Annotated in this window: 47 protein-coding genes (1 of these 47 running past the window's edge); 24 read left to right on the forward strand and 23 right to left on the reverse strand. The window is 40.6% G+C overall.

Features of this window, described 5'->3' with window-relative positions:
- Positions 1 to 174 precede the first annotated feature (174 nt).
- The gene (locus BV375_RS22130; RefSeq protein WP_086764266.1) at positions 175 to 693 is read right to left on the reverse strand and encodes an HAD hydrolase-like protein; all 519 of its coding nucleotides are present in this window, start codon (positions 691 to 693) and stop codon (positions 175 to 177) included.
- Between the two features lie 589 nt (positions 694 to 1,282).
- Between BV375_RS22130 and BV375_RS22135 the strand changes: the two genes are divergently transcribed.
- Positions 1,283 to 3,367: a tetratricopeptide repeat protein gene (locus BV375_RS22135; RefSeq protein ID WP_086764268.1), complete on the forward strand. Its 2,085-nt coding sequence runs from the start codon at positions 1,283 to 1,285 to the stop codon at positions 3,365 to 3,367.
- 52 nt (positions 3,368 to 3,419) lie between these two features.
- Here BV375_RS22135 and BV375_RS22140 read toward each other — a convergent pair whose 3' ends face one another.
- Both BV375_RS22140 and BV375_RS22145 read right to left on the reverse strand, forming a co-directional pair.
- Positions 3,420 to 4,013, reverse strand: coding sequence for a DUF2231 domain-containing protein (locus BV375_RS22140; RefSeq protein WP_086764270.1), 594 nt, complete (start codon positions 4,011 to 4,013; stop codon positions 3,420 to 3,422).
- On the reverse strand, positions 4,010 to 4,504 hold the full coding sequence (locus tag BV375_RS22145) for a DUF2231 domain-containing protein (RefSeq protein ID WP_086764272.1): 495 nt from the start codon (positions 4,502 to 4,504) through the stop codon (positions 4,010 to 4,012). The genes BV375_RS22140 and BV375_RS22145 overlap by 4 nt, the downstream gene beginning before the upstream one ends.
- 539 nt (positions 4,505 to 5,043) lie before the next feature.
- Between BV375_RS22145 and BV375_RS22150 the strand changes: the two genes are divergently transcribed.
- On the forward strand, positions 5,044 to 5,856 hold the full coding sequence (locus tag BV375_RS22150) for an SDR family oxidoreductase (protein WP_086764274.1): 813 nt from the start codon (positions 5,044 to 5,046) through the stop codon (positions 5,854 to 5,856).
- 265 nt (positions 5,857 to 6,121) lie between these two features.
- Positions 6,122 to 8,242 (forward strand): glycogen debranching N-terminal domain-containing protein, encoded by a 2,121-nt coding sequence (locus BV375_RS22155; protein WP_086764276.1) that lies wholly within the window; start codon positions 6,122 to 6,124, stop codon positions 8,240 to 8,242.
- Here the strand turns inward: BV375_RS22155 and BV375_RS22160 are convergent.
- A complete protein-coding gene (locus tag BV375_RS22160; RefSeq protein ID WP_086764278.1) occupies positions 8,239 to 8,703 on the reverse strand; it encodes a cupin domain-containing protein in 465 nt (154 codons plus the stop codon). The genes BV375_RS22155 and BV375_RS22160 overlap by 4 nt on opposite strands.
- A gap of 358 nt (positions 8,704 to 9,061) precedes the next feature.
- Between BV375_RS22160 and BV375_RS22165 the strand changes: the two genes are divergently transcribed.
- Entirely contained in the window at positions 9,062 to 10,180 is a 1,119-nt protein-coding gene (locus BV375_RS22165; protein ID WP_086764280.1) for a Gfo/Idh/MocA family oxidoreductase, read from the forward strand.
- A gap of 37 nt (positions 10,181 to 10,217) precedes the next feature.
- Positions 10,218 to 10,685, forward strand: coding sequence for a YbhB/YbcL family Raf kinase inhibitor-like protein (locus BV375_RS22170; protein WP_086764282.1), 468 nt, complete (start codon positions 10,218 to 10,220; stop codon positions 10,683 to 10,685).
- A gap of 118 nt (positions 10,686 to 10,803) precedes the next feature.
- On the opposite strand, the gene BV375_RS22175 is transcribed toward BV375_RS22170, so the two are convergent.
- Complete coding sequence (locus BV375_RS22175; RefSeq protein WP_086764284.1) at positions 10,804 to 10,986, reverse strand: hypothetical protein; 183 nt, start codon at positions 10,984 to 10,986, stop codon at positions 10,804 to 10,806.
- A 329-nt stretch (positions 10,987 to 11,315) separates the two neighbouring features.
- On the opposite strand from BV375_RS22175, the gene BV375_RS22180 reads away from it, so the two are divergent.
- From BV375_RS22180 to BV375_RS22190, 3 genes are all read left to right on the forward strand, one after another.
- A complete protein-coding gene (locus tag BV375_RS22180; RefSeq protein WP_086764286.1) occupies positions 11,316 to 13,076 on the forward strand; it encodes a Rieske (2Fe-2S) protein in 1,761 nt (586 codons plus the stop codon).
- A gap of 117 nt (positions 13,077 to 13,193) precedes the next feature.
- A complete protein-coding gene (lpxD, locus tag BV375_RS22185) occupies positions 13,194 to 14,237 on the forward strand; it encodes a UDP-3-O-(3-hydroxymyristoyl)glucosamine N-acyltransferase (RefSeq protein ID WP_086764288.1) in 1,044 nt (347 codons plus the stop codon).
- A 495-nt stretch (positions 14,238 to 14,732) separates the two neighbouring features.
- Positions 14,733 to 15,224, forward strand: coding sequence for an Hsp20/alpha crystallin family protein (locus tag BV375_RS22190; protein WP_086764289.1), 492 nt, complete (start codon positions 14,733 to 14,735; stop codon positions 15,222 to 15,224).
- Between the two features lie 133 nt (positions 15,225 to 15,357).
- Here BV375_RS22190 and BV375_RS22195 read toward each other — a convergent pair whose 3' ends face one another.
- Positions 15,358 to 16,263 (reverse strand): CoB--CoM heterodisulfide reductase iron-sulfur subunit B family protein, encoded by a 906-nt coding sequence (locus BV375_RS22195; RefSeq protein ID WP_086764290.1) that lies wholly within the window; start codon positions 16,261 to 16,263, stop codon positions 15,358 to 15,360.
- A gap of 410 nt (positions 16,264 to 16,673) precedes the next feature.
- Here BV375_RS22195 and acpP point away from each other — a divergent pair, with 410 nt between their 5' ends.
- The 6 genes from acpP to BV375_RS22225 all read left to right on the forward strand — a co-directional run bounded on the left by acpP (position 16,674) and on the right by BV375_RS22225 (position 24,811).
- Positions 16,674 to 16,925 (forward strand): acyl carrier protein, encoded by a 252-nt coding sequence (acpP, locus tag BV375_RS22200; RefSeq protein WP_086764291.1) that lies wholly within the window; start codon positions 16,674 to 16,676, stop codon positions 16,923 to 16,925.
- 119 nt (positions 16,926 to 17,044) lie between these two features.
- Entirely contained in the window at positions 17,045 to 18,292 is a 1,248-nt protein-coding gene (fabF, locus tag BV375_RS22205) for a beta-ketoacyl-ACP synthase II (protein WP_086764292.1), read from the forward strand.
- Between the two features lie 289 nt (positions 18,293 to 18,581).
- Positions 18,582 to 20,594 carry a transketolase gene (tkt, locus tag BV375_RS22210; RefSeq protein WP_086764293.1) on the forward strand — a complete coding sequence of 671 codons (2,013 nt, stop codon included), beginning with the start codon at positions 18,582 to 18,584 and terminating at the stop codon, positions 20,592 to 20,594.
- Between the two features lie 124 nt (positions 20,595 to 20,718).
- A complete protein-coding gene (locus tag BV375_RS22215) occupies positions 20,719 to 20,994 on the forward strand; it encodes a hypothetical protein (RefSeq protein WP_086764294.1) in 276 nt (91 codons plus the stop codon).
- 159 nt (positions 20,995 to 21,153) lie between these two features.
- Positions 21,154 to 22,155 (forward strand): ATP-binding protein, encoded by a 1,002-nt coding sequence (locus BV375_RS22220; RefSeq protein WP_086764296.1) that lies wholly within the window; start codon positions 21,154 to 21,156, stop codon positions 22,153 to 22,155.
- A gap of 193 nt (positions 22,156 to 22,348) precedes the next feature.
- Positions 22,349 to 24,811 (forward strand): S8 family peptidase, encoded by a 2,463-nt coding sequence (locus BV375_RS22225; RefSeq protein ID WP_208099166.1) that lies wholly within the window; start codon positions 22,349 to 22,351, stop codon positions 24,809 to 24,811.
- 224 nt (positions 24,812 to 25,035) lie between these two features.
- On the opposite strand, the gene BV375_RS22230 is transcribed toward BV375_RS22225, so the two are convergent.
- Positions 25,036 to 27,105, reverse strand: coding sequence for an AarF/ABC1/UbiB kinase family protein (locus tag BV375_RS22230; protein WP_208099167.1), 2,070 nt, complete (start codon positions 27,103 to 27,105; stop codon positions 25,036 to 25,038).
- A gap of 550 nt (positions 27,106 to 27,655) precedes the next feature.
- Here BV375_RS22230 and recN point away from each other — a divergent pair.
- The 4 genes from recN (at position 27,656) to BV375_RS22250 (ending at position 34,111) form a co-directional block, all read left to right on the forward strand.
- Positions 27,656 to 29,401, forward strand: a complete 1,746-nt coding sequence (gene recN / locus BV375_RS22235) for a DNA repair protein RecN (RefSeq protein WP_086764299.1) — start codon at positions 27,656 to 27,658, stop codon at positions 29,399 to 29,401.
- A gap of 128 nt (positions 29,402 to 29,529) precedes the next feature.
- Positions 29,530 to 30,873 carry an NACHT domain-containing protein gene (locus BV375_RS22240; protein ID WP_086764301.1) on the forward strand — a complete coding sequence of 448 codons (1,344 nt, stop codon included), beginning with the start codon at positions 29,530 to 29,532 and terminating at the stop codon, positions 30,871 to 30,873.
- A 28-nt stretch (positions 30,874 to 30,901) separates the two neighbouring features.
- Positions 30,902 to 33,757: a tetratricopeptide repeat protein gene (locus BV375_RS38255; RefSeq protein WP_086764302.1), complete on the forward strand. Its 2,856-nt coding sequence runs from the start codon at positions 30,902 to 30,904 to the stop codon at positions 33,755 to 33,757.
- 162 nt (positions 33,758 to 33,919) lie between these two features.
- Positions 33,920 to 34,111 carry an RNA-binding S4 domain-containing protein gene (locus BV375_RS22250; RefSeq protein ID WP_086764304.1) on the forward strand — a complete coding sequence of 64 codons (192 nt, stop codon included), beginning with the start codon at positions 33,920 to 33,922 and terminating at the stop codon, positions 34,109 to 34,111.
- A gap of 12 nt (positions 34,112 to 34,123) precedes the next feature.
- Here BV375_RS22250 and BV375_RS22255 read toward each other — a convergent pair whose 3' ends face one another.
- Together BV375_RS22255 and BV375_RS22260 are read right to left on the reverse strand one after the other, a co-directional pair.
- Positions 34,124 to 34,675 carry an HD domain-containing protein gene (locus BV375_RS22255; RefSeq protein ID WP_086764306.1) on the reverse strand — a complete coding sequence of 184 codons (552 nt, stop codon included), beginning with the start codon at positions 34,673 to 34,675 and terminating at the stop codon, positions 34,124 to 34,126.
- A gap of 18 nt (positions 34,676 to 34,693) precedes the next feature.
- The gene (locus tag BV375_RS22260) at positions 34,694 to 34,897 is read right to left on the reverse strand and encodes a hypothetical protein (RefSeq protein WP_086764535.1); all 204 of its coding nucleotides are present in this window, start codon (positions 34,895 to 34,897) and stop codon (positions 34,694 to 34,696) included.
- A gap of 488 nt (positions 34,898 to 35,385) precedes the next feature.
- Between BV375_RS22260 and BV375_RS22265 the strand changes: the two genes are divergently transcribed.
- The 3 genes from BV375_RS22265 to BV375_RS22275 all read left to right on the forward strand — a co-directional run bounded on the left by BV375_RS22265 (position 35,386) and on the right by BV375_RS22275 (position 37,251).
- Positions 35,386 to 35,940 (forward strand): alpha/beta hydrolase, encoded by a 555-nt coding sequence (locus BV375_RS22265; protein WP_086764308.1) that lies wholly within the window; start codon positions 35,386 to 35,388, stop codon positions 35,938 to 35,940.
- 152 nt (positions 35,941 to 36,092) lie between these two features.
- The gene (locus tag BV375_RS22270; RefSeq protein WP_086764310.1) at positions 36,093 to 36,422 is read left to right on the forward strand and encodes a hypothetical protein; all 330 of its coding nucleotides are present in this window, start codon (positions 36,093 to 36,095) and stop codon (positions 36,420 to 36,422) included.
- Positions 36,423 to 36,711: 289 nt separating this feature from the next.
- Positions 36,712 to 37,251 carry a hypothetical protein gene (locus BV375_RS22275; protein ID WP_086764312.1) on the forward strand — a complete coding sequence of 180 codons (540 nt, stop codon included), beginning with the start codon at positions 36,712 to 36,714 and terminating at the stop codon, positions 37,249 to 37,251.
- 45 nt (positions 37,252 to 37,296) lie between these two features.
- Here BV375_RS22275 and BV375_RS22280 read toward each other — a convergent pair whose 3' ends face one another.
- Positions 37,297 to 40,128, reverse strand: coding sequence for a DUF5682 family protein (locus BV375_RS22280; RefSeq protein ID WP_086764314.1), 2,832 nt, complete (start codon positions 40,126 to 40,128; stop codon positions 37,297 to 37,299).
- A gap of 115 nt (positions 40,129 to 40,243) precedes the next feature.
- On the opposite strand from BV375_RS22280, the gene BV375_RS22285 reads away from it, so the two are divergent.
- Complete coding sequence (locus BV375_RS22285; RefSeq protein WP_086764316.1) at positions 40,244 to 40,786, forward strand: Uma2 family endonuclease; 543 nt, start codon at positions 40,244 to 40,246, stop codon at positions 40,784 to 40,786.
- A gap of 41 nt (positions 40,787 to 40,827) precedes the next feature.
- Here the strand turns inward: BV375_RS22285 and BV375_RS22290 are convergent, their stop codons facing one another.
- From BV375_RS22290 to BV375_RS37095, 9 genes are all read right to left on the reverse strand, one after another.
- Positions 40,828 to 41,490, reverse strand: a complete 663-nt coding sequence (locus tag BV375_RS22290; RefSeq protein ID WP_086764318.1) for a Uma2 family endonuclease — start codon at positions 41,488 to 41,490, stop codon at positions 40,828 to 40,830.
- Between the two features lie 82 nt (positions 41,491 to 41,572).
- Positions 41,573 to 42,736, reverse strand: coding sequence for an AAA family ATPase (locus BV375_RS22295; RefSeq protein ID WP_208096271.1), 1,164 nt, complete (start codon positions 42,734 to 42,736; stop codon positions 41,573 to 41,575).
- Positions 42,737 to 42,844: 108 nt separating this feature from the next.
- Entirely contained in the window at positions 42,845 to 44,266 is a 1,422-nt protein-coding gene (locus tag BV375_RS22300; RefSeq protein ID WP_086764320.1) for a VWA domain-containing protein, read from the reverse strand.
- Between the two features lie 10 nt (positions 44,267 to 44,276).
- On the reverse strand, positions 44,277 to 45,662 hold the full coding sequence (locus tag BV375_RS22305; protein ID WP_086764322.1) for a hypothetical protein: 1,386 nt from the start codon (positions 45,660 to 45,662) through the stop codon (positions 44,277 to 44,279).
- Between the two features lie 91 nt (positions 45,663 to 45,753).
- The gene (locus BV375_RS22310; RefSeq protein ID WP_086764324.1) at positions 45,754 to 46,224 is read right to left on the reverse strand and encodes a hypothetical protein; all 471 of its coding nucleotides are present in this window, start codon (positions 46,222 to 46,224) and stop codon (positions 45,754 to 45,756) included.
- Between the two features lie 673 nt (positions 46,225 to 46,897).
- The gene (locus tag BV375_RS22315; protein ID WP_086764326.1) at positions 46,898 to 47,113 is read right to left on the reverse strand and encodes a hypothetical protein; all 216 of its coding nucleotides are present in this window, start codon (positions 47,111 to 47,113) and stop codon (positions 46,898 to 46,900) included.
- 210 nt (positions 47,114 to 47,323) lie between these two features.
- Positions 47,324 to 47,497: a hypothetical protein gene (locus tag BV375_RS37090; protein ID WP_166507502.1), complete on the reverse strand. Its 174-nt coding sequence runs from the start codon at positions 47,495 to 47,497 to the stop codon at positions 47,324 to 47,326.
- A 93-nt stretch (positions 47,498 to 47,590) separates the two neighbouring features.
- Positions 47,591 to 49,489, reverse strand: coding sequence for a transketolase (locus tag BV375_RS22320; RefSeq protein ID WP_086764328.1), 1,899 nt, complete (start codon positions 49,487 to 49,489; stop codon positions 47,591 to 47,593).
- A 647-nt stretch (positions 49,490 to 50,136) separates the two neighbouring features.
- On the reverse strand, positions 50,137 to 50,301 hold the full coding sequence (locus tag BV375_RS37095; RefSeq protein ID WP_166507503.1) for a hypothetical protein: 165 nt from the start codon (positions 50,299 to 50,301) through the stop codon (positions 50,137 to 50,139).
- A 242-nt stretch (positions 50,302 to 50,543) separates the two neighbouring features.
- On the opposite strand from BV375_RS37095, the gene BV375_RS22325 reads away from it, so the two are divergent.
- Complete coding sequence (locus BV375_RS22325) at positions 50,544 to 51,470, forward strand: cation diffusion facilitator family transporter (RefSeq protein WP_086764330.1); 927 nt, start codon at positions 50,544 to 50,546, stop codon at positions 51,468 to 51,470.
- 2 nt (positions 51,471 to 51,472) lie between these two features.
- Here the strand turns inward: BV375_RS22325 and BV375_RS22330 are convergent, their stop codons facing one another.
- The 4 genes from BV375_RS22330 to BV375_RS22345 form a co-directional block, all read right to left on the reverse strand.
- Positions 51,473 to 52,693: an HhoA/HhoB/HtrA family serine endopeptidase gene (locus tag BV375_RS22330; protein WP_086764540.1), complete on the reverse strand. Its 1,221-nt coding sequence runs from the start codon at positions 52,691 to 52,693 to the stop codon at positions 51,473 to 51,475.
- 148 nt (positions 52,694 to 52,841) lie between these two features.
- Entirely contained in the window at positions 52,842 to 53,849 is a 1,008-nt protein-coding gene (locus tag BV375_RS22335; protein ID WP_086764332.1) for a mechanosensitive ion channel family protein, read from the reverse strand.
- Positions 53,850 to 54,126: 277 nt separating this feature from the next.
- Complete coding sequence (locus tag BV375_RS22340; RefSeq protein WP_086764336.1) at positions 54,127 to 54,915, reverse strand: SDR family oxidoreductase; 789 nt, start codon at positions 54,913 to 54,915, stop codon at positions 54,127 to 54,129.
- A 27-nt stretch (positions 54,916 to 54,942) separates the two neighbouring features.
- Positions 54,943 to 56,229 (reverse strand): proton extrusion protein PcxA, encoded by a 1,287-nt coding sequence (locus BV375_RS22345; RefSeq protein ID WP_086764339.1) that lies wholly within the window; start codon positions 56,227 to 56,229, stop codon positions 54,943 to 54,945.
- 1,221 nt (positions 56,230 to 57,450) lie between these two features.
- Between BV375_RS22345 and BV375_RS22350 the strand changes: the two genes are divergently transcribed.
- Positions 57,451 to 57,671, forward strand: partial view of a pentapeptide repeat-containing protein gene (locus tag BV375_RS22350; protein WP_086764342.1) — the 5' portion only. Its footprint extends 349 nt past the window's final position; only the first 221 of its 570 coding nucleotides appear in the window; its start codon is at positions 57,451 to 57,453; its stop codon lies beyond the right edge, outside the window.

Below are 57,671 nucleotides of genomic sequence, written 5' to 3' on the forward strand. Positions count from 1 at the left end.
ATAATAGTCTGTCTTGTCCTTCTTTGCTTCCACAATATTAGACCTGAATCCTTACCATTGAGAATACATGGAAGACCAAGGCTTAAGTTCTAAACCTTTTGATTTTTAATTAATTAGTTTAAAAAATACCTGGTTACTTGCCAACGATTATAGCGATCGCTGTACATCTGTAATTTAAGAACTCATTGTCGCCTGATGTTGCTTAAGCCAATCTCCGGCCCATTGAAACTGAACTCTAGCACGACGAGCAGCAGCCTCATCTTCGGGGCGATCGCCCACATAGCATGTATTTTCTGGGGTGTGTTTGTGCCGAACCATCGCTAGCTGCAACATTCCGACTCCGGGTTTACGGTAGTATCCAGACCACTTGGTTTTACTGTGGTTATGGACATTATGGCGGGTGACACGGAAACACTTCTTGCCTTCAAAGTCTGGGCAAAAGTAGATTTCTCTTAATTCTGGGAATAACTCAAGCGTGTACTGCTGTTCTTTGATGCATTCTTGGATAGATTTGTAACCAGCAGCAACTCCGCCTTGATTGCTAATACCAACAATGATCCAATCATCTTTGTAAGCACCAACAGCAATGTCAGCACCCTCAATAATTTGTTGGTCTTGAGGATTTTGGAAGTATTGCTTGCCGCTCAGTGGTTCTCGGATTGTGCCGTCTAAGTCTAGTAGTAATAGACTCATTATTTCTATTGATAATTACCCCTTCTACTTTAATATCTTAAATTGCAGACTATTACCTCACTTCTAGCTAACGGCAGGCAATACTGGGGTGCTTGTTCGTCCTCTAGATTGAATGAAGGATTAAATTGATGTGATACATTGATTACAAAAGTTTTGCCAAAAACCCTATTAATCACCAAACAAACAGAACCAATGTTAGTTGGCTGATAGATACTTTTATCCCAAAGCAAGCACTTGTTAGCTAGAGGAATCCGATTTGATTATTGAAAAAATCTACGTATATTTCAAAAATCGAGGATGAATTCTATACCAAACAACACTTTAACAACAATTTTGCTATTCATCTATTGACTGCTGAAGAGATTCGATCTGTATAAGTATTAATATTTACCTCTGATTTACCTATGGTATACCTCTAGGTGGAAATTAAACAACTAAACTTTTATATAGACATTTAGTAATTCAATATCCAAAAGCTAATAATTCCCTGCTTGCTGCTTCTGCTAATATTTCACAACTTAATAATCTGTTATAGATTGGAGAAAGATACGCCGCTTTAAAAACTGACCAACAGATAGGGATGGTTTTTATGAAGAGCAAAAATCCAGTCGTCTACGCTTTAGTTTTGCAAAGCGTTATGATCTTTTCACCTTTGCTGCTGTCTAATGGTAAAGTCATTGGGCAAACTACACCATCTTTATCCCCAGCAGTAACATCTACTCCGCTAATATCGAATCAAGAGCGGGAAGAATTGGTAAGACTACGAGCAGAAAAGCAAATTCGAGATGCAGCCCAATCTGATTTTGAGCGTAACTTTAGTCGTACAACCATGCTATTTAATATCTGGCTAGTTTTATTAAGCTTGTTTCCTGTGGCCGTAATTGCTTTATTTTGGCTGTTACGACGGGTAGCAATTCGGGAAATCGTTAATAAGGCTATGTCACAGCTAGAAGGCGTGGAAAATTTACAAACCCAGCTAACTCTTGTCAAGCAAGAAGCTGAAAATGCTATTCGAGAAGTTAAACAACTAACTAACGAATTAGGCAAAGAAACTGAAAATCTACAACAAAAGATTAAAATTGAGCAAGCTAATTTATCTATAATTACATCTGATTTGGCGACAACAAAAGATAATATAATCAATCAGCTAGAATCAGAAATTAAAATTATTCGTAATAATCTAGAAAATTTAGAGGCTGAATTTGCTGCTCAATTATCAAAATTGCAGTCTGAAACTCAAAATGAGAGTAATCTAACTATTGAGCATTTCGGCAAATCGGTATCTGATATATCAGAGCAATTATCTCAACTGTTAGTAACTGCTGAACAACAAAAAGATGTAATTATTGAAAATTTGGATAAGTCTAAAGATGAATTTACGTTACATTTATCTGAATTGCAGTCTGATACCCAGAAAGAAAAAAATATATTTGTTAAAAGTTTAGAGAATTTACAAACAGAATTTGCTAGGCAGATTTCAGAACTACAGGTAGAAATTCAGAAACAGAAAGATATAAAGCTATCCAACATCGAGGAAACAGAAAGCCTATTCAACTCGCAAATATTGGAATTACAATCTGACACTCAACAACAAAAAGATAAAATTATTGAAGATTTAAGAAAATTACAGTCAGAGTTTGTGAGTCAAATAGCTGAGTTACTGGTGGAGGCTGAAAACCAAAAAGCGCTAATTGTTGAAAATTTAGAAAAATCAGGCTCAGAATTTACATCTCAATTCTCAGAATTACAGTTAAATGCTCAACAACAAAAAATTCTAATTTTAGAAAAACTAGAAAAATTAGAAACGGAGTTTGTATCGCAACTTTCGGAGATACAATTAGATGCTCAACAACGCAAGGATTTAATTCTCGAAGAACTGACGGAAATTAAACCGCCATCGATTTTAGATGAGACAAAATTTGAAGTTGACGAAAATGTTCAGGAACCGTCGCAATCACAAGAAGTATCTGTTAATGAATACATTGAACAGGGAAATCTGCTGTTTAGTGAAAAGCGCTATGCAGATGCGATCGCAGTTTACAACCAAGCAGTCAAAATCCAGCCAGATAACGCCGTTGCTTGGTTTAAACAAGGTTTAACTCTAGCCAGGTTAAAACGCTACCCAGACGCGATCGCTTCCTATGATACAGCTTTAAAAATCAATCCTAATGACCATCAAGCTTGGTGCGATCGCGGTGTTGCTTTTGGTAATTTACGCAAACATCAACAAGCTTTTGTCTCGTTTAATCAAGCCACTAAAGTCAAGCCTGATGATGCAGTTGCTTGGATGAATCGCGGCTTGGCTTTGATCGAGTTGGAAGAATACGACGAAGCGATCGCCTCTTTTGACAAAGCAATAGAAATTAAACCAGACTCCCCCAAAGTTTGGGATAAACGCGGCTATACTTTGGTGCGGCTAGGACGAGATGACGAAGCGATCGCCTCTTTTGATAAAGCACTAGAAATTAAACCAGATTATGCCAGTGCTTATTACAATAAAGCAGCCTGTTATGCATACCAAAGAAAATTAGAATTAGCTTTGGAAAATCTCCAACAGGCGATTGATTTGAACCCAAAATATCAGGAAGATGCCGCAACAGATATTGATTTTGATGATATTGCTAAAGAGCAATCTTTTATCAAGTTAATAGGAGAGAAATTCGTTAATGAATAACCGCATCTCCTAACCTTTGACTACTGTAAAGCGATCGCTCTTCTGATGCTACTTACTTCAGGTTTCTGCCTTCTTGGAGTAATTGTGCCGCAGTAACGTGAATCCCAAATTCTTCTCCTAAATGTGCTCCCAGTGTTCCGTGAACGTACAACAGTCCTAAGATTGCAATCCCTGCTAACAAATAACTCCACTGCACCTGTCTAGAGACATTTTTGCGCCAACGATAGCGCTGCAAACCTCGCCACACAGTCATAGCAACAATAATCGCCAACAGCAACAGACCACCCAAGCCATGTAAAAGCATTGTCCAATCAGCAGTTAATCCCCAATCACTCTTGTGATTAACGGCTGGGTTTGCTAGCAATAGCTCAAAAAATCCAGCAGCAACAGTGAAAAATGTAATCGTAGCTGCTGCTAGTAAGTTATACCAGCCAACATCAAATAAACTAGTGCGCAGAGTCGCCAAACCCAGAAATTTAAAGATTTTTCGTTCTAGAGGAAAAAATGCTCCGGCAATATCAAAAGCGATCGCAATGATGAACAAACCCAAGGTTAGATGTACCAACTGCGGATGTATGGGAATTTCGTAAGGTAATCCGTTACCATTTAGCTTCAATCCCAACTGCTCAAATAGTTGCCCGTTCATGGCGTGACTCCCTGTTTCATCGCTTCCACCACAGGCGCTACATGCAAACCGTATACCCAAAACAGCTTACTTCCCAGATATACCTGCAAGCTAACCAAGCAAATTAAAAACGTGGCTGCACCCAGATAAGCCGGGGGAAGCTTCAGAGGATTGCGATTGCGAATCACGAATCGCCAAGCTGCGATCGCCACAACAATAGCTGCCAGCGACCAACCGACAACTGTATGAAAATTTAGAGTAGGTTGGACTGCTGCATAAGTATTCGCTATACCTGCCTCAAACTGACCAAAGATTACCGCTACAAAAATTGCGATCGCAGCAACAAACATATTCCAGAAACTTACTTCATACAAACGATGGTTGCGGGTGAAATAGCCTACTACATCACAGAAAAAAGAAAAAAACACCATCGCAATTACAAAGTGAACAATGATCGGGTGTAACGGATCGGGGTAAGGAAGATTTTGGCTATTAAGAGGCAGGGAGGGCATGAATTTCTCCTGACGGCACAAAGATAATCAACAATTACTTATGTTCACCATTACCACATCGAAACTCTGCTTCAAATTAATATTTAAATAGCTAAAAATTTATTTCTTATGCCTATTATTCAACCAATAATTTATTTTAAAATAAATCTTTCTTAAGGTAGATGTTTAAACTTTAATATGTTTCCACGTTAACATCATTATATATTATATCTTTGTCATCAAAATGACATATAAATGACATAAATTCTGAATAGAAATAATTTATTAGAAAAAATATTTTAGTCCACCCATTAATTTAAAAATAGAAAGTATACGTCTTTAGATAGAATAAAAAACTAACCATTTTTTTATAAAAGTAAATAATAAATAATTGTTATTCTTCCACAGCTATCTTCCAAAGTTCATGAATATAAAATTAAATTACTTATGAGTTAAATATAGTTACTTTTTTAAAGTTATTCCAAAACTTGCGTAAACATTTACATTTCGGCTGCTGCTTAAAATTTTGTTGGATTAGTCTAAAAAAATTGAAATTGCTTATGAGCTATTCTCCTTATCTGCTTAAAGGTCAAAAAGCACTAATAACAGGTGCTAGTTCGGGGATTGGTGAAGCGATCGCTCGCTATTTAGCTGCATCAGGAGCAGCAGTAGTAATTAACTATCATTCTGAAGCTGAAGAAGCCCAAAAAATTGTTGATGATATTAGAAATGCCAAAGGTGAAGCCATTGCCATTCAGGCTGATGTCAGCAAAGAAAACGAAGTTCAGGCAATGTTTAGCCAAATGTTAAAAGAGTTCGGTACTATTGACATTTTGGTAAATAACGCAGGTTTACAAAAAGATTCGCCTTTTGTAGAAATGAGCCTTAACCAATGGAATACAGTCATTGGTGTAAACCTCACAGGACAATTTTTATGTGCGCGAGAAGCTGGGCGGAAATTCTTGCGTCGCGGTGTCCAGCCTCATATTTCATCCGCCGCTGGTAAGATTATTTGCATTAGTTCAGTGCATGAAGTAATTCCTTGGGCTGGCCATGTCAATTATGCTGCTAGTAAAGGCGGTATTAATATGTTGATGCGGAGTATAGCTCAAGAACTTGCACCTCATAAAATTCGTGTTAATAGTATTGCCCCTGGTGCTATCAAAACTCCGATTAATAAATCAGCTTGGGATACTCCACAAGCAGAAGCAAATTTACTAACACTGATTCCGTCTAAACGTGTGGGTGATGTAGATGATATCGCCAAAGCAGCAGTTTGGTTAGCTTCTGATGACTCCGATTATGTCAACGGTACAACATTATTTGTAGACGGTGGCATGACTTTGTACCCAGGCTTTACGGCGAATGGTTAGTAGTTAGGCTTACACAACTGACACATCTATCTTGTGAGATAACAATCTCAATTTAAGTTCTCTTATCTTTCTTGCCTCTCTTGTCCTTCTTGTGATTCTGCCACGGCAATTGCTTTAAGGCATCAAGTAAAAATAAGTAATGCGAGCCGAAAAGCTCGCGCGGGCTTTCCGGCCTGCACTACAAATATTAAATTGTTCAACTTATTTTTACACGACTCCTAAGTCTGGCGACCGAACGTACTGCCTCCTCTACCTACTACATTCTATGCCCACAAAAGTTACTATCAACTCAGGTTTAATCACCATTAACGATGGTTCCTCTTTTTTAGTAACAGCTAGTGATGGTTCCGTCGATGACAATCAACCCCAAGGTTTTTTTGTTCGTGACACACGCTTAATTTCTTACTACGAGATTTCCCTGAATCGCTATAAACTTTTGCTGTTAGCCTCTAGCAACATCAGCCATCATAGTGCACTTTATCAATTTACTAATCCGCAACTGGCTACTATTAATGGTGATTTACCTTCTGGTAGTTTGCTAGTGACAATTCGGCGTGACATTGTGGGAGGAATGCATGAAGATATCGACATTACTAACCACCATTCACAACCAGTTGAATTTCAACTGATGTTAGCGATTCGTTCGGACTTTGCAGATATCTTTGAAGTGAAAGCCAAGAATATTCTGACGCGAGGCGAGACAGCAACAACATGGAAGGATGGCATACTTTCTACCGAGTACCGTAACGGTCCTTTCTTGCGAGGTATTGTTACAGAGGCGATTTGTGCCAGTTCTAAAGTTAGCTATGCCAATGGTCGTTTAATGTTTGATGTGGCGATCGCTCCTGGTAAAACATGGCATACCTGTATTAATTTTACAGCCTTAGCCAACGGCAATGTTCTTAAACCTCAAGATACCTGTGCTGTGTCTCACAATACAATCGCTGCCCAAGTTAGAGATGAATTTTTGCTGAATGCGACAAAGTTGCGATCGTCCAATGCTGAGATTACAGCATATTATCAACAAGCACTCATCGATTTGGGAGCATTGCGAATCGAGGTAGATGACAACGGACATAAATTTTGGATGCCTGCTGCGGGTATTCCTTGGTTTGTTGCCGTCTTTGGGCGTGACTCAATCATCGCCAGCTTGCAAACGATGGCAGTGTATCACGAATTTGCCCGTGGTACTTTGGTAAGACTAGCTCAGTTACAAGCAGCTGAGTTAGATGACTGGCACGATGCCGAACCGGGTAAAATGTTGCATGAATTGCGACGGGATGAGTTAACTAAGCTACAACAATTACCGTATAATCCCTATTACGGAACCATAGATACCACCATCCTTTGGATTGTAACTCTAGCTGAAACTTATAGCTGGAATGCCGATATTAATATGCTAAATGAGTGCCTCGCACCCTTAGAGAAGGCACTTCAGTGGATTGATAAATACGGCGACTTTGATGGCGATGGGTTTGTTGAATATTTAACTCGTTCTAAACAAGGATTACGCAATCAAGGCTGGAAAGATTCGGGCGACTCAATGGTTTACCCAAATGGCCAGTTAGTTGAACCGCCAATAGCTTTGTGTGAAGTCCAAGGCTATGTCTACGATGCTTGGCAAAAAGCAGCTTTAATTTATGAAGTCTGGGGAGAACAAGAGCAAGCAAATAACCTACGTCAAAAAGCAGAAAAACTCTATCAACAATTTAACGATCGCTTTTGGATGGAAGATGAAGGCTTTTACTGTCTAGGCTTAGACAACAACAAGCAGCAAATTCAATCAATTACCTCAAATCCCGGACACTTACTTTGGTCTGGTATTGTACCCCAAGAACGAGCGCAAAAGCTCTTAGAGCGACTATTTCAAAAAGATATGTGGTGTGGTTGGGGTGTAAGGACTCTTTCTGCTCAAAACCCAGCTTATAACCCGATTAGTTATCAAAGGGGTAGTGTTTGGCCTCACGATAACTCAATCATTGCCTCTGGATTAAAGCGATATGGCTACCACGATGCAGCTAATCGCATTGCTGAAGGCATTTTTGCGGCTGCTAGTTATTTTCAAGCTGGGCGGATGCCAGAATTATTTGGCGGAATTGAACGCCAAGATAATAACTTTCCAGTTCCCTACCCAGATGCGAACATCCCGCAAGCATGGGCAGCTGGCTCAATTTTCTTACTGCTGCGCACTATTTTAGGACTTGAAGCCAATGCACAAGCGCGAAAGTTAAAGGTAAAACCCTCGCTACCAGAGTGGCTACCCGATTTAGAACTGACAAATCTCGCTGTGGGAGACGCTAAGGTTGCATTGCGTTTTTGGCGAGAAAAACAACAAACGCGATGGGAAGTTACCCATTTAGAAGGTGAATTACAAGTTTATGATTAAGTCTCTACTGGCTCCTGGTCAAATTGCCGCATCAACTCTATTAAAGCTTCCCGGTCTGGTGTTTGCCCATCCTTGAGGAGTTTGGCTAAACCCTCAAAATACTTTTCACGTTCTCCGGCGGGACAAAACATAATTAATAACTTCGCAGATTTTGTTGCCCGGTTAGCAAATGTGTGAGGCGTACCACGTGGAACTAATACAAATGCTCCTGGTTGACCCTGTATTGTTTGATTCCCAACCTGAATTTCTACTTCTCCCTCTACGACATAGAACATTTCTTCCATGTGGCGATGAATATGCAATATCGGCGCGGTTCCTCCTGGTGGAAGCACATTTTCAAACAATCCCAAGTGACCATGAGTATCAGCACCAACCGCCTTGAATATGACTTCGCTATTACCAATTGTCAGGTGAGTGCCTTCTCCTGGTGCTAGTACAATTTCTTGAATGGGTAAACTCATCTGAACTCCTAATTTAAGTACCCAAACCCTTTTGTTAGCAAGCGGCTATAGATTCGCTTGCTCATTTATCCAACACAAGTTTAATTTTTAAAATTCTGTGCAAGCTACTGGGAAGCATAACAGACTCCGCAATTATCTGAATCAATCGGTAGGAGGATGGAGCTAAAGCTGTAAATTTTTAACTTTAAGGCAGACAACTCTCTCTAGCAAAGAAAAATGCTGGTTGGGCGAAACTTGCTCTAAATTAAGAGTCTTTGCAACATTGCGGAGGTTGACATTAACTTAGCGTTTTTTGCCTTCACCTAGAAGTTGTAGAGGCGTTTGTTAAAAAACAAGTTGTTTATCAGGAGGTTAAAAGATGGCAGCTACAAACGGGAAGCGCAAAATTCGTTACGCCGTTGTGGGATTAGGTTGGATTGCCCAGGAAACTGTGCTGCCTGCTTTTGCCGAAACTGAAAATTCACAACTAGTTGCCTTGTTTTCCGAAGACCAACTCAAGCGTGAGGAATTGGGTAAGCAGTATGGAGTCAAGGCTTATTGTTACGATGACTATGACAACTGCTTAAAAAGTGGCGAAATTGATGCAGTCTACATTGCATTGCCCAACCATCTCCACTGCGATTACACTGTGTGGGCAGCAAACGCTAAAGTTCATGTGCTTTGCGAGAAGCCAATGGCTGTAACAGAACAAGAGTGCGAACAAATGATTCGTGCTGCTAAAGATAATCGCGTCAAGCTGATGATTGCTTATCGTCTGCATTTTGACCAAGCAAATATGCAAGCAGTAGAGCTTGCTAATTCTGGCAAAATTGGTGAACCCCGGATTTTTAACTCAGTATTTTCGCAGCAGGTTGCGGAAGGCAACGTTCGCTTAGAGGCAATCTCTAATGGTGGTGGTACTGTTTACGATATGGGTGTGTATTGCATCAATGCTGCCCGCTATCTGTTTCGGGATGAACCAAATGAAGTTTTCGCCTTCAGTGTAAGCAAAGACGACAAGCGCTTTGATGAAGCTGACGAAATGACAAGTGCTATTTTGCGTTTCCCAAAACAGAGATTGGCAAACTTTACTTCTAGCTTTGGTGCTGCATCAGCTTCCAGCTTAGAACTTCTTAGCACAAAAGGTAATTTACAGATGGATTCACCATATAACTATGTGGGAGAACTGAAGCATAAAATCACCATCAACAATGAGACACAGGAAAAATCCTATGCTGCTGGCAATCAGTTTGCCGCAGAAATTACCTATTTCTCTGACTGCATACTGAATAACAAAGAACCAGAACCATCAGGTGAAGAAGGGTTGGCAGATGTTCGGATTATTCGTGCTATTTACCAATCAGCACAAACAGGTCAGCCTGTGCAATTGGGTGAGTTTAAGCGCCAGCATCGACCATCAGCCCAGCAAATTATTCAGCGTCCTGAGGCTGAATCGCCAGACTTAATTCATGTAGCCGATCCTACGGGTAAGTCGTAACGAGGAACTGGGGAATAGAGGCTAGGGATTTGGAAATATGGAAATCAGAAGTTCAGCTTTCTTTATCGGCAATACGATTCCATTTAAATACACTTGCGATGGAGACGATATCTCTCCGCCAATATATTGGGAAGACCCTCCGCAAGGGACACAGAGTTTTGCTTTGATTTTAGATGACCCAGATGCACCTAAACAAACTTTTACCCACTGGGTTGTCTACAACATACCTGCTGATAACCGCGAACTACCAGAAGGCATTACTCAAGAGCCTAAATTAAAAAATGGTGGTGTGCAAGGAAAAAACAGTTTTGGTAAGTTAGGTTTTGGGGGACCTTGCCCACCTCCGAAACACGGCGCTCATCGTTACTTTTTCAAAATCTTTGCTTTAGACCAATCGCTTGATTTACCTCCAGGTGCAACTAAAGAAGAACTATTGCAAGCGATGGAAGGTCATGTGTTGGATAAGGCTGAAGTTATGGGTCGTTATGCTAGGGAGACTGAGTAGCGAATATAACTAATTAATTGGGGCATAGAGCATGGGATTTCGATACCCCATTCGCTATGCCCCATACTAGAGATGAGACGACAACTAGTTGAAGTGCAGTAAAGACAAGAATGAAATTCTAAATAGCTGTATCTTCTCTGCCTATCTGTTGGCGAATGGTATCAATAGCTGCATTAATACCAGCCAGCCTGGACTCTAAATCATCTCGCATCCAAGTTAGGAATTTTAGTTTATGCTCTAAGCGAGATTTGCGCGAAATAGGTTCGCCACCATAACAGTAATTGCCCCAAAAAGGAAACATAGTTAGCCTCTCTATTTAGCCGAGTAACAGTGCAGAATTTTGCACCACCACATTACATTCTGGCTAATCACAATCAGACAGATGGTGTAACGACCGATCCATTTCTTGCGTGTTTAGCGAACTCTAGCCTTTCTATAAGATGTAAGGACAAAACTAACAAAAATAGCAATTTTTTAAAAAATTTATAATTAACCGTCCATAAGCGCCGATAAAGTTGATTTAAGCAAAAAGTGTACTTAACAAAAATTAAGGTAGTATAGCTGCTCAAACAGTTGAAGTTCGCCACAGTGGAGATAGCAGTTTTTATCTCAGTTTTCCTGGCAACTTAAATGACTCAAATATCTGAAGCTCCAACCCATATAGACCAATATGTTCGTGTTGCTAAACTTGCAGATGTTCAAAAAGCAGGTAGCTTATTGGTTCGCAGCGAAAACCACACCATAGCGCTGTTTTATTCTCATAATCAAGTCTATGCAATTGATAACCGTTGCCCTCACATGGGCTTTCCTCTTCACGGTAGTACTTGCAAAGATGGTATTGTTACCTGTCCGTGGCACTATGCCCGCTTCGACCTTGCTAGTGGCGGAACGTTCGATTCCTGGGCTGATGATGTCCCCGCCTTTCCTGTTGAAATTCGCGATGAGGAAGTTTGGGTAAATCTTGCCCCTCCAGCTAACCTCCATGCTCACCACCGCCAGCGTCTTCAAGATGGTTTGGAACAGAGTATTTCGTTAGTGATAGCTAAATCAACCGTCGCCTTACTAGACATGGGGACGGATCCTACTGAACCATTCCAAATGGGATTGGAATTTGGCGTTCGTTATAACAAGGCGGGATGGAGTACAGGCTTAACCATTCACACTTGCATGATGAATCTACTGCCTTATCTTGATGCAGAAGACAAACCCCGCGCTCTTTTTCAGGGACTTTCAGCGGTAGCTAATGACAGCGCGGGTGCGCCACCTCAGTTTGTGGTTCACCCATTGCCCAATTCCAATGTTGACTTAAGTACCCTGAAAAGCTGGTTTTGCCAGTTTATTGAGGTACGGGATAGTGAAGCGGCGCAAAGGTGTTTGGTAACAGCAATACGCATCGGGGCTACTTCCGAGCAAATTGCAGATATGCTGTTCACGGCTGCTACAGACCATCGCTACATCGATATTGGTCATACAATCGACTTCATCAATAAGGCGTTGGAAGCACTTGATGCTGTTGGCTGGCAAGGAGCAGAGTTAGTTTTAGCGAGTCTAGTTTCTGGTTTAGCAAATGCTTCTCGCATGGAAGAGTCAAATTCTTGGCGCTACCCTGTAGATTTGGTGGCAATTTTGGCGTCTACTTTTGAGCAGCTACCTACAGCATTAGCTACAGGACAATCTCGACGGGGAACTTGGTCTGGTCAAGACGAATTAGTACCAATTTTACTAGGTGAAGATCCACAAGCGATCGCCAACTCTCTACTCAATGCCCTGCAATCGGGTTGTACTGAGGAGCAGTTAGCTAGTGTAGTTAGTTATACTGCTGCTCTGCGTGTAGCTCGTTTCCACACCAATAACGACTTTAGCGACTGGAATTCTGCACACCATCCATTCACCTTTGCCAATGCAGTGCATCAAGGATTGCGACGAGTGCCTTCAATGGAACTGCTGCGAGGTGTGTTTGATGCTGCTATGAGCGTCTATTTAAATCGGTTCTTGAATGTGCCACCAGCAAGACTTCCAGAACCAAAAGACCTCGTACAAAATCCCGAAGAATTGCTCAAGCAACTACCAGATTTATTGGATCGTCAGCAGCAAGTAAATGAGGCTGGTAAGTTAGTGGCTCGTTATTTGTACAGTGGTGGTGCTGTTGAACGACTGATGGCAATGTTGGGTAAATTGATGCTGCGAGAAAATCGTGATTTTCATGTGATTCAAGAAATAGAAGCAGCTTTTCGGCAATATACCCTGTTGGATCAAACTGCTGGTATTCACGTACTGGTAGCGGCAGCACGGTATTTAGCAGCACATTCACCCACAATGCGATCGCAAGGGCAGACCTATCAAATCGCTGATAGATTACACAAAGGCGATCGGTTATTTGAGGAGTCTTAATTTCTCAGTGTCCTCTGTGGTTAATTTATTTCTGGGAAATCCCTAAATTATGAACATCTTGCTGACAAAGAGCGACAATTATCTTGCCTTCATAGATGATTCATGAAATAAATAACAATGAAATTCAGCGAAATTGTTAGCCGACTTGGAAACATCGTTACCGACCATAGTCTTACCACCAATCAAAACGATGACCCAGATATTACAGGGTTAGCAGCTATTGATGAAGCTACCAGCGGTACTCTCAGCTATGTAGAAGGGCCAAAATTTTTTTCTTGGGTAAGTAAGACAAATGCTAGTGCATTAATTTTGCCTCAGGACAAAACATTACAATTGCAGGCACAAGAACGTGGTGTTGTCTGGATAGCCACACCAGAACCGCGATTGTTATTTGCTAAAGCGATCGCACTCTTCTACCAACCATACCGTCCGACTGCGGAAATTCATTCAACTGCTGTAATTCACCCCACCGCAGAAATTGGTAGCGATGTTTATATTGGCCCTCATGTGGTAATTCAGCCACGGGTGAAAATTGGCAATGGTGCAATTATTCATCCTAATGTGGTGATTTACCCAGATGCTATCATCGGCGATCGCACTACTTTACACGCCAACTGTACCATTCACGAACGCACTCAAATTGGTGCAGATTGTGTCATTCATAGTGGTACCGTCATTGGTGCAGAAGGTTTTGGCTTTGTTCCTACCCGTACTGGTTGGGTAAAAATGGAACAATCTGGTTACACTGTTTTAGAAGATCGGGTAGAAGTTGGCTGCAACAGCGCCATTGACCGCCCAGCCGTCGGAGAAACACGCATAGGTCGAGATACAATAATTGACAACTTAGTTCAAATAGGTCATGGTTGCAAAATTGGTGCTGGCTGTGCAATAGCTGGTCAAGCTGGGATGGCCGGAGGCGTACAAATTGGCAATCGCGTGATCTTGGCTGGACAAACAGGAATTGCCAATCAAGTCAAAATTGGTGACGGTGCGATCGCATCTGCTCAAGCTGGCATTCATAACGATGTTGCACCTGGAGAAATTATCTCTGGTACTCCCGCCATTCCCCACAAAGTATATCTAAAAGTATGTGCCATTTATAACCGCCTGCCAGAAATGTATAAGTTGCTCAAACAACTGCAACGCCAAGAACAAAAATAAGGAGTTAACCATACTCAGTGCTAAGTAATAAATGAGAATCCTCCCTCAGTACTCAGCACTATCCATTAGACTTCTTGCAAAAATCCGAATAAGAATAAAAAAACCACAGATAAACGCAGATGAACACCGATATTTATCTGTGTTTATCTGTGTTTATCTGTGGTTCGATATTCAAAAAATTGACTTATGCAAGAGACTTCATGAGTGCAACTCACAAGGAACAATGAAAATGTTTTTTCCTCCTGCCTCCTGCCTCCTGCCTTATTTTCAAGGCAGGTCTGTTGATAACTCTTTTCTGGGAAGCACTACTACCCTAAGTAGGGTTTCCCCTAATAACTAAATTTTTGTTTTATTTCAATATATAGACATAGGCGATCGCAAAGCGCTAACCAAAAAAATAATTCTTGGTTTTTCACGATTTCCTTTGCTAAATTACCAATTACTCGAATCCCAAATTTAGTTAATAGTACTGGTTCTCTGGAGGTTAATCAACTTATGGTATTAGTTCGTTGGCAACCCTTCTCAGAAATGGAAAGTCTTCGGCGTCAAATGGATAGAATGTTTGACGAATTAGGGGGAGTTAACTCTCAAGCTACACAAACTTGGACTCCAGCAATTGAATTGCAAGATACTAACGAAAGCCTGATTTTGCGAGCCGAAATTCCAGGAATTGAAGGTAAAGACTTAGATGTTCATGTAACAAGAGAAGCAGTTTCTATTGCTGGTGAAACCCGGCTACAACGGAACACAGATGAACGCGGTTATTTCCGTTCTGAATTCCGCTATGGTAAATTCCAAAGGATAGTTCCTTTACCTGTTCCCATTCAGAACGATCGAGTACAAGCCGAGTTTAAGAATGGGATTTTGACATTAACACTGCCTAAGGTAGAAGAAGTCAAACAAAAAGTAGTCAAAATTAATTTGGCTGAGAACAAAGGAGCGTTCGCAGGCTCAGAATCGAAAGAAACAGTTGATGTCTGGTCTTAACTTGACCAATAGCAAAATTTGCGATCGCCTTTAACCAAACTCATTAATATAAACACTTAAAATTAGGGTAGGCAAATAGCCACCCTAATTTGCTTATTGACTACACTCAGCAATAGGTACTCAGGACTCTTCATTAAAAGCCTAATTTTTCTAACACTGGTTTTGTCGAAACAATGTGACGTTCCAAACCCAATTCTTTTGGACTAACTCCTAACGCTAAAGCAATTAATTGGGGTAAATGTAACACTGGTAAACCCAGTTTCTTTTCAATTACCTTTTCGACCTCTGGCTGACGAGAATCTAAATTGAGATGGCATAGAGGACAAGGCGTAACTAAACAATCAGCACCAGCAGCCAAAGCGTCTTGAATATGCATCCCCGCCATCTTAAAAGATTGGGTAGTGGCGTAGCTGGCTAAAGGCCAACCACAACATTGGGTACGACCTCGATAATAAATTGGTTCTGCACCTACTGCCCGAAAAACATTTTCCATCGCTTCTGGTCGGAAAGGGTCATCATAGGGCATGGCTTGTTGAGCGCGGAGGAGGTAGCAACCATAAAACGCCGCACATTTTAGTCCAGTCAACTTGCGGGTGACACGTTTGGTAATTTCTTCCAAACCATAATCTGTTACCAAAGCATAGAGAAGATGTTTAACTTCTGTACTACCGCGATATGGTAAACAGCCTTCTTTCGCCAGCAAACCATTAACTTGCTCAATATATTCCGGTTTTTTTGTCTGACATTGTTTCAGACGTTCATCGACATGACCGATAACACCTTGACAAGTGCTGCAATGGGTAAGTAAGGGTAAATTTAACTCTTCTGCTAAAGCAATATTCCGGGCATTAACAGTATCTTCTAATAGTTGAGAATCTTCTTTAAACGTGCCCGAACCGCAGCAAGCAGCTTTTTTCAGTTCAATAAGTTGAATGCCTAATGCTTGGGTTAAAGCTTGAGTTGATTGGTAAAGCTCCCGACAAGCACCTTGGGCAACACAACCAGGAAAATAAGCGTATTTCAGTGTTTGAGATAGCATATAAGTATATTTGTTTGAGGGCAACAGCTCTCAAAAATCAATTTTTGATCTTCCCTTGCCAGTGTAGCTTGCAAGGCTATGTATCCGGATTTGGACATTGTAAAAAAAATCAGTAAGAATTGCAAAATAGACACATGTTTACAGCGTATGCGTAGGCGTAGCCCGTCGTAGACATCGCTTTGCGGTTTCTGTTGCCTAACCTTGCTTTCTCTAACGTTGGGCAACATTAGGGACTATCGCATAGGGCACTCTATGACCCAACCATTCCACAAAAGAATGGCAAAAGGGTTTGCTGTCAGAAAATTCTTCGGCAGTATACGGGCGATCGCGCTTTCCGATAAGATGTATATGCTCAAAACAATGTCGCCGATAAAGAGCAGATCGTAGCAACTGGTTAAGGACTTTTATCTATGAGCCAAACGGAAGTTTTTGAAAGAGTTAAGAAAGTCGTCGCTGAACAACTGGGTGTTGAGGCTGAAACTATCAGACCACAATCCACGTTTATTGACGATTTAGGAGCTGATTCCCTAGATATTGTGGAACTAGTAATGGCTTTTGAAGAAGAATTTGATATTGAAATTCCCGATGAAGCCGCCGAAAAGATTTTATCGGTTCAAGAGGCAGTGGATTATATCAACAGCAAAGCTGCTGCATCTGCCTGAAAAGCTATTGGGGTCGAGGCTTGGGAATTGGGGAGCAGGAAAAACTCCATTCCCTGGTTTCTAGTCCCTAATATCTAGTACTCCCTTTTTGCTGCTTTCTCGCCACCTTTAACTTAGTCATGACAGATTATAAACGTAAACGCGTTGTGGTAACTGGTGTTGGCGCGATTACACCAATTGGCAACACACCAGCTGAGTATTGGCAAGGATTGTTGAGTGGTCGTAATGGCATTGATTACATCACCTCTTTTGATGCATCTCGCCATGATTGCCGCATTGCTGGTGAGGTAAAAAACTTCGATCCACATGATTACTTGGACCGCAAAGAAGCCAAGCGCATGGATCGGTTTTCCCAATTTGGGGTTTCGGCTGCAAAACAAGCTGTATCTGACGCACGTTTAGCAATTGATGAACTGAATGCAGAACAAGTGGGCGTCATTATTGGTTCTGGCATTGGTGGACTGAAGGTTTTAGAAGACCAGCAAACAGTTTACCTCAACCGTGGACCCGATCGCTGTAGTCCGTTCATGATTCCGATGATGATCGCCAATATGGCAGCCGGATTAACAGCTATTCATACCGGAGCTAAAGGTCCCAATTCTTGTTCTGTGACTGCTTGCGCCGCTGGTTCTAATGCCATAGGGGACGCTTTTCGCCAGATTCAATGGGGGTATGCCCAGGCGATGATTTGCGGAGGGTGCGAAGCGGCGATTACACCCTTGGGTGTAGCTGGATTTGCCGCAGCAAGGGCACTTTCGACTCGCAATGACCCGGCTAATGCTTGCCGTCCGTTTGACCGCGATCGCGATGGATTTGTCATGGGTGAAGGTGCGGGAATTTTGCTGCTAGAAGAACTAGAACACGCCCTGAATCGAGGCGCTCGCATTTATGCGGAAATGGTCGGTTATGGGATGACCTGTGATGCCTATCATATGACCTCCCCAGTCCCCGGGGGGTTAGGAGCAGCCAGAGCCATAGAATTAGCGCTGAAGGATGGGGGGCTAACCCCAGAGATGGTGAACTATATCAATGCTCACGGCACTAGCACCCCAGCTAATGATTCAACCGAAACCTCCGCGATGAAGAAGGCCTTAGGCGACCACGCCTATAAGGTAGCCATCAGCTCTACCAAATCGATGACAGGTCATCTTTTGGGTGGTTCTGGAGGTATTGAAGCCGTAGCAACAGTACTGGCCGTCGCCAACGATCAAGTTCCACCAACAATCAATCTAGAAAATCCCGATCCAGATTGTGATTTAGATTACATTGCTCACGCTAGCCGTGCTCAAAACGTCCAAGTGGCACTATCTAATTCTTTTGGGTTCGGCGGTCACAATGTCACGCTAGCCTTTAAGAAGTACGTCTAAAAATCTCCAATTCATCAGCTGGTCGCTCTGCTGAAAGTTGGTGGCAAAAGTATCATCAATATCATTTCCAACTAAACCAAGGGTTCAAAACGACCCATTTATTAGCTGGATTTATCACCGCAACCTCAAGATATCCCGCTTGTCCATCAACAATTGGGAATGGGATGATGAGGATAGGGGGAAAGTGAAAACAACAAGGCAATAAAGTGGGAAAAAATTTATGCCCCTTTTTGTCTCCCCGGTAAGTGAGCTACCAAGAGTGCTAACCCGTCGTTAAAAACAAGAGATTATGGCTGTTGCAACCCAATCCCTCGAAGAACTTTCTATTAACTCGATTCGCTTTTTGGCTGTTGATGCCGTAGAAAAAGCAAAATCGGGACACCCAGGGCTGCCGATGGGCGCTGCTCCTATGGCTTTTGTCGTTTGGGATCGCTTTATGCGGTTTAACCCCAAAAATCCCAAGTGGTTTAACCGCGATCGCTTTATCCTATCTGCCGGTCATGGCTCAATGTTGCAGTATGCCCTGCTCTACCTCTATGGTTACGACAGCGTCACCATTGAGGACATCAAGCAATTCCGTCAGTGGGAATCCAAAACCCCCGGACACCCCGAAAACTTCATGACTGCTGGTGTAGAAGTTACTACCGGTCCACTGGGTCAAGGTATTGCCAATGGAGTTGGTTTCGCAATCGCAGAAGCTCACCTCGCTGCTAAGTTCAACAAACCCGATGCCAAAATTGTCGACCATTACACCTATGTAATTTTAGGTGATGGTTGCAACATGGAAGGTGTTTCTGGTGAAGCTTGTTCTTTCGCAGGGCATTTGGGATTAGGCAAACTCATCGCTCTGTACGACGACAACCACATCTCCATTGATGGTTCTACAGATGTAGCATTCACCGAAGATGTTTCTAAGCGATTTGAAGCATACGGTTGGCACGTCCAACACGTTGAAGATGGTAATACCGATTTGGATGCGATCGCCAAAGCAATTGAAGCAGCCAAAGCTGTCACCGATAAGCCTTCCTTCATCAAAGTTACAACTACCATCGGTTACGGTTCCCCCAACAAAGCCAACACCGCTGGTGTTCACGGTGCAGCCTTGGGTACAGATGAAGTCGCATTAACTCGGAAAAATTTGGGTTGGGAATATGAACCTTTCGTAGTTCCTCAAGACGCACTCAACCACACCCGCAAAGCAGTTGAGCGTGGCGCTGGCTACGAATCCGACTGGAACAAAGCTTATGCTGAGTACAAAGCTAAGTATCCCCAAGAAGCAGCTGAATTTGAACGTTACATCAGCGGCAAATTGCCTGATGGTTGGGATAAGGTACTACCCACCTACACCCCCGAAGACAAAGGACTGCCCACCCGCAAACACTCAGAAACTTGTCTCAACAAACTGGCAGCAGTTTTACCAGAGTTAATCGGTGGTTCCGCTGACTTAACCCACTCCAACTTGACCGAAATCAAGGGTAAGGGCGACTTCCAAAAAGGACAATACCAAAATCCCAACATCCACTATGGAGTACGGGAACATGGTATGGGTGCAATTGTGAATGGTATAGCGTTGCACGGTTCCGGCTTAATTCCCTACGGCGCTACCTTCCTCATCTTCACAGATTATATGCGGGCACCGATCCGCTTATCTGCTTTGTCCCAAGCCGGTGGCATTTGGGTAATGACTCACGACTCCATTGGACAAGGTGAAGACGGACCAACCCACCAACCCATAGAAACACTGGCTTCCCTGCGTGCTATTCCTAACCTCACAGTTATTCGCCCCGCAGACGGAACAGAAACTTCCGGTGCATACAAAGTAGCAATTGAAAGAGCAAAGGCAAATGCTCCTACTTTGTTGGCGTTCACCCGTCAAAATGTCCCCAATTTGGCAGGTACATCAATTGAAGGTGTAACCAAGGGTGGATACATAGTAGTGGATAGCGACGGTACACCAGATATTATCCTCATTGGTACTGGTTCAGAATTGAGCCTCGCCGTTACCGCTGCTGAAAAACTCACAGCCGAAGGTAAGAAAGTTCGTGTGGTTTCCTTACCTTCTTGGGATTTATTTGAAGCACAAGGTACAGCTTACAAAGAATCTGTCCTACCAAAAGCTGTCACCAAGCGTTTAGCTGTAGAAGCTGGTTCTAGTTTCGGCTGGCACAAGTATATCGGAACCGAAGGCGATATTGTCAGCATCGATCGCTTTGGTGCTTCCGCCCCAGGCAACGTTTGTTTAGAGAAGTTTGGCTTTAGTGTTGATAATGTATTAGCTAAAGCGAAAGCATTGTTGGGTTAATAATAACAGCATATTCTCTTAATTTTCTTGTGGGGTGGGCATCTTGCCCGCCTTTTTTTTACGCAGAGGAACGTGGAGCAGAGAAATTATAATTGGGGTAATTAGTAAAAAATGAGAGAAAATTATGCAGGAAGTTTCTGGAGACAAAGAAGTTCTTTTGGAGAGAATCTCAAAAATTGTAGAACATTTGATGCAAAAAGATACTAGCTATCACTATTATTTAGATAAAAATAAAGCTATTAAAATGATATTTAAATACTATTCTGAAAAAGTTTCTATAGAGGAACTAAAGGCTATATCTGATTTTGAATTAACAGGATGGGTTGAGGGACATATGATGACTCTTCTATTGATTGAAGGAGAAGATGATATAGACTTGAAAGCAACGCCTTATGGTTAAATATGCTAAATTCCTGAGAAGAAAAATGCTTTATGGTTTATATAATTTAATATAATGATTGGGGACAAGGCGATCGCGTTATAATTTGCGATGCACTATATTTATGTAGTACAATAGTACCAAATTGGTAAAAAATTACTATTTATACTGAGAGGCAGTATGAAAGCAGAGCTTCTCAAAAGATTTTTTAGAGCGATCGCTAGTTCAGATCAAAAAGCGATTGATAAGCTTACATATCTAGTGATTGAGGAAGAACGGAGTAAGGGACACTCTCTCTTAGCTGACCAGTTAGAAAATATTACTAAAAAGAGCCAGAAAGATAAGTCTACCAACTCAATCAAACCTCCTTCTTCAGTACCGGAAAACTTACAGGCTTTAACTGAATTACCAACTAGTAAACGATTTAATCTTCCCTTGGTAACTATTATACCAAGGGAGAAATTACGCCATCACATGGTGTTGCCTGAAAATATTGAGAAGCGTTTTCGTCGGATTGAACGCGAATATGCAGCCAGAGATAGGTTGGCTCATCATGGACTACGTTACAGACAAAAAATTCTTCTTTATGGTCCTCCTGGCTGTGGAAAGACACTGGGAGCAGAACGTTTAGCTTGGAATACAGGTTTACCACTTCTGAAAGTGCGGTTTGATGCAATGGTGTCGTCTTTTTTAGGCGAAACTGCAAGCAATTTGAGACTTGTTTTTGAGGATGCATCAAAAAATCCATGTTTATTATTTCTTGATGAATGTGACTCAATTGCTAAATCACGTGAAGACTCTCAGGAAGTAGGAGAAATTAAGCGAGTAGTAAATACATTTTTGCAAATCTTGGATGAATATCAACCGTCTTCGGGGCTTTTGGTAGCAGCAACAAATCTGAATAAATCTTTAGATACTGCTCTTTGGAGAAGATTTGATGACTTAATTGCAGTACCCAAACCAGGAGAACAAGAGCTAGAATTTATACTAAAGGAAACACTATCTGCAATTGAAATTGGATCTATCAACTGGTCAAGGATAATTGAGCAGATGAAAGGTTTTTCTGCGGCTCAAGCTGTGAGAGTTGCTCAAGATGCAGCTAAACGAGCAATCCTGGAGCGAGAGGAGCTAGTGATTCAAGAACACTTAGAAGAAGCGATCGCAGAAATTAAAGTTTCCTAATATTAAATTTTGCTGTCTGGATAAGTAAATGGTTGAAAGTTCTCAGGTTTTTCCACATATCCGCCTTAGGCTGACAACAGAAGGAAGTGCTGCATCGCCACCGGGAGGAGGAGGAAAAAAGAATCCCATAACACTCGTTAATCTGAGTAATCGCCAAGGACATGGAGGTAAACTCAAAAGTTCGGTAGACTCTTTGATATTTGATTGGCAAGTAACTCAAGAAGAAAGAGAGCAAGAAGGTAAGCCGTCACTTAAATCTCGACGGATTATCTTACAGATTGACCCTGGTTCTTTTAATCCAGATGGTTTAAAAGCATATGGCATTGAATTGATTGCTGAGACAGAAGATGGATATATTATCGGTGCATCAGCAGATTTAGAACTTAGTGAGCTACAAGAAAAGATAAAAAAATTTATTAATGAAAAGCATGGTGGAAATACAGTAGCCCAAATATGGGAGATAATAGATGGACAAAAAAAGCCAGAATTAATTCTTTCTCCAAATTTATACACTGAATTGTATGAGAACTGGATACCTATAAAAGAAGAACAAATATATACTGTTGATGTAGGTGTAGCTTGTGTAGGTACTGAAATAAAACTACCTAATTATCCCAAACGGCAACCTAATGATACTAATGATAGTTTTGTAAAAAAGGTTAATGATTGGATTCAAAAACGTGAGTTAACAGAGGAAGAGTGGGAAGAAATATCTTGGGAAAGGCAAGATGAATTTGAGGAGCTTATTAAATTTTATAAAGGTAATATTATCAAAGGTTTTCAAGATGAAGGGGGTGAGCTTGGCACAGTTCGTTTACCTGATAGTTTCTCTTGTCGAATTCAAATTACAGGAAAAGGCTTAAAAGATTTAGTTGAAAATTTTCCTTACATTTTTGAAATTAGTGAGCCAGATCAGTTTTTTGAAATGCTTAATCAGGAAAAATTACCTGTTTATAGCACTCCGATTTTTAAACTGGAACCACCAGAGTCTAATGCTCCCAAAGTATGCGTGATAGACAGCGGAATTCAAGAAATGCATTCTTTGCTAAAGGTAGCAATTGATTCACAAAACTCAACTTGTTGGGTTCCTGGCGAAACTGGTAGAACTCCTGATTATGTAAAAAATGGTGGACATGGAACAAGGGTAGCTGGTGCATTACTTTATCCACGAAAAATACCTCTTAGTGGTAAAGAAAAAGCTATTTGCTGGATACAAAATGCTAGAGTGCTTGATGCCGATTGCTACCTACCTGTTCAAGTATTTCCACCTCAGTTATTGGAAGATATCATAGAGTTTTATTATGATTTAACATCAACCAGAATTTTTAATCACTCTATAACTGGTCAAGCGCCATGTCTTACTCGATATATGAGTGCATGGGCATCAACTATTGATAATTTAACATGGCAAAAAGATATCCTTGTCATTGTAGCAGCAGGTAATTTACCTAGAGTTCCCCATTCTAAAAAACCTGTTACAAGATTGTCTATTAGAGAACATTATTCTGCAAATAGGCTATACCCGGATTATCTGCTAGAAGATTCATGTAGAATAGCTAACCCTGCACAGAGTTTTCAAGCTTTAACAGTTGGTTCTATTGCTTCAAATTCTTATAATTCACCACCATATTCTTCGATTGCACAAAAGGATCAACCTTCAGCTTTTTCATGTTCTGGGTTAGGAATTTGGAATACTATTAAGCCAGAAGTAGTTGAGTATGGTGGAGATTTAGTGAAAGATGAAGGTACACCACCAAATATTACTTCCTCTAAAGATGTTTGTCCCGAATTAGTCCGGTCAACTTTGTATGGTGGCCCGGCCGTTGCTGCTGACAATATTGGGACATCATTTGCAGCACCAAAAGTAAGTCATATTGCTGCACGTCTAGCTGCTGAGTTACCAAGTGAAAGTTGCCTTCTATACCGTGCATTAATAGTACAATCAGCAAGATGGCCAGAATGGGCAATGGCAGATCATGTAAATAAATTGCACGTTCTTCGTCAAATTGGTTACGGACTTCCCAATGTTGATCGAGCGTTGGGTAATTCTCCCAATCGAATCACTTTGATGACAACAGGAGAACGCCGTATTGTAGCTAAACAAGCTCATGTTTATCAAGTCAAACTTCCAGAACAATTACGTTCTCAAGGGGAATCGCTGGAGATTCTCTTAGAAGTTACTTTGTCATATAAAGCACAACCGCGTCGAACCCGCAGAAATCGCCGAAAATATCTTTCAACTTGGCTGGACTGGGACTGTAGTAAGAAAGGTGAAGATCCAGAGAGGTTTCTAGAAAGAATTTTAAAAGAGTATGATGCTCCAGAAGATGCTGAAAAGGGGGATAAAGGTTTCCAATGGACTCTTGGTAAAAGATCAAAAAACCACGGGAAAATTGAGGGTGTTTCTAGAAGTGCAGGAACCCTTCAGAAAGATTGGACAGTTGTAAATTCATTTGAACTTACAGAAGCATTTTCTATTGCAGTTGTTGGACATGAAGGTTGGAATAACGATCCAGAAGCTAACGTTCCATACTCTCTAGTTGTGAGCTTTGAAGCTATACAAGCTGATATTCCAATTTATACGCCTTTTGTTGAAGCTCAAGTTGAACTAGAAATTCAGCCATTGGTAGAAATTCAATCAACTGTAGGTAGCTGAGGCGTTCGCACTCCACACACGAAACTAATACCAATTTGAAAAATGATTCCTACATATGTATGTTGGGTTGAGTAACGAAACCAAGGCCAGCAAAAAAGCTAGATTTTGTTGAGTTGAATGCAGTAAAACCCAACCTAAACATCTAAAATCTATACCCAAAATAAAAACCCTTACCTCTATCAAAAAAGATTGAAGGCAAGGGTTTTGAGACAAAAGAATTAGACTTACACTCTTGCAGGTAAAGATAACCTTGCAGGTTGGTCTAACTTCCGACCTTGAATATTATTAGCATCTTCCGCCGCTAACAAATCCCGAATTAATTTAGCTATGGCTTTTTGCAGCAAGCGGCTAGTAATTTGCTGACCTAAAAGCTGTACTCCTGGATTTATTATTAATTGAGCAAGTTGGGGAGCAAGCTGCACTGGATCAAAGCCACGGGTATCTCGAAGAATATTCAAGATACGTTTGATATGCTCTAAGGTTTGTTGTTGTTCAATTGTCGCTGCGGGAGTTTCGTTAATAGCTGTTATTCCTACCTGTTCGCGCAGTAGATAAGTGAAGTTATGCAAGACATTTTTACCTAAAGCATTGATTCCATTAATAAATTCATCTACCAATTTGTCGCGAATGAAACTACCGCGTTCGGAAGCGAGAAAGTCTACTCCTTGATTTACTACCAAATTTAAGTCGTAGTCTTCATTACCCCGAGCATTTCGTAATAAGTTCTCCAAGCGATTCCAACGGAATTTACCTTCTTTAAAGAGTAAATCTTGTAGCGATGCTCTGAGTGCTGGTGCTGGATCTGTTAACAGGCGTTTCGCTACGTAAGGATAAGCTTCGCTAAGGACTTTAAAGTTGGGATCTATATATATAGCAATCCCTTCCAAAGTTACCAGAGAACGAATAATTAAAGCGTAGTAGGGAGGTACGCGGAAAGGATACTCATACATCAAAGCCGATAGTTCATCGGTGATGCTTTTAATGTTCAACTCTGCAACGCTAGCACCTTGGGCTTCAGCAAAGACTTTGGCAAAGGCGGGAATAATTGGTGTTAAATCGGTTTCTGGTGATAAGAAATCTAGCTTAACGTAGTCTTTAGCTAAACCTTCAAAGTCACGGTTAACGACGTGGACGATCGCCTCTATTAAACCATAACGCTGAGGTGGCTTAATCTCGCTCATCATCCCAAAGTCAAGATAAGCTAATTTGCCATCCAAGGTTGCTAATAAATTACCTGGGTGAGGGTCAGCGTGGAAAAATCCATGTTCTAGCAACTGACGCAGCGAACACTGGACACCCACTTCGATTAAATAACGGGCATCTATGCCTTTGGCTTTAATTTCTGCGGCTTGGGTTAATTTAATACCGTTAATCCACTCCATCGTCAACACGCGACGATTGGTGTATTCCCAGTAAATTTTCGGTACGTATACATCTTTCATATGACCATATAACTGGAAAAAACGCTCGGCATTTTCTCCTTCGTGTATATAGTCCATCTCTTCAAAAATGCGATCGCCTAATTCATCAAGAATACCGACTAAATCGCTGCGTACCCGTTTAAAGGTTTTCTTTGCCCACCCTGCTAGGCGACGTAATATATATAAGTCAATGGTAATCCCTTCTCTTAAGTCGGGACGCTGAACTTTTACTGCTACTTCCTCACCAGTTTTCAGCTTACCTTTGTAAACTTGCCCCAAAGAAGCAGCTGCAATTGGTTCTGGTGAAAGTTCACTATAAATTTCCTCTGGCGGTGCGCCTAGTTCTTCTTCAATAAACTGGTAAGCAATTTCGTTGGGAAAAGGTGGTAACTGGTCTTGTAACTTGGTAAGTTCTTCCAAAAATGCGGGAGGAACCAAATCAGGTCTTGTAGATAAAGCCTGTCCAATTTTGATATACGCAGGCCCCAGTCGCGTTAATAATTCTCTAAGTTGAGCAGCTCGGCGGCGGTCATTTTTTACCACAATTCCCCGTTTGCTATCCCACCATAACCCCAAAGCAAAGGAGAGAGTTGGCCCCAAGACAGCAAAAATTCGCCCTAAAACCTGTAGGGGTCTTTGTTGATAATGCGCCGAAATCTCTACCGGATCGTAACGCGTCATCTCATATTGAACCTGTGTCGTCAAGGCTCTCTGTTGTTGGGCTGCTATCAGTCTTGGCGATCTAACAACCAAGCCTTGTGTACCATCTTCTGGCACTACTTCAGCAATATGTATGTCGTCACGGCGGTTGTTGCTACCGCCATTGTCCTCCTCGATCGGTCGGGAAGTTGGGGGAAGTGTTTTCACAATCATGAAGAATGCCACCGGTCGAATTGATTATGTTAAGCATTGTAACAATATGTTTAGCATCAAGCACCCCGATTTAGTTAGAGGAAGTGGTTTTCTGTAAAGGAGATCGGGATTTATCTGTTCCAGTTTCCTCTGACTTCAGAAATTGGATTGTAATAATAGCAAACCACTATATTTGCTTGCATCTCTCATATTGAGAAAAAAATTGTTGTTTAACTCCAAACTAAAAAGGCAATCACAGCAGTTTTCAGTTGAGCGAAACAGCAGAAGTGAAACGCCAAAAGACCTTTATTATCAGTTTGTGTACTATTTTCAATGGTATCTTTATTTTTGCCACGCTTGTACTAGAAGTCTGTACGGTAGTTACTACCAAGCCAGCAGCCCTGTCCACATCTATAAGACTTGTTGACTTCCGCGTACCTGTACTGAGTTTGCTAAACTTAAATGGGCTTGCTACTTCTATAATAGTGGCTCATGCTGGTTGCTAAACGCTCATGCCTAGTCCTAAAAGTTGTAACTATTCGGCATCTGCCCTCATGGAGAATTTGGCTTGATGTTGCTTTGCCTGCGAATTGAAAACTTTGCCCTAATTGACCAACTAGAACTGGAATTTGGCGCTGGACTGAACGTATTAACAGGTGAAACCGGCGCGGGAAAATCGATTATTCTGGATGCTATTGATGCTGCCCTCGGAGGTAAGGTATCTAGTCGCGTCATTCGCACTGGAACTAGCCGAGCGATGGTAGAAGCTACTTTTAAATCTAACGCTACTTTAGCGGCTTGGTTGAACGAACAAGAAATTGATTCCATAGATGAAAACTCTGTAATCATCAGTCGAGAAATTGCTGCCACGGCTAGTAATATCCGGAGTAGATCGCGGGTGAATGGTGTGTTGGTGAATCGGCAGATGATGGGGGGATTTCGCGATCGCTTGGTGGAAATTACTGCCCAAGGCCAAACTGTACAAGTGGGACAATCCGCCCAAGTCCGTGATTGGTTGGATTTGCATGGTGGCGATTCTTTAATGCAGCAACGTCAAGCGATCGCGACTGTATTTGCTGTGTATCAACAAGCACGCCTAGCATTAGAAAAACGCCGGACATCAGAACGGGAACGTTTACAACAACTAGATTTACTCACCTATCAAGTGCAGGAATTGGGTGCGGTAAATCTTAGCGATGCCAACGAATTAGAGCAGTTATTACAAGAACGGGAACGCCTGAATCATGTAGTAGATTTGCAACAGATGAGCTACAAGGTCTATCAGGCTTTGTATCAAAACGATAACGAAGCCCCAGCCGCCGCAGATTTATTGGGAGACAGCGAAGCCACATTAAATGACATGGTGGAGTATGATGCCCAACTGCAACCGCTATTAGATTTGGTGCGGGATGCCCAAGCGACATTAATGGAAGTGGGTAGGCAAATTAATGCTTATGGCGAAGATTTAGAAGCCGATCCTCAGCGTTTAGAGGAAGTAGAAGAGCGAATTCGGGAATTAAAGCAGATTTGTCGCAAATATGGCCCGACACTCCAAGAAGCGATCGCCTACTATCAAAAAATCCAAGGTGAATTAGCCGAACTCAACGACAGCGAACAATCTATCGAAAGTTTAGAACAGCAAGAACAAGCAAGTTTGGCAAAACTTACCCAAGCTTGTCATAAGTTAACGCAGTTGCGTTGTACAGCAGCTAACGATTTAGAATCGCGATTGATTGCTGAACTTAAACCCCTAGCGATGGAAAAGGTGCAATTTAAAGTAGAGATTGTACCTACTTCTCCAACTGCTACAGGTGCGGACAAAATTACATTTATGTTTAGTCCTAACCCCGGAGAACCACTCCAACCTTTAACAGAAATTGCTTCCGGTGGGGAAATGAGCCGCTTTTTACTAGCGCTGAAAGCTTGTGTTTCCCAAGCCGATGCAGCAGGGACAATGGTATTTGATGAAATTGATGTGGGTGTGTCGGGAAGAGTCGCCCAAGCGATCGCGGAAAAATTACACCAGCTAAGCCAACGTTCACAAGTATTATGTGTTACGCACCAACCTTTAGTAGCTGCTATGGCAGACCGCCATTTCCGGGTGGATAAGCAAATTATCAATCAAAGTAAAGGTAATAAAGCTAACAACGGTAGCGGCGAGCAACGTACCGTAGTGCGCGTCACCGCTTTGGATAATTTAACAACTCGCCGGGATGAACTAGCGCAGTTGGCTGGGGGGAAATCAGCTACAGACGCGATCGCTTTTGCAGAATCTCTGTTATTGCAAGCTGCTAATCATCGGCGCGGCGAGCAGTAATTTGATTTATTGGAATCATAAAGCAAATTGGAAGAGTTGACGAGATTTTATCAAGAATAACAAGAAGTAACCATAAAATAAAAATTTATAGGAATTAAATTGGTTATTTATTCTTGAAAGTACTGGCTATGAATATAAAATCCAATCAAAATAATCCATTTTATTTTGGCGGTGCTGTTTCCCCAGATAAGTTTATGGGACGCAGATCTGATATTAATGCCGCATTTGATGTAATTTACAATCGGATGTATTTAGCAATTCAAGGCAGTAGTGGGATGGGTAAATCGTCATTGCTACGATATATTGCTGCGCCAGAAACTTGGAAAACGAAAAATCTTGATACATCTCAAGTATTTATTATTTTTTTCAATTGTTCGGAAATTTTACCTTCTTTCACCGCTATTGGCTTTTGGGAAAAGGTATTGAGTTCCTTAAAAAAACAAGTTGAAGATAACGAAGCATTGCAGCTTGCGATTGAGCAAATATTGGCGCAAGGAACCTACAGCGTTAATGAGTTACGCTATATGTTAGCTGAAATTGGTAAAGCAAATAAATTCCTACTGCTGTTACTAGATAATTTTGATGTTGCTCTGTATCCCAATGCTATCTATACCGAAGACGACATGCGCTCATTTTTGAGCAATCTTCGGAATCTAGCCAGTCATGGTCAAGAAAAAGATTATCTGTGTGTGATTCTAACTTCCTTAAAGCGTCTATCAGAAATGGGGCCAGAAATCACACCAGGTACATCCCCTTGGAATAATCACTATACTTATCGTTACCTCAAGCCTCTTAAACAGCAAGAAGTATCAAATTGGCTGCAAAATGTGTCAGCGCAATATTCTCTTCCTTGGTTAATAGATTTGCAAGCAGGAATACAGGAAATTTCTGGAGGTAATCCAGCACTGCTACAAAGCGCTGGTTTTTTGCTCTATAGAGCTTGGCGAGATGGAGATATTGCAACAGTAGTGGACTTTGCTAGAGAATTTGAGAAAGTAAATCGGCAATACTTTAGTATCGCTTGGAAATTATCAACTGATGACGAAAAAAGTATACTGAAATTTCTTGCTCTGTCTCGCTTGGAAGGTCGTCTAAATCACAAACGTAAGTACACTCTAGATGGAGTCGATATTATTCTCAGCCAAAAGGACAGACAGTTACGCGAATTAGAAGAGCGAGGTATTATCCGTTGTTATCTAGATATAGATGACAGTGAACAAGGAGATTATGTGTTTACCTCATCGATTATGGAATGGTGGGTGATCAAAGAACTAGAAAATAGTCAAAATCAGCCAGATTTAGCAGAGCGTGAGCTAGTTTTTCTTAATCTTAGTAGTAAGCAGATTGAGCAGATGAAATCTATTATGAAGCAGGTATGGCAGTATAAAGATACGATTCAATCTGTGGCTGGATGGATGGGAAAACTGGGAGGTGCTTTTGTGAAAGGAGTTATTGGGCAAAGTCCAGCGTAAACTAGTCAGAAACCAACAGGTAATCTCTATGACAACAGGTCTAATCAATCCATATATTACTGGTACTCCAATTAACAATAAGAAAAAGTTTTTTGGACGGGATGACCTGTTCCGTTTTATTGAAGATAACTTACTTCAAGGTGCATCTGTAATTCTTCTGCATGGTCAACGACGGATTGGTAAATCCTCTGTTTTGGCGCAGATTCCTCACTTTTTGAGTCATTTAAAACAGTTTATTTTTATACCGTTGTCTCTGGAAGGTCAAAGTCAAAGCTCGTTGGCAGATATCTTACATCATCTAGCAACAGGCATTGTGAGATATCTGAATTTACCTGAAGAACAAGTAAAGATCCCAACAAAGCTTACGCTAGAATCAAAACCAACGGTCTTTACTACCGATTTTTTTATTCAAATTTATGAAGCTTTAGGCGATCGCAAACCAGTTCTACTATTAGATGAATTTGATACAGTTGGCGATCGCAACGATCAAACAACCACTGAGGATTTCTTTCGCCATCTCCAGTCACTCATTCTCACCCAACCTACAAGATTTTGTCTAATTCCAGTCGTCGGACGGCGGTTGGACGACTTGGAAACCTTAGTGAGTTTATTTCGCCAAGCACCACGTAAAGAAGTTGGTTTGCTAGAGAAAAATCATACCGAACGTCTGATTACCAAACCAGCTGAAGGCATTTTAGAATACGACCCCCTAGCAATTGAGCATATTTGGCTAGTTACCGCAGGACATCCCTATTTTACTCAGGTATTATGCAGTGTGCTATTTGAAAAAGCTCGGGATAAATATGAAGATGAAGTAGCAGACTGGCAAAAGATTAGTACAGAAGATGTCGATCAGAATATTGATGAAGCAATTGAAAGAGCCGACAACGGTTTAGCATGGTTTCGTCAAGGATTACCGATTGCAGAACGGGTAGTATTTGCGGCTATTGCTGAAATGCAAAAACGCTCCCGTCCCGATCCTTGGAAACTACTAACAGACCAAGGTGTAATTGTAACCCATGAGCTAGAAGAGGCGTTAGAAACCCTAAAAACAGGTGGGTTTATTACAGAGAGAGAGCTTTCTGAATTATCCCGCGATCGCCCTTATTCTTATGCAATTACGGTGGAATTAGTCCGTTGCTGGTTCATTAAAAGGCACTCTCTACGCACAGAGATTTTAGAATTAGATAAGCTGCATCCAGAGATTATTCCCTTGTATCAAGAAGGGAAGGAATTACACGAACAAGGGGATATTATTGAAGCAATAAGGTTGTATGAACAAGTTTTACAAGTTAACCCAAACCACTTTGGCGCTTTATCTGGAATGGCTTCTGCTTGTTTAGAAGATGAGCAATTTAGCCAGGCTGTTGAACTTTATACAAGAGTCTGCAAAGTAGACGATCTGAGTGTACGCTACAGGGAGGCTTTTGTAAAATCGCTCTTAGGTTATGGGCGCGACCTCAAAGAAAAAGGCGACCTCGCACAAGCTAGAACCCAGTTTGCAAGAGCGCTAGAGTTAGAACCAGAAAATAGACGCGCACAGCAGCGACTCTGGGAAGTCGAAGCTCAATTAGAGCAAGAACAAGAGCATATTAGCGAAACTTTACAAACCTTACGCAATCCTTTTTATGTTGGCGCTCCTGTCCCACCAGAGTATTTTGTCGGGCGAAGGTCTGCAATTGCAGTAGCATTCGATCAAATCTACAATCGCGGTCATCTAGCTATCTGGGGGAATACAGGTATAGGGAAATCTTCATTTCTGCAATTTTTAGCGTCTCCTCAAGTTTGGCAAGAACATGGACTTAATATTGATGAAGCAATTATCGTTAGCCTGAATTGTTCATTGATCGTTCCTTTTACACCTGATGCTTTTTGGCAAGAATTTTTAAGCCTTCTGCAAGAACAACTCGGTGATGAAAATTTCTTACAAACTGATATTGATAAATTTTTAAATTCAGAAGAAGTCACAATTAGAAATATTCGCCAAATACTGCAAAAAACGGGGCAAAGAAATCGGTTTTTGCTACTGTTGTTAGACAACTATGAAGATGCTCTTTCTCCTAACAAAAACTATACTGAAGCTGAAATGCAGGTATTCTTAAGTGAGTTTCGCAATCTCGCCATTCATAGTAAAGAACGTTATTATTTGTCAACTGTTGTCACCTCTAGGAAACGGCTAACTGAACTTGGACCGGAAGTATATCCGTCGTCATCACCCTGGTATAACCATTACTTGTTTCTGAGCCTCCAACCTTTTAATAATAGAGAAATAAGTGAATTGATCAGCCTTATGCCTGCTGAATTGAATCTGCTTCCAGAGTTAAGGCAGGTCATTCAAGAGATGTGTGGAGGATACCCAGCCTTGCTTCAAAATGCTGGCTATTTGATTTATAACATTTGGCGTAATGGGCAGATACTGAATATTGAAACCTTTGCACAAGAGTTCTATAAAGCTACTAAACATATCTTCCAAGATTGGTGGTTATCCTTTAATGAAACCGAACAAATATTGTTAATGTTAATTGCTTTATCTCGTTTACAAGGTCGTCTCAATCAACGACGATACGACTTGAGCGATATTGACATAGTTTTCAGTCAGCAGCAGCGAGCACTTAGTAATCTAGAAGAGCAGGGCTTTATTAGACGTGCAGAACAACAAGGAAACATTCTTTACCAATTCACCTCATCAATGATGGAATTTTGGGTACTGAAGGAAATTGAAAGTAGCGATGACGGCGGGCTTGCTCAAAGGCAGAGAGTTGTTCTAAACTTAATGAGCCGGAAGCAGGTAGAGCAAATTCAGTCAGCTTTTAGATGGCTTTGGCAAAACAAAGATGCCTCTGAATCATTTATGACTTGGATAGGGCGTAAATTAGCAGATTAGGAAGTATTATTCCTTTTTGATCCATTGATGTAGGTGTTCGGGAAGTTTAGCCCAAGCGAATCTTATTCAGCGTTGTTGTATAATGCCATGAGTCGTTTTACTTGATGTGAACGCCATAAATTAAGTTACCGTGCAGCGTGAACTAGGTTTAGCAAGTGGCAAATGATTAAACTCGATCAGTTTTTAAAGTTGGTAAGTATAGCCTCCACTGGAGGACAAGCCAAGCTAATGATTCTTGATGGTTATGTCAAAGTCAATGGCATCGTTGAAACCCGACGAGGGCGGAAGTTAGTATCAGGAGATCAAGTAACAATAGAAGGGAAAACTTTTGATGTTGGGGAAATAATAGGGTAAGAGGCTATTCAATTATACTTGATCGATAAACAACTTATAATCTTGAATTTTGCTAGCCAAACGTGAAGCTAGAAAATCACTTGCATCCTTCAAAGCTTCATAAATCTGAATACCTTCTTCTCGATATCGAGTAATTTTTTCTAGATTCCAATAATGCGGTGGTGCTTGTAGATTACTAATTCTATCTGCCAACTTTACCATCCATATTTCTTTTGGTTGTTGTTTGATTCTTTGTAAGCTATCTTCCATTTGAAGATGTTTGTCTAAATTTTTATCTTTAGTCAATGCAAGTACACCCTTAGCTACTGCTTCACCAAATTCAGCTTTTATTTGCTCATAAGTTGTATGAGTATCTTCGATGGAGTCATGTAAAAGCGCACATTGAATTGCCAGATTTCCGTCGGTTTCTTTCTCCACACTTAAGGCAGCAATTACTTCCATGCTCACAAAACTTAAGTGCATGATGTAAGGTATTTCTGAACCTGGCATTTTTTGACCTTGGTGTGCTTGTGCTGCAAATTTATAGCTTTTAATATAACTTTCTTGTGACCAATTTCGTTTCATATACAAGCTCTCTCTAATTTAATCATCTGGAAACTGCCAAGATGAAATACTTTCTACATTTGTGCTATTGCATTTAATACAAGTAACATCAAATGTCGAATCCATCCACTCATAACCACAAACACGACAATGACAGAAAATATTATTGCGGTTTGCATCTTTTATCCCTTGATGCCATTGTTGTAGTTGGTTAAGATTTTGAAATGGAAAATTCTCAGACATTCTAATTAGCCTTTTTATCAGTTCTTGAAAGACAGAGTTAAAAAATTTTGAGCTTAATTTTATTCTGTCTAGGGTGGCTGATATAACCATTGAACATGAATTATACTTGAGTTCGCTAAAATCTGCGATCGCAAAAATTTTCATAACGATCAGTACTAATCAATCGCATTCTGCCCAATGAGTTAGTGGTTATCAATCAAAATATTAAACTTATACCATGTACACACCCTTACTCAACCCATAGTAAGAGTGTAATTTTACATTCAGAGCCTACGATTAAGAATTAGGAAATCAAATTTTAGTAGATGTGCTTTTCCACTCATGGGCTTGGGTGCCAAGCCATATCAAGCAGCAAGGTAATGTTGGGGTATTCCTAAACAACTTGAGACGAAGAGTGCTTCATATTGCCAAAATTGATTTTTTCCGAAGTAACAACACTTAAATTTTTTTTGCCTATCTACGCTCTACACAATAGGAAGTTTGACAAAATGCAGAGTTTTCAACTTTTCCATCAATTTAGCAAGTGGCAATTTTCTAAATTACTTGGACAGGCAGTAGCTTTAGGGATAGGTGCTAGTATTTTATTCTTAAGTCCCAATGCTAATGCTGCCGAGCAAGTTGTTTTAAAGTATGGGAATTTTCAAGGGCCAATCTCTGTGAAAGAATTGAGTCAGTTTGTAGAAACTGGCAAAACTACCCCCACACTGAGGGCTTATTTGCAGGCGGCTCAACAAAACCCTGCAATAGCTCGTAAGGCACTGACAGCTGGAATAAAAGCCGATCGTAACTTATTAAATAACCTACTTTCTAGCTGGGCAGGGCCTATTTTAGTAAACCAAATTGGCGAGGTAGTTCATCCTCCTGCACAGCAATTAGACGAGCAGGCGTTGCGAAGCGCTTTAAGTACATCTATTAGTCAAAATGGTGAAGTTACGTTGCTTGGAGCCATTCGTAACTATCCTAATGCTGCTGTTGAAATTGAAGGCGATCGCCTGATTCCTGTTTATGAACGGTTAAGTAACATGGCGAAAATCTTTAACTAAACTTAATTTAATGCCAGCTTGAGATAGCTACTATTGCTTCAAATAGCACATCCAGAGGTAATGTCAACAAAGTCTGTAGGTACTTCAGTTGCATAATTCGCATCTGCAAAACCTAAATTCTATTGCTAACCTATATAGCGATAGATAAAAAGATGAAATTTCTCATCAGGCTTACTGGCTTGGCTTTGATAGTTTTTGGCATCAAGGTTTTGGCAAGTAGTGTAATTTTCTCTGGATACTTTATTCCTAGTTTGCCTGTAATGGTTTTGACAGTATCAGGAATATTGATTTTAAAGTACGGCGGACAGAATCGTAATTATGCTTGGCTATTGATTGCTGGTAGTTTGACTTATGCCATCATGAGTAGCGTAATTTTTATTGCTCCGATCTCACTTGTCTCATTTGGCTTGGCATTGATGGCAGTAAGTATTGGCTACACGATGCTCTCCACTGGTAAAGTTAAATTGCAACTATTACCATAGGTGGAGTTAGCTTGCTACTGGCAATCGAAACCAGACTCTGCGGTGTGAAAAATCACTATTTCCTTAAAGATGGGTTGGGTTCATCAATGTATCATTTCTCAGTCCAGCATTGACTTGTGGATACCTCAAACAATAATTTTCCTTAACTGAAGTATGTTGTGAATGCTTGACTGCCTGGATTATTTGCAATTAATCTATGTATTGGTTCAACAGAAAGGAGTGTAAATAAGCATACTTAGATACAGGGAGCAAGCAAGTATAAACTACCAGCAAAGTTAAGGATAAACAATTGAAACAACAGCAAATCATCCTGGGAAGCATCACCGCCACCTTATCTGCACTAGCACTTGGATATTTTGGCGTTCAATACTTTGAGAAAACCACCATGTATACAGTTGCTGGCGCAATGCTGGGACTTGGTGCAACTTCACAAGTTACCCAATTCAAGTCAAAATCTAAATTCCAACCGTCAAAGCAATCACCACCACCCTCTTTTCCTTTAACTCCTGTTATTCCAGACTCTCCACAGCCAACACAACCAAATTCTCAATCAATTGAACAAAAGATTGAGCATCATATAACTCCTGTTATTCAGGACTCTCCACAGCCAATACAATTAAATTCTCAATCAATTGAACAAAAGATTGAGCATCATATACATCCTGCTATTCAAGATTCTCCACAGCCAATACAACCTAATTCTCGGTCAATCACACAAAAGACTGAGCATCAGATTGAGATTATTGAATCAGACTCTAGTAAAGTATTAATTGCTGAAATTGATCCAATAATTGAACGCTTTGTCACACTAGGTTTGGATGAATTTTAAATTAATAGAGGGCGGCTTTTATCGCCCTCTACGATAATTCATGAATTAAAAATTTGAATTAATTATGTTAGCAAAGTAATTTAATGTTGCTGGATTAGCAGTAATTAATTCTTGCGTTTTGACTTCTTTTTCAGATAAGCGATCGCCTGAATTTATATTCGTTTCTAAACTCTCTTCCCAAGTCAACTCTTTAATTCCCAGTAATTTAGCGAAAGCATTGGTTGTCGCTGGAAAATTTAATAGAAATTCTCTAATTTTCAATTCATTATCGCTAAGTGCTGGTGCAGCCTCAACTCGCTTGACTTGTTCTTTATTTTCTGGCTGCGGCTTTGACCACGCAGGAACCCAGTTATTAAAACCAGGCAATGTATTAGGAAAATTACTAGCTGCTTCTTTGATTAATCCTTGCAAAATTTGGGCATGGGGTCGCAGCTTAAGAATGAGGCTGGGTAACCAAGGTAATAATATTTTATCGGGAACTGTGGCAAATAATTTACTCAGAAGTTCCACAACAAATTTACTAATTCGGGGTGCAAAAGTCAGAGATAAGATAAAACCGTTTAAGTATTCGGGGAAAGATTTAATTAACATTTCATTGTTAATCACCTCATCAAAGAATTCCCGAATTTCTTCTAGTTTTCGTAGTGTCAGCAACCATTCAGTTGTCCACAATAAACCTATTTTGGCGGGGTCGTCTAAACCTTGACTGGATTGTTTGACACCAATTAATAATTGACTGCGATTACAACCTAGAGATAATGCCAAACTTTCAAGGGTAAAAATAAAATTCAACATCCCAGCAATTTGTTCAGGCGTTGTTCCTCTATCAGCAAAAGCCTGGGGTAGTAATGTGGCGTAATGTCCGTAGCCAGTGGTAACAAAGCGCTCTATCCATTCTGGTAAGCCTGTGGGTGTGGCGCGGTAATAATGTACTAACCGCCGGACTCGCTCAAATACTTGTGGCGCATCGCTGACACCAGTTTCTTGTTTGAGGAGAGAAATCGCGTGTTCTCCGAGTTCTTGAGTTAATCTCAGACTACGAGCGTATAAAATGCTATCTTCCGTGGCTTTGAGGACATCGCTGGTTTGAGCTTGGGGAGAGAAAGCTGTCTGCTTGAGTCGCTGTTCGATAACTTGCTCGATGCTCACACCTTCGTAACCGAGCATAATAATATCGCGCTGGTATTTACCGATGCGAATTTCCCAAGATTCTTGAATTGGTTTTGAACCGAGACTGCGATCACCCATAATGGGTTTAACAATGCGATCGCTTAACAAATAATACAATCGCCACAGCACATCGGAACATGGTAGAAGTTCCGGTTGCTGTTTAAAATCCATTAAGGCGCGTTGGTTGGTTTGTGCAAGTAAGTTGACTCCCAATGGTTGCAGCCTATCGTAAACATCTTGGGCTAAGGGAGGTAAAGAAGCATAACCAACCGTACCAATGCGATCGCCTCCGAGTAAGATTTGGCAAAGTTGGTAAATATTGCGTTTTTTGGGAGTGCGGTCTTTTTCGAGACAAGTTATGGCTGCATCCTGGAAATCGTAAGGTGTGGGGTGCATCCGGTTTCGCATCCCAGCTAGCAACATTGAGGTTTGATAAATAGCGATTGAGTCTGCGGTACTAGCTAAATAGGCATTTTTCCGCGCTAATCCTACAATATCAGCGCACCATTGCAATAATTGTTCCGTATCTGCGGCTGCTAATTCTGGGGGACGAGTTAAAAAGGCTGTGAGGTTGGAGTTTGTGGCTTTGGCTGCAACTTGACTTTGCTGCTTTTTACTAGCTTTCTCTTCTTTATTTAAAGAAAATCCCTTCAATCCCGTAATCTTGAGATTCTTTTTCCAATTGGCTTCCGCTAGGGATACTGTACCCGCGGGGTGATGAAATTGGTATTCAATTGCAGCAAAACTAGAAGGAATCAGGCCGTATAACCATTTAGTTTGGCTACGTTCAGGGATTTCCCAAACATTATTATTAGTAACGCTATATTCTTCTACATCGCTAGCTGAGTGCGCTGCACCACATATATAGATAGCTTCCGACGGTGCAATTTTATTCGCCGCCATGTGTTTTTTCATGCAAGTCCACATATAGCGTTCGCGCTGACGGTCGATTTCAATATCGTGGTTGCGGGTTCCTAAGCGGCGCATCAAGCTACCGATGAGGAACATCACCTGGCGATATGTTTCGTAATCTGCGCCAATAATTGCTGTTTCTACATACTCATCCCACCATTCCGAAAAGTGGCGAGTATTGGAATTGCGTAGTAAAAAGGTTAAAAATTGGTCAAAGGTGGGAACAAGGCTACCTACTTCCACACCAATCGCCGAACCGTGCATTTTGGCTTCATCGCTGGCGGGTTCCTCCGATTCTGCCACAGGTTTTTTATCGGGAGGTTCCCACTGGAAGACAAAATCAACCGCTCTATCAACAAATACTAACTTAGTTTCCGGGTTTTGGAGTGCAAATGCGATCGCTTGATATTCTGCGGAAGCTTCGGTAATGGGTGCTACCACACTCAAAGGCATGATTTTGGGGGAAAAACTCTCAGATTCAGCAGCGAAGGCTTGTAAAGCTACGGGTAATTTACAATCGCGCAAATTCTCGACGGTGTTTTGTAAGTCTTCGCACAATTCCAAGTAGATTACTTTCGGCGGCTTCTCCCTTAACCGTCGTACCATCTGCAAAGCGGAGGATGGTGAATGGTGACACACCGGGAAAATTTCTAGAGGTTCGTTGCTGGCTTTTTCTACATCTGTCATTAAAGCTATCAGCATTTCGCTTAAAGGTTGAGCATCAGTAGCGAATTTTTCCGCAGCGTTGAGGAGTTGTTCTTGAAGTGCTTTGAATGCAGTTGGTAAGGTAACCATAGTTTAGGAGATAGGCGTAAATAAAGTTAACTCGTGGGAGTCGTCATTTGTCATTTGTGCGATATTTTAGATTTCTCATAATATAAATACAGCCCATGTCAGAATCGGAGGCTTTATGTCACTGACACTTGAAGATTTAGAGAAAATACAGCAACAGTACCCCGACTATCGGATGGAACTAGTTAAGGGTAATATTATTGTCATGAGTCCATCAGGATACGAATCAGATGAAGTTGCTGCTACGATGGTGTCTCAGTTATACAACTGGGTTAAGCCGCGTAAGCTAGGAAGAATAACAGCTTCTAGTGCTGGTTTTAGATTGCCAAACTCAGATTTGCGTGCATCAGATGCTTCATTTGTTTTAGCCGAACGTTTGCGTCGCAGTCCCAAATCTTTTGCTCAATTGGCTCCTGATTTAACTGTTGAGGTCAAGTCTCCCAGCGATAATTTAGAGGATATAAGAACTAAGATTCAAGAATTTCTGAGTTTGGGAACTAAAGTCGGAATTTTGCTTAATCCTGATGAGCAAATTGTGGAAGTTTACAATTTGGGAAAAGAGGTAATTGTACTTAACAATGGCGATGTACTAACGGTTCCCGAACTGCTTCCAGGTTGGGAAGTACCAGTTGCAGATTTATGGCCTGTAGAGTTTGATTAAGAAGGCATACACATCGTTTATTCAAATTTCTACCTGATTTTCTATGATGATTTGGCTAACTGTTCCCTTACCCATTGCCGCACATGACGAATTAAACTTGTTTCACCCATCGTTAAACTTAACTCCAAAAACTTCATCAACACAACAGCATTAAACATCGGCAACACTAACGACATTTCACGGGGTTGGTAGTCATTATTAACTAAACTCAAAATTGTCAAAATCTCACGATCAAAACGCCATACTTCCGGCACACCCAACGCCGCATAAATCCCCATCCGATTCATCGAACTGCTGGTACTATCAACTTCAATTGCCAAATCTGGAGGTGGATCAATTGTCAAATCAATTACATCTTTACCGCGCACAGCTAACTCATTTTGAATGTAATAACATTCATCTGGTTCTAAACCCTTGCGTAAATCTTCTCGTGTCCAAGTTGTAGAACCTAAGCTACGAATTTCAATTCCTATCTCTTCTGTAGTAACTTCGACAAAACGACCAAGTAGTTTCTTAAAAGTTTCGTGTGGTGGTAGCGGCATCATAATCTCCAAAGTGCCATCATCATAAGTTAGTCGCGTTCCTGGTTGTGACTCCAAATCTCGCACTAAATTCTGATAGGTATCCCAGTGAATGCCTTGAAGTATGGTGATGTTTGTAGGTAATGATTTTGCCAAAGGTGTATCGGAAGCGGCAATAGTCATAGTTTTCTCCTTTAGCTCTAAATATTCAGTTCTTTGAGATATTCACTCATCTTAACGCGCACCTCTGTTAGAGATTTATTGCTTAAAATAACCCCATTGCTTGTTTCCCACCTTCGAGAAAGGCTTCCCATTCACCTTTGTTTTCTTTACTACGCTTCTCTACAACTGCGTGCCAAAACTGATTCATCACTGAAATATCTTCCGGTTGACGACGCACCAAAGTACCCACCAATGATTTGGCTAATGCACCAGCTTCTAAATTGGTAGCGCCAAAATAACGGCTATGTAAAATCGCATCTTCTAAAACACCGATTTGTTCTGCTGTGGAAAGCGCCGACTCTAAACGCTGGTCGTCGGAACTGGCGGCTGCACTGGTTTCGCGCAAATCGGCAAAGGTTTGCAACAATACATCCAATAGCGTTGGTGGCACATCCACCTCAAAGCCGTGACGGTTCATTAACTCTTTGGTGCGGAAAAGGATAATTTCTTTTTCTTGCTTCTTGTTCGTCACCACAGGCATATGTACAAAATTAAACCGCCGCTTCAACGCTGAGGAAAGTTCATTTACACCCCTATCTCGGCTGTTGGCTGTGGCAATTACATTAAACCCCGGTTGAGCAAAAGCCACATTATCATCTCTAAGTTCAGGAATCGAAATATACTTTTCACTCAGTATTGATATCAGTGCATCTTGCACATCAGAAGTACAGCGTGTCAATTCCTCAAATCTGCCCATTGCCCCACTGTGCATGGCTGTCATAATTGGTGAGGGAATCAAAGAATCGCGGGATTGACCAGCTGCAATTACCATCGCCACGTTCCAAGAATACTTAATTTGGTCTTCTGTAGTTCCCGCCGTTCCTTGAACTACATACGTTGAATTCCCAGAAATCGCCGCCGCTAGTAATTCTGCTAACCAGCTTTTACCTGTACCAGGGTCGCCAATCAACAATAAACCCCGGTCAGAAGCTAAAGTGACAATAGCACGTTCGGCGATCGCACTATCTCCGTACCATTTCTGCTCAATTTGGCGGTCAAGTTTTTGCGATGGCGTACTTCCCAACACGAAAGTCCTTACCATTTGCGGCGACAGTCGCCAAGAAAATGGTCTTGCACCTTTATCAATTGAGGCTAAATATTCCAACTCGTCTGCATATTTCATTTCCGCCGGTTGGCGCAGCATTACAGCATTATCTTTCGTATCGCTACTTGCACTATTTGTAGTATTACTCTTAGCCCTTGCCATTTTTATCTCCTAATTATTCTCTGTAATTTTTCTCTGCGTTCTCTGCGCCTCTGCGGTTAGAAAATAATTTTTGAACCACAGAGACGCAGGGGACACAGAGGTAAGAAGTTAATTAACAATTACTTTTTTTAATTCCTGAATTAACTTCTTCGGACTACCAGTTAAAATCGGCATACCCAACTCCTTCAACTTGTCGCGGAACCATTGATTCACACTGAAATATCCTGAACTTGTCACCGCACCCACGGGGATAAAATGCAATCCCGACTCCTTCAGCGATTTAATATAGTCAAATAAAACTTGGTCGCTACCACCTTCGTAAAAGTCAGAAATTAACACCATCGCCGTATTTTTTGGTTCTAAAATCTTTTGTGCGGCTTCTTGCAATGCAAGGTAAATATGTGTTCCTCCACCTAAGTTAGTCCGCAATAAGACTTCAAATGGGTCATGTACCCAAGCTGTTAAATCAATTACTTGAGTATCAAACGCTAACAAATGCACTTCCACATTTGGAAGTCCAGCAAAAATCGAAGCGAGGATAGTACATTGCACCATCGCATCAACCATTGAACCTGATTGGTCAACAACTACAATCATGCGAGTTGGTGTTTTCTTCTTGGCTGTGTGGTGGTAGTAAAGCCTATCAACAAATAATCTTTGTTCTTCTGGGTTCCAGTTAGTGAGATTCTTCCATATCGTTCGTTTTAAATCTAAGTTGCGAAATATCCGTTTCGGCGGTACTGAATAATCAATTTTGCCCGCCACAGCTTGCGCTACTTGTAACCGCAGCACTTGGGCGAGTTCGTCTACATACTCCTGAATCAACCGTTTGGCGTTTTTCAGCGCATTTCCTGACAAATTCGCTTTTTCGCGTAAAAGCTGTTCTACCAAAGCCATTGATGGCGTAAGTTGACTAGCTAACCTGTCATCTTTAAGAACTTCGTGTAAAGCCATGCGATGAATTAATTCACCTTCCAAAGCTTTGAGAGTGGCGCGGAGTTGTTCTTCTGTGACGGTGAAACCACCACCAGTACCAGAACCCGCACCCATACCGCCACCGTTACCACTACCTTGATTTTGATTACCTGGATTTTTCCCGATACTCGGCCCGTTCCCACGTAAACTTCCCGGTTGACAGCCCAAGGCTTTTTCTAAAAATCCGACATCTTTCAGCCATTGGGCGTATTGTTGGGCGGTGACAACTCCTGTTTGGGTGTTGGGACCGAAAGAATTTAGCAGTAATTTGGAGAAAACTAGGGCGCGGCGCAGGGTGGCGGTTTCTGCTTCGGTGGCTGCGTCGTCTTGGGGAATAATTGGATTATTAAAATCTGCTTCTAATTCTGGGTAGCGGTGCAGTAAGTGTTCGATGCTGATATTAGGGTCGAGGATTAATTGCGGTAAATTTAACTCGCCGACAACTTCAGTCGCCATGTTTTCAAAATTTGCTCCCTGTTCGCTGAAGCCAAACATACTAGTTAGCAAGCGCCAGTATACAACTTGACGGCGTTGGGCAATTTGTTCTGTATCCATGATATTTTCCTCAACCCTTACGCAGTAGCCGACTAGAACGTTCTTGTAGAATTCCCACGACGCTACCTTTAATTGAATCTTTCTTCGCAATTACTGACGCTGCGGTTTGTCCTGTATATATTGTTTTGTTTTTAACTGTTACTGCTAAAGGTTGAACTGTCCATTTCCCAGCATCGAAGCGTAATAAACCGAAGATTTGCTGAGATTTGGCGATCGCATCTAAATTTAATTCTGATAAACTGCTGATACGTTCGTTAGCAATGCTGAGTTCTCCTGCATCACCCCAACTTAAAACAACATTTTCGTCATTTTTGACGACTTTATATTTACTGAGAAATATCGGTTCGGCAAGTTGGATGGGATGGCGATCGCTCGCTGCAACTGTAGAATAAACTAGGCTATTCGCTGGGTTCTCAGCAAAAAATTTCGATGCTCGCTCCATCAAATTATAATTTTGACCAAGTTCTCCTTGACCTTGCCAGAGTAAATCTCCGGTAGGTAGCAAAGGTACATCTTTAATTTGCAATATGCGAGTTTGCGCGAAAGCATCAAGCAAAGCAGTTGCATTGGGAAATAATAACCAAATTTGCTCGTTATTGATTGCATCTACCTTGTAAGCTGATTGGGTAACTCGCACCAACTGAGTTTGATTATTTGCATCTAACAACCCATAAGCTGTAAAGCTAACTAAATTTGCGTGTTGGCGTAAATCTAAACCTAAAATTTCTAAGTTTCCTGATATTGGCTGCGATTTTGGTAAATTAGCTGGGCGTAATGTTCCTATCATTGCCTGTGTCCACAAGTCAACCCAACGGTATGTAGGAATTGCTTGGCTATCAACCACCGGCACCTGACGCATTAATTCATTAAAATATCCCGTTAGTAATGCAGCTTGTCGTATTAATAAAGGTTCCGCTTGGATTTGTTCGAGTGTCCCCGCAAAATCAACTAAAGTTGCTGTATCTAGACGCGCATAGCCTACTAAAGCAATTTCCATTAACCAGTGACGCACACTTGCTAAAAGAACTTTGGCATTATTTGGTGCTTCGCTTGATTCTTCAGACTCTACCTCAGCAATTTCTGTACGTCCTAACAAACTTCGCATTTGAGATTGTAATGTATCAAATAGCGCTCCTTGAATGGCAGCACGCACACTCGCTAAAACGGAAAAATGCTTATCTACAAACTCATTTGAGCTAATTGCTACAACAGCATCAGCCAATGTTTGCTGTAACGGAGTGCCAGTAAATACACGCTCAAAAGCCTTCAGAGTTTGGAGATGTTGATCGTCTAGATTGGCAAAGCCAGTAATAAAACACTCATCTAAACCAGCAATCAACTCGAATACTACTTGATTGCTTTCGCCTAATTGATGCAACGCGCCAGGGAAAGCCATGTGATAGCAATCCTAATTTAAATATAGGGACAAGGGGGCAGAGGGGCAGGAGAGAAATAACAAATGACTATTGACCAATGACAAATGACAATTAAACAAACCAACTCATTTCAGGTAGCGGAGAATTTGACGTTTCCAATTCCAAGTAACGCAGGTAATTTAAAAAGCGGCTAAAAACTTCACTTGCAGGTTCTTTTTTTACCGTACCGCGACGATTGATAATGTCGCCAACAGAAGTAATTTGACTGACATCACCTGGAACCTTGAGATAATTAATTACTTGATCGAAACCATAAGCTGCGATCGCTTCCTTCATCACAGCTTGCAAATGCTTACAGGGATAGCCTCCCAAACCCCCACAAGGACGGTTATTATTTGTACTGCAATAAAAATCTAGCGTCCCTGCTTCAAAAAAAGAAACGTAAACCCGTTCAATATCAGAACCGCTAGAAACTACTCCCTGTACACGATGATTAAATAACTCAACAAACGGAACCTGCTTCACATCCCGCTTGGTTGCAGCATTTTTCTGGCTGGAAGCTGTAAACGATGAATCAGGCATAACGTAATAATCCCAATTTGGCGAAACTTTGAAATCGTCAAATAATCCGTGAGAACGTTAGCAAAATCTATGATTTAAAATCGAGAATCCAACATGATATTAGCCCACTTACCATGCTCATCTGTAAATTTTACATATAGCCACCATAAAAATACGTAAAATCCTGTCTCTTTGCAAAAGTTATTATTTGGGCGGAATGGCAATAGGCGATGTCTAGCTTACGCACTTGCAAATCTAAAATCTCTAAGGAAAACGCATCTAAAAATCAAGCACTCGCTTTCTAGCTTGTTTTATGCTTACGAGTCCTTGTTAAGAAACTTTGAGAGTAGCCATAATTTTTGATTGGATTTGACCCAACATAAATTGAAATTACCGAGTATCACCTCAGCTTTCCTATTACTCTAAGTAGATAAAAATAGGAAATCAAAAAAAGCAATAATGGTCAACTACCAATACTCATACCATTTCACCTTAATAATGATACAAATACGCGGATAAAGGTTTAGCAATGCTAAACCCCTACGAAAAATTTATGTGTATCAGGATTTTCGTGAATTGGTATCACACCAAATTGCAATCAAAAGTAGTATCTTTCATTGCAACCCTAACGTCTTGTAGGGCAGCAATCTCATCAATTTTAAGCTAATACAACAGATAGTAACTTAGTAGAGATTTAAGTCAATTTATAAAAGATATTAGGGTCTAAATCAGGAGGAAATGCAAAAACTTCTTTGCCTGATAACATTATTGTTTTTTGGTAAAGTGCAACTGCTTTTAACAGATAACAGTGCTTAATTGGCACCCATTGTTCATCATTGTGAAAATAGATGACAACACGTTCTAATGAGTACTTTTCTAGTGGTAAAGAAGTTTTCCAAGGAGAAATCATTTTTTGTTACTAAAGAAAGTTTTAAATAATACATTAATAGTAATTATAAAATGAGTATTTTCTGGATTATAATTAGCAAAACTATCTAAAGTAGCAATTTATATATATCAAAAGACGTAAATTTAAGCTGTTGTTAAATGATATATATTTGGCAACCTAAGTAAGTAGCTTGAATTAATATAATAAATACTTATTTAAAGATTGTGTTTCTTACCAATTAATATCTTTTTGCAGTTTGGTATTTGCATCGACCTGCAATGCTAATGCATTGCTCTGCAATGCTAATACATCGCTCTGCAATGCTAATGCATCGACCTGCAATGCTAATGCATCGCCCTGCAATGTTAATGCATCGCTCTGTAATGTTAATGCATCGACAGACAAATTATATTGCCCGCAAGCTTCTAGCCTGCGGGCGGTTGTTGAGTGTCCGAGAGAACTATATTTTTGTCAGTGTTAACAAGGACATCATGGATGTTATTCTGTTGGCACCCAACTAGCTTGTTGAACAAGCGATCGCACTGCTTCGACAATGGCATCGGCATCAATGCGGGCGGCATGAAGTAGTTCTTCAGGAGTGCCCGATCCTGGCATATCTTGTACGGCTAGCTTGACAAAGTTTAGTGGCAATTCACCATAGCTAGGAGCAGCGCCCACACCTACAAAAGCATCAAGAACAGCAGCACCTAGTCCGCCTTCACTCCAGTGATCTTCTACTACAATGAGTTTGCCATCTGTGTCACGGGCGGCTTGGTGCAGGGTTGCAGCATCAATTGGCTTGAGAGAGTAAGCATCAATGATCCGCACTGCAATGTCTTCTTGTTTCAGGCGATCGTAAGCTTTGAGTGCTTCATGTACTGTAATCCCGGCTGCAATTACCGCTACTTGATCGCGATCGGAACTGCGAACAACTTTGCTACCACCAACTGCAAAATCTTCATCAGATGGATAAAGAACAGGTGTGCTTTCACGGGTTGTGCGCAGATAAACAATGCCATCAAGATCTACCATTTCGGCTACAAGTTTGGCAGTCTGATTAGCATCGCAGGGGTAAAGCACGGTGCTGCTCCAAACTGCGCGCAAACAAGCTAAATCTTCCAATGCCATTTGGGAAGGGCCATCTTGACCAATTGAGACTCCCGCATGGGAACCAACAAGTTTAATATCAGCGCGAGAGATCGCAGCCATGCGGATAAAATCGTAAGCTCGACTTAAGAACGCTGCAAAGGTGGAAGCAAAAGGTTTGTACTGGCGCACTTGTAATCCTACTGCTGCGGCTACCATTTGCTGCTCGGCAATGTACATCTCAAAATAGCGATCGGGGTAAGTTTTGGCAAACTCTTCGGCGTAGGTGGAGTTGCTCACTTCTCCATCTAAAGCAACCACATCCGGTCGGGATGCGCCTAAAGCTTTCAAAGCATCCCCGTAGGCTTTACGAGTTGCAACTAAATCACCTTCTTGGTATACAGGAAGCTGGAGAGCTTGAGTTTGAGCAGTTGTAGCTGTTTGAACCTCCGAGTTCGGTTGTTCAACCTGAATAATTATTTGGCGTTCTCCTCCCAATTCAGCGATCGCATTTTTGGCATCATCGGGTTTTAATGCTTTACCATGCCAACCGCCAATATCTTCTAAATGAGCTACACCCTTGCCTTTTTTTGTCCGAGCCACAATAAGTGTAGGAAAATCGAGGTTATCGACTGCTTCTGCGTAGGCTTGGTCAATTTCTTCTAAGTTGTGACCGTCTATTTCAATTGTTTTCCAGCCGAAAGCCCGAGCGCGATCGCAGTATACTTGAGTGTTCCAACCTAACATTGTTTCGCCGCGCTGGCCCAAGCGGTTGACATCAAGGATAGCGATTAAATTTGCCAGTTTGTAGTGGGTGGCGTGTTCAAAAGCTTCCCAAATCGAACCTTCAGCCATTTCACTATCCCCAAGCAAAACCCAAGTATGATATGGTAGCTTGTCTAAATATTCGCCAGCTAAAGCAACGCCAACGGCAACTGGTAATCCTTGACCAAGGGAACCAGTTGCCACATCTACCCAAGGTAGTACTGGAGTAGGGTGTCCTTCTAAGCGACTGCCATATTTTCGTAGTGACATCAACTCGTGATCGTCAATTACTCCTGCGGCACGATACATTGCATACAATAGCGGTGCTGCATGTCCTTTTGAGAAGATGAGGTGGTCGTTGTTGCGATCGCTTGGATTGCTGAAGTCGTAGTGGAGATACTTCGCAAGCAGCACTGCCATTAAGTCAGCAGCAGACATAGAAGAAGTGGGATGACCCGAGCCAGCAGCCGTGGTAGCACGAATACTATCAACCCGCAATTGTTGTGCCAACTCATGCCATGCTTGCAATTGTTCAACGGTAGCCATGATTAATCTCCTACAAAAATAGGGGCTAGGGGATGAGAAATCTTCGCACTCAGAGAAAGAGCTTATAACCAGGTTGAATACGCCTCACAAAGCACGCAGTGATTTGAGTATTTGCCTTTTTGAGCCTGTCTTATAAACCTATGTGTTGCATATTCAGCCTTTAACAACACAATTGCTATCTCAAAACTTTGAGTTTCTGACTTATTTTAAAAAATGAAAACAATCTTCATTCTCTGAATATAGCTAAGTATAAGAATCCTAAATTATTTGTGAAAAACTTTAAGCAGTCTATGGTGGATAGTGCCCACCATATTTACTTGGATTTCAAAAATCAATAGGAAGCCCATCGTATACACATCGTAATTAAGAAGTGCGATTCTTTCCTCTAACAAATGGTAGAGTAATCAGGTATAAATTATTTAATTATGCAAATGCTTATCAAATTCCGATCCAAGTGCGGAAACATCCGCTTTGTTTGAGTATTCCTCGCTGTAACTTACTCTGAATGAGGCAATCCAGATTAATTTTTAATAAATTATGTAATACAAATCACTATTGAAAACACAAATACTTCAAAGTTTGATATTAGAAGTAGCAAGCTCATTCTTAACCTCAAAATCTTCAGAATGAATGAGCTATAGAGCTAATTACCATAACATCATTGGCAAACCAGCAATTACAGAAGCAATACCTGTCCAAATCGAGAAGCGCCCGATATCTGCTTCATCTAATGCAACACCCATTTGAGTCATCGCTGCCAATAATGCTGCCAATATAACTATAAACAAGCTGGCATATCCCAAGTTAATCATGATTCATCCTCATCATTTCATGACATTTCTAGCTTCTCAGAGTATTTGCATTTCAAATAATCAATACTCTAACCTCATAAAATAATGGCGATTATTTTCTCTAACTTCTGCTATACGGATGGCAAATTCTCTATTTCTTTCTATTTAAAGAAAGAGATTGATGTTAAGTTAAGTTAGTGGTGATTAGCACAAAAATTCTAGAAACTAGCGTTAAGAAGCAGGCTGTTATTTAGGTATCAAGGATGGCACATAATCATAGTCATAGTCATCATCATCATCATGAACATGGCACTAATAACTACAGCCGCGCTTTCATGATTGGTATTATCCTGAATTTGGGATTTGTAATTATTGAAGCAGTTTATGGATACTTAGCTCACTCTCTGGCTCTGCTTGCTGATGCAGGCCACAATATGAGTGATGTATTAGGACTGCTACTTGCTTGGGGTGCAAGTTTTCTGGGTAGCCGACCCCCAAGCCAACGCTATACCTATGGTCTGCGACGTTCCTCAATCTTAGCGGCTTTGATTAATGCGATCGCGCTTTTGTTAGTCATGGGCGGAATTGCTTGGGAAGCGCTGCAACGCTTTCACACACCCGCATCTGTAGGAGGAAATACAGTCATCGCTGTTGCGATGGTAGGAATTTTCATCAATACGATCACTGCACTGATGTTTATGTCCGGTCGCAAACACGACTTAAACATTCGCGGCGCATTCTTACACATGGCTGCTGATGCTGGAGTTTCTTTAGGAGTTGTATTAGCTGGTATCGCCATTGTTTTCACAGGCTGGCTATGGTTTGACCCAGTTGTGAGCTTGATTATCGTTGCTGTGGTGGTATTTGGAACTTGGCAGTTATTGAAAGATTCGGTGAATCTAGCATTAGATGCTGTCCCAGAGGGAATTGAGCCATTAGCAGTTCAAACTTATCTATCAGAACTTCCTGGTGTTACCCAAATCCACGATTTACACATTTGGGCAATGAGTACAACTGAAACAGCCTTAACTGCTCACTTGGTGATGTCCTCTGGTCATCCTGGTGATGATTTTCTCGTCCAAACTTGTAAAGAACTGCACGACCATTTCGGCATTGAACATTCTACTTTACAAATAGAAATTGGCGATTCCAATCAAACCTGTGCTTTGGCTTCTCACCATAAAGTCTGACCTTAAGGCTGGGTATTAGTTGGCGATGGCAGCGGCTCAGGTCTGACTGTCAATTGCAAAGTCTGTCCATTGCGTTGTACTTCGATTGGCAAGTTCTTACCTATACCACTGTTTTGAAGTATTTGTAGAATTTCATCAGCTTTGGTAACTGGTTGATTGTTAATTCTTTGGATGACATCTCCTGCACGCAATCCGGCTCTATCAGCTGGCGAACGAGGAACTACACGAGCAATTAAAATTCCTTGATCTGCTTGAATGTGAATATTAGTATTAGGAGAATTATTGAGTCTTTGTTTAATTTCTGGCGTTAGAGCTAGCATTTCGATACCTAAATACGGGTATTCAACTTTGCCCTTACTAATCAATTGCTGACTAATTCTTTGAGCCGTATCGATAGGAATGGCAAAGCCGATACCTTCAGCACCTTGAATAATTGCTGTGTTAATTCCTATTACTTGACCGCGCGCATTGAGTAAAGGCCCGCCTGAATTACCAGGATTAATTGCTGCATCAGTTTGAATATAGCTAGCTGGTCTGGTAGAAAGGTTTAAAGAACGGTTAATCGCACTAATCACACCGACGGTTACAGTTTGTTGCAAACCCAAGGGATTACCAATTGCGATCGCCCATTGTCCTGGTCGCACTGAGTCAGAATTTGCGATTTCTACTGTTGGGAGATTATTACCAGGAATCTGGACAACTGCAACATCGCTTACAGGATCGTTACCCAACACTTTGCCTTGAACAGTACGACCATCAGAAAATGACACCGTTACTGTATCAGCATTGTTGACAACATGAGCGTTGGTAAGAATTCGCCCATTGGGATCGATAACAAAACCAGAACCAAGACCGCGCACAACTCGCTCTTGAGGCTGTGTTGGTACAGCTTCACCAAAAAACCGCCGCAAGAATGGATCGTTCAACCCACCAGGTAGCTGTGGCGCTTGAGTTGTCACAGTTCGAGAAGTATTAATTTGAACTACTGCTGGTTCGACTTTTTCTACAACTGCTACCACAAAATTGTTGTCTTCAGCAGTTGGAGTAAGAGAGCGATCGCTTTGATTAGCTGTCTGTTGAACTGTGGGTGTTGGGGTAGAAGCAACCAGAGGACTAACTTCTCTAGATACATCTGTTGTACAACTACTTAAAAATCCGGCTGTTATTCCTAAACAAGGTACTAGTAAGTAAGTTATTGGTTGTTGAAAAAAAAGCTTGATCATTGATACTGTTTGCTTAGTTGACAAAATGTTCAAATTTAATAAATTCGACCCCAAATGTTTTGCTTGATGTTGCATATTTTTAGTAGATACTAATGATTAATTTTTGTTATAAAAATAATGTAAATATCGCTTGTTTAATTTGGTGTTCTCATTGTCCGTCGATTTCAGAATCTACTTTGCCGTTCCCATCATTAGAGGAACGCATTTGAGCAAGCAACCTTAGAGAATCACTGATCCGGTGAGGTTTGGGTAATTCACCTTTTCCTGCTGGCCATCCTTCACGCTGACGGGAACGATCGCCATCTGTCTCTTCGGTTTGGTCATGAAATAAAATCTGTGTCGTGGGAAAAGGCAAGTCTATGCCGTTTTCGACGAGCTTTTTCTTAATTGCACATAGTACGCGATCGCGTGAAATAAGATCATCTGCCCTGCGTGGTGGTTTAATCCACCAGCGTGCGCGTATATTAACAGTACTTTCAGCTAGTTCCATTACCAATACATCAGGAGCAGGGTCTTTTAATACCTGATCTACGCTATGCATTGCTTCTAAAATTAATTGCTTGGCTCGGTCAATATCATCACCATAACCAATACCGACATCGTACTGTAAACGGCGGCTTTCAAAGGCGGTATTTACGGTTATAGAATTGGTGAATAACTCGGAGTTAGGAATCACAATTCGGCGACCATCATAAGTTTTGATTGTGGTCGCGCGTGTTTCAATATTTTCTACAGTTCCCTCAAAATCTTTAAAGACGATCTGATCGTCTATTCGGAACGGTTCAGTTAGCAGAATTAAAATACCAGCTAAAAAGTTTTGCAAAATATCGCGGAAAGCAAAACCAATTGCTACCCCGCTGATTCCCAAAAGTTGCACTAAATCACCTGCTCTAAATGTGGGGATAACAATTGATAAAGCCACAAATAGACCCACCAGTATTGTTGTACCCTGTGCTAACCTTCCTAGTACCAATCCTAGATTTCTAGCGTAGCGACGGTTACGAGTTAATCGTTTAACTGATTTTTTAATTGCTCCAGCAATCAAGAAAAATATGAGAAAAACAATTAAAGCTAGCACAAGCTTAGGCAACAGTGTAACAAATCCATTGATCATGGATTGAACTTCTTTCCAGGCTAATGATATCTCTGCACTCACGATCTTTACTTACTCATCATTAATTACGAAACTAGTAAAATTCTTTATTCTCAAGCGAGTTTGCTAAGGATAAAAGCTGCAAGAAATCCAAAGACGACGAGCAGTCCTGCAAAATCATGAGCTTGCTCAAAGGCTTCTGGAATTATGGTGTCTGTAATCGTTTATAGTGATTGACCTTTTTACTTCTAAGAGGTCAATAATATTGTATGAAGCGATGCTCACAAAAACAATCTGTTGTGCTGGTTTAGTTTTTAGCAAGAAAATCTTTACTTTAACTTCAGGTTGGTTTGACTCTGCTAGCTATCCAATAAAATAATGTAGGTAAATATCTTTTAAAATACACTAACAAAACATCAGAACCGCCAATATATACTTCTGGCTTTTTTTGATAAATAGATTTCAAGATTTTCTGAGCACAAATTTCAGCATTCATGCCTTTTTCTTGCCCTTCATCCATTTTTCCATACAAACTTCCATCATATTTTAAAGCATTGCGTGAGATATTGGTTTTAATTCTTCCTGGGCACACAATGGTAATAAAAATTTTATGTTCTGGCTTTAATTCCAACTGCAATGTTTCAAAAAAACCATGCAAGGCGTGTTTTGAAGCTGCATAAGCCGAACGTAATGGAAAGCCAACTTTGCCAGCTATACTTGAAATTACCGCAATTTGTCCACCACCATTGGCAATCATAAATGGCAAAATTATTTTAGTAATATTGATAGTACCAAAATAATTGACTTCCATAATTGTCCTGTCAACTATTGTTTGGGTCTCAACTACTAAAGAACGTTGGCTAACACCTGCATTATTTACCAAAATATCGATTTTGCCATAATAATTTATAGCAGTATTTGCTGCCTTTTCTACCGATGTCGAATCTGAAATATCAAAGGCAATAACCAAACACTCGCTACTAATATTTTGTTTAACCCTGAGCAATTCATCTTCCTTTCTTGATGAAATAATTAACTTTGCACCTTGATTGGCAAATTGATAAGCTAATGCTTCGCCAATACCAGATGATGCTCCAGTAATCCAAACAACTTTGTCAAGAAAAAGCATTTATCTATACAAATTTATGATTGGCAATTATTCATTCATCTCTTTGAAGGTAGCTAATGCTGAAGGAGACAAACGACTGAGATAGCGAAATATCCAGTATTTAAATATAGTATCTAAAATTACAGGAAATGTCGCAATAAACAAAAATATGGCGCTTCTGTTAGCTGGTAGACCTAAATGTTCTGCGAAACCTTCTAGTAAAACTTCCCATCCATGCGGTGAGTGAAATCCTACAAATATATCCGTGAACAAAATAATTAAAAAAGCCTTGGCACTATCACTAAGACCATAGACAATATCATCTATAAAAGACTTAACAATTACAATTTCTTTTTTGCTCATAGCAACTACAACACCAAAAGCAACTAGTGAAAGCAAATCAGCAAATACATTGCTAATAGCACTATTGCTCTCATGACTGAATTCCTCAGCTATCTCAATAGCTTTATCACGAATTTGTTCTTGAACTCCTTCAGAAGAAAGTGCTGGTGCGTTATGTAATAAACTTTCCAATTTCAGTCGGTTCTCAAAACTCTTCAATTCGCTCAAAGCTTTTTCTTCCATATCTGTATTAAGAAAAAGTTGAGATGTTGTTTCGCCTCTAGTTCTTTCTACTAAAGGGCTTATTAATAATTGCTTAGAAAAATGTTGAGTTAAGAGTGGCACAAGAATTAAAATTAAGAAAAATCTCAATGCAATTCTTGTTCTCTTTCGCGAAATCTGATAATCTCTAACAAATTGTTCTTCTGCTTGCGGAGACAAGTCTGCTTGAATTTTATTAATTGTTCTGCCTATAGACCGAGGTAAAAATCCAGTTTTTTGGCTAAGTGAGGGAACTTTATGAATTTTTATATTGGATGAATCTACTTTCTTATTGATTTCATTATTATTAATTTGCAGTGGCTCAGAAATTGGTACTATGGCACTGCTACTAATTTGTTCATCTCTAGGAGTATACTTGGATATTACTTCATCAATGAACTGTAGTTTATCTAAAATTGCACTATTGGAGACATCCAACATTGAGCGACTTAAACGAAATTCTGCTAGCCTAATTTTAATAATAGTTAAATTCTTCTTCAGGTAACCTTGCCAATAAGACATGACATTTTCGGTATATTTTCCTGATGAAGCAGAAATTTTTTGGCTACCAAAATGCTCAATTTCAATGTTTCTAATTATCTGAGCAGCCTCGTAAGCTTCTAAGAGTGCTCTTTCTGGTGTATCTTCAAGCCATTGCTTTACTTTGCTTATGTAGTCTTTGAGTTTTTGGCGTAGTAACCCTGTGTTTTTTGTAAAGAATGAAGCTTTCATTTCCGACATTTTTTAGTCAATGTACTGAATTTAACTAAAAGCAATAGTAATAGCTAATTGAGAAAATCGCCACCAATAATCTATATCCTGTTGCCTATTATATAAACTCTTAATTCTGAGTGTACACCTATTAGAAGGTTAGGTACAAGAAACACAAACTTTGGATAATTTTAAATTTAGTTATGTTCGCCTTATCAAAGAAAACTTACCTACTTCCAATTTCATCCAATCCCGGAGTAAAGAGTAAGTTTAGCAATGTATAGCCGAGATGAATATATAAATTAAGTCTCCAGGTAGATATAATATTTACCGTATTCTGATTTATAAATACAATCTCCCAATTGGCTATATCTACGAGTCTCGGCAAGTAATGAATAACACATCAGATTTTTATCCGTAGTATAAATGGTTAAATATTTTTAACTAATACCTATTAAATTTGTATTTCAATAGTACGTATACAATATGTAAATTCTGTGTCATTCCTGTGACATTAAGTTTATTCAGCCTCAGCTAGACAAGTTAATAAAATTTATTTCTGTGATTAGCAAGGATTATCTGATGTGTTTATTTCTGGCTTTTTAAAAAATGACTTAATCATTTTCTTATAATCTAATTTAGGCTATTAAAAATAGTTAACTTGATATAACTGCCCTATTCATTTATGAAAAAAGGTATTGTATATTCTTCTTTCCTACTCCCTGTTCTCTGCCTCAAAGAGTAATTTCACAACTCCTACACAGATTGCTATAGAAATGCAATAATTATATTAATTGTCAAGTTAAGTTAATAATTTTGTATATTCTTGTTATTAAACACAACATTTCTTCCAAAATATTGCATTATATTGCAGCATTTATTATATTAATTATGATTTCCCGAATAGTTTTTTTGAGCGTTGCAGAATGCTATTATTCTATTTAACAACCTATCTCAAAGAATAAACGCATCATTACCAAACCGGAGTATTGGTTAATTTCTATTAACCTTTTTCTACGAAATTGTCTGCCTTCTTTGAATCTCTAATTAAGTTAGTAGCTCGTCAAGATAGTTAATTAATCTTACATTTGCTTTACTTAAATAATCCTGAATTGTAATACCAATTCTTTGTGAAACCACACATTAACGCTGCGTGTTTTAGCTTTGCTATGTTGTTGAAACTGAAATGGTTATGACGAAGAAATTAAGTATTACTACTAAATTACTACGAACTAAAAAATCATGGATGTGAAAGAACTTCTAACTAGGTATGCAGCAGGAGAAAGAAGCTTTAACGGTTTAGAACTGCCAGAAGCAGATCTGCGGGGAGCTAATTTAGGTGGTGTAGATTTTGGTAGAGTTAACCTCCAAGGAGCTAACCTCACAGGTGCATCCTTAAGTGGGGCTAATTTGAGTCAAGCAAATCTTAGAGGTGCAAAACTACATAGAGCGAATTTATCTGA

Origin of the sequence: Nostoc sp. 106C, assembly GCF_002154725.1 — a bacterium.
In the GTDB taxonomy this organism is placed as follows: Bacteria; Cyanobacteriota; Cyanobacteriia; order Cyanobacteriales; family Nostocaceae; genus Aulosira.

Bases quoted from the DNA above. Each gene is read 5' to 3' on its own strand.
- BV375_RS22130 (WP_086764266.1), bottom strand. From the start codon at position 693: ATGAGTCTATTACTACTAGACTTAGACGGCACAATCCGAGAACCACTG.
- BV375_RS22135 (WP_086764268.1), top strand. From the start codon at position 1,283: ATGAAGAGCAAAAATCCAGTCGTCTACGCTTTAGTTTTGCAAAGCGTT.
- BV375_RS22140 (WP_086764270.1), bottom strand. From the start codon at position 4,013: ATGAACGGGCAACTATTTGAGCAGTTGGGATTGAAGCTAAATGGTAAC.
- BV375_RS22145 (WP_086764272.1), bottom strand. From the start codon at position 4,504: ATGCCCTCCCTGCCTCTTAATAGCCAAAATCTTCCTTACCCCGATCCG.
- BV375_RS22150 (WP_086764274.1), top strand. From the start codon at position 5,044: ATGAGCTATTCTCCTTATCTGCTTAAAGGTCAAAAAGCACTAATAACA.
- BV375_RS22155 (WP_086764276.1), top strand. From the start codon at position 6,122: ATGCCCACAAAAGTTACTATCAACTCAGGTTTAATCACCATTAACGAT.
- BV375_RS22160 (WP_086764278.1), bottom strand. From the start codon at position 8,703: ATGAGTTTACCCATTCAAGAAATTGTACTAGCACCAGGAGAAGGCACT.
- BV375_RS22165 (WP_086764280.1), top strand. From the start codon at position 9,062: ATGGCAGCTACAAACGGGAAGCGCAAAATTCGTTACGCCGTTGTGGGA.
- BV375_RS22170 (WP_086764282.1), top strand. From the start codon at position 10,218: ATGGAAATCAGAAGTTCAGCTTTCTTTATCGGCAATACGATTCCATTT.
- BV375_RS22175 (WP_086764284.1), bottom strand. From the start codon at position 10,986: ATGTTTCCTTTTTGGGGCAATTACTGTTATGGTGGCGAACCTATTTCG.
- BV375_RS22180 (WP_086764286.1), top strand. From the start codon at position 11,316: ATGACTCAAATATCTGAAGCTCCAACCCATATAGACCAATATGTTCGT.
- lpxD (WP_086764288.1), top strand. From the start codon at position 13,194: ATGAAATTCAGCGAAATTGTTAGCCGACTTGGAAACATCGTTACCGAC.
- BV375_RS22190 (WP_086764289.1), top strand. From the start codon at position 14,733: ATGGTATTAGTTCGTTGGCAACCCTTCTCAGAAATGGAAAGTCTTCGG.
- BV375_RS22195 (WP_086764290.1), bottom strand. From the start codon at position 16,263: ATGCTATCTCAAACACTGAAATACGCTTATTTTCCTGGTTGTGTTGCC.
- acpP (WP_086764291.1), top strand. From the start codon at position 16,674: ATGAGCCAAACGGAAGTTTTTGAAAGAGTTAAGAAAGTCGTCGCTGAA.
- fabF (WP_086764292.1), top strand. From the start codon at position 17,045: ATGACAGATTATAAACGTAAACGCGTTGTGGTAACTGGTGTTGGCGCG.
- tkt (WP_086764293.1), top strand. From the start codon at position 18,582: ATGGCTGTTGCAACCCAATCCCTCGAAGAACTTTCTATTAACTCGATT.
- BV375_RS22215 (WP_086764294.1), top strand. From the start codon at position 20,719: ATGCAGGAAGTTTCTGGAGACAAAGAAGTTCTTTTGGAGAGAATCTCA.
- BV375_RS22220 (WP_086764296.1), top strand. From the start codon at position 21,154: ATGAAAGCAGAGCTTCTCAAAAGATTTTTTAGAGCGATCGCTAGTTCA.
- BV375_RS22230 (WP_208099167.1), bottom strand. From the start codon at position 27,105: ATGATTGTGAAAACACTTCCCCCAACTTCCCGACCGATCGAGGAGGAC.
- recN (WP_086764299.1), top strand. From the start codon at position 27,656: ATGTTGCTTTGCCTGCGAATTGAAAACTTTGCCCTAATTGACCAACTA.
- BV375_RS22240 (WP_086764301.1), top strand. From the start codon at position 29,530: ATGAATATAAAATCCAATCAAAATAATCCATTTTATTTTGGCGGTGCT.
- BV375_RS38255 (WP_086764302.1), top strand. From the start codon at position 30,902: ATGACAACAGGTCTAATCAATCCATATATTACTGGTACTCCAATTAAC.
- BV375_RS22250 (WP_086764304.1), top strand. From the start codon at position 33,920: ATGATTAAACTCGATCAGTTTTTAAAGTTGGTAAGTATAGCCTCCACT.
- BV375_RS22255 (WP_086764306.1), bottom strand. From the start codon at position 34,675: ATGAAACGAAATTGGTCACAAGAAAGTTATATTAAAAGCTATAAATTT.
- BV375_RS22260 (WP_086764535.1), bottom strand. From the start codon at position 34,897: ATGTCTGAGAATTTTCCATTTCAAAATCTTAACCAACTACAACAATGG.
- BV375_RS22265 (WP_086764308.1), top strand. From the start codon at position 35,386: ATGCAGAGTTTTCAACTTTTCCATCAATTTAGCAAGTGGCAATTTTCT.
- BV375_RS22270 (WP_086764310.1), top strand. From the start codon at position 36,093: ATGAAATTTCTCATCAGGCTTACTGGCTTGGCTTTGATAGTTTTTGGC.
- BV375_RS22280 (WP_086764314.1), bottom strand. From the start codon at position 40,128: ATGGTTACCTTACCAACTGCATTCAAAGCACTTCAAGAACAACTCCTC.
- BV375_RS22285 (WP_086764316.1), top strand. From the start codon at position 40,244: ATGTCACTGACACTTGAAGATTTAGAGAAAATACAGCAACAGTACCCC.
- BV375_RS22290 (WP_086764318.1), bottom strand. From the start codon at position 41,490: ATGACTATTGCCGCTTCCGATACACCTTTGGCAAAATCATTACCTACA.
- BV375_RS22295 (WP_208096271.1), bottom strand. From the start codon at position 42,736: ATGGCAAGGGCTAAGAGTAATACTACAAATAGTGCAAGTAGCGATACG.
- BV375_RS22300 (WP_086764320.1), bottom strand. From the start codon at position 44,266: ATGGATACAGAACAAATTGCCCAACGCCGTCAAGTTGTATACTGGCGC.
- BV375_RS22305 (WP_086764322.1), bottom strand. From the start codon at position 45,662: ATGGCTTTCCCTGGCGCGTTGCATCAATTAGGCGAAAGCAATCAAGTA.
- BV375_RS22310 (WP_086764324.1), bottom strand. From the start codon at position 46,224: ATGCCTGATTCATCGTTTACAGCTTCCAGCCAGAAAAATGCTGCAACC.
- BV375_RS22315 (WP_086764326.1), bottom strand. From the start codon at position 47,113: ATGATTTCTCCTTGGAAAACTTCTTTACCACTAGAAAAGTACTCATTA.
- BV375_RS22320 (WP_086764328.1), bottom strand. From the start codon at position 49,489: ATGGCTACCGTTGAACAATTGCAAGCATGGCATGAGTTGGCACAACAA.
- BV375_RS37095 (WP_166507503.1), bottom strand. From the start codon at position 50,301: ATGATTAACTTGGGATATGCCAGCTTGTTTATAGTTATATTGGCAGCA.
- BV375_RS22325 (WP_086764330.1), top strand. From the start codon at position 50,544: ATGGCACATAATCATAGTCATAGTCATCATCATCATCATGAACATGGC.
- BV375_RS22330 (WP_086764540.1), bottom strand. From the start codon at position 52,693: ATGATCAAGCTTTTTTTTCAACAACCAATAACTTACTTACTAGTACCT.
- BV375_RS22340 (WP_086764336.1), bottom strand. From the start codon at position 54,915: ATGCTTTTTCTTGACAAAGTTGTTTGGATTACTGGAGCATCATCTGGT.
- BV375_RS22345 (WP_086764339.1), bottom strand. From the start codon at position 56,229: ATGAAAGCTTCATTCTTTACAAAAAACACAGGGTTACTACGCCAAAAA.